This is a genomic window from Microbacterium sp. AC145, from assembly GCF_979258505.1.
Window position 1 is genome coordinate 2831813 of the sequence record NZ_OZ409859.1, and the last position, 55879, is coordinate 2887691.

The window sequence follows — 55879 nt, forward strand, 5'->3', positions numbered from 1 at the left end:
GTGCTCGCTGTCGCCCGGATCGCCGGCATCCAGGCCGCCAAGTCGACGCCGACGCTGCTGCCGCTCGCGCACGTGATCGGCGTGCATCGGGCGAACGTCGAGCTCGACATCGTCGATGACGGCGTGCACGTCGAGGCGACCGTGGGCACTGCCGACCGCACGGGCGTCGAGATGGAGGCGCTCACGGCCGTCTCGGTGAGCGCCCTCGCGATCGTCGACATGATCAAGGGGCTCGACCGGTCTGTGGTCATCGAAGACGTGCGCGTCGTCGCGAAGTCGGGCGGACGCTCGGGCGACTGGGCGCGCGAGGGAGAGCCACGATGACGGTCCGCGTGCGCTACTTCGCGGCCGCCGCCGAGGCCGCGGGAGTGGATGCGGAGGATCGCGGCGAACACACCCTCGAGGCGCTTCGGGCGGCCGTCGTGGCCGAGCATCCGGCCCTCACCGACATCCTCCCGCGGTGCGCGGTGATGGTCGACGGTGTGCGCAGCGACGACGACCGCTCACTCGCCGACACCCAGCTGATCGACGTGCTGCCGCCGTTCGCCGGCGGCTGAGACGAGGGCCCAGTGCGGGCCGGCCTCGGCGCGGGCACGGCGCAGCTCGGGCGCGGCTCGGGCGCGACTCGAGCGCGGCTCCTTCTCACCGCGCCAGATCCGGTCAACCGCGCCAAACCCGGACCGCCCCACCCGAAACATCCGCATCTCGCGCGGTTCACCGGATCTCAGCAGGGGTCCCGGCCACAAACGGGCCCGGATCTCAGCCGCCGATGCCCTTCCACGCGGTCGTACCGTCTGACTCGAGCTGACGCTTCCATACGGGCAGTTCGCTCTTGATGTCTTCGATGACTGCACGGCACACCGCGAAGGCCTCAGCCCGATGCTCGGCGGCGACGGCGATCACGACCGCCGCGTCGCCGACGTCGAGGTGACCGATGCGGTGGCTCACCGCGACGACGACGCGCTCGTCGCCGACCGCCTCCTCCGCCGCCTTCTCGGCGATGCGCCGCAGCGCGGCCTCGGCATCGGGATGGGCGCTGTACTCGAGGCCCACCACCGGCGTCTGCGCATCGGGGTCGTTGTCGCGCACACGACCGATGAAGGTCGTGACTCCCCCCAGCGCGGGGTCGTCGACTGCGGCGAGGTGCGCCTCGAGGTCGAGCGGCTGCTCCGAGATCGCGGCGATCCGAACATCGTTCATGAGTGGTCTCCTCCATCGGTCTGATCCACGACATGTCGTGCGACGGTCAACACGACGGGAATGCCCGAGGCCACGGCCCTGGTCGAGCCGGGCAGGTTCACGATCAAGGCGCCTGCGGGGTCGGCGACCCCGGCGATGCCCCGCGACAGCAGCGACAGCGGGGTGTCGGCGAGCCCGGATCGACGCAGCTCCTCGGCGATCCCCGGAACCTCGCGCGTCACCACCTTGCGGGTGCCCTCAGGCGTCTGGTCCCGGGGCGAGACGCCCGTGCCACCCGTGGTCACGATCAGGCGCACGCCGCGAGCGACCGCCCGACGCAGAGCATCCGCGACGGAGTCGACGCCGTCAGCGATGATTTCGGCATCCGGGCAGTGCCACCCGGCATCCCGCAGCAGCCCCACGGCGATCGGGCCGCCGCGATCCTCCCGCTCCCCCGCGAACGATCGATCCGACACGGTGATCACACAGGCGGGCAGCGACGTCATGGCTCCACCCTAGGGCGCGCCCCGATGCGACGCACGGATCAGTTGACCCGCACGAGCGAGCGCTGCCATCCCGACGATCCGTTCGGGGCGATGGCCGCGCGCTCCTCGATCTGCAGGTCGCCGTTCTTGTTGATCGCGCGCACCGCCACGTAATGGGTTCCGGGCGTGGCATCCCACTCGAGGAACCACTGCACCCAGGTGTCCTCGTTGATCGGCGCCGAGAGCGTCGCGGGGGTCCAGTCGCCCTCGTCGATCTTCACCTCGACCCGCTCGATGCCCACCGACTGCGCCCAGGCGACCCCGGCGATCGGGATCTTCCCGGCGTCGACGGCGGAGCCGAGCTTGGGGGTGTCGATGCGCGACGAGAACTTGATCGGCGCCTCGGCGCTGTATCCGCGGGGCGTCCAGTACGCCTCGTCCTTCTCGAACGTCGTGACCTTGAGCTCGGTGAGCCACTTGGTCGCCGACACGTATCCGTACAGGCCCGGCACGACCATGCGCACCGGGAAGCCGTGCTCGAGAGGCAGGGGCTCGCCGTTCATGCCGACGGCGAGGATCGCATCGAGGTTGTCGTCGGTCAGAGCCGAGAGCGGCGTGCTGGCGGTGTATCCGTCGACGCTCTTCGACAGCACCATGTCGGCCCCCGACTTCACGCCCGCCTTCTTCAGCACGTCGCGCAGCGGCACGCCGAGCCACTTCGCGTTGCCGACGAGCTCGCCACCGACCTCGTTCGAGACGCAGGTGAGCGTGATCGCGTATTCGTCGAGACCCATGTCGAGGATGTCCTGGAAGCTCATCTCGACGCGCTGGTCGACCATGCCGTCGATCACGAGACGCCAGGTCGAGGGGTCGATGGTCGGCACGGTCAGTGCCGTATCGACGCGATAGAAGTCCTTGTTCGGGGTGAAGAGCTTGCTGAGGCCCGGGATGTCGAGCTCCGCGCCCTGCGGCACGGTCACCTTCGTTCCGGGAGAGGGGAGCTTGAGGGCCTCACGGATGTTCGCGACAGACGCCACCGTCATGCTCACTGCGCGTGAGGCGACGCCGACGATCACGGCGGATGCTCCGGCGATGCCGGCGAGCAGGAAGAACTGTCGGCGCCCGATCGGCTTCGCGATCGCGGGTGCATCCGCATCCGCATCCGCGTCCTGGGTCTCGACGCGGTCGTCGCCGACCGGCGCGACCGACGCCCGCCAGGCCCTCAGACGACGGACCAGGAGCACCATGATGATCGAGCCGGCGATGGTGCCGAGAACGGGAGGAAGGAAGGCGAGCGGCGTCACACCGGCCCGCGTCACGATGGCCGCGGTCGAGAGCGCCCCCGCGATCACCAGCGCGACGACTCCGAGCGGCGGTCGCACAAGTTGCAGGATGCCGCCGATCGCCGACGCGATCACGACGGCCAGACCGAGCCCCGCCAGCAGCGCGATCTTGTCGTACTCGCCGAAGGTCGCGATCGCGAACTCTTTGAAGGGCTGCGGCACGATATCGATCACGAAGCCGCCGACCGCCAGGATCGGACTCGCCGAACGGGCGAAGATCAGGGCGAAGAGCTCTGCGGTGGCGAGGAAGACACCACCGCTGATCAGCCCCGCGAGGGCTGCCCAGAAGAAGAAGCGGCGCCCTCGGCCGTGTGGCTTTGCCTGCTGTGACATGCTCTGCTCCTCGTTCGCCGCGACACTGTGGTCGAGGGTTGTTCGGAGCGGGGCCGCTATCGGATGGAGCAGCGGGCCGGCGGGGTCGCGTCAGAGAGGGCGGGCGGTGATCGTGTCGGCGCCCTGTGACTGGCGCAGCGTGCGCAGGCAGCGGGAGCAGAGGATCTCGACCGTGCGCGGATGGTTCTCGCCGCAGCCGCAGTCGATCGACACGCGCCACTTCGCCTTGCGGCCGCACGCCTCATAGGCCTCTTCGCCGCCGTGGTCGCATTCGCAGCGCTGCCGCCCGCGGTCGAGACCCGCGAGCTCGTCGAGAATCAACGCCTGATCGGCGTCGAGAGACCGGGATTCCGCTGTACTGACCACCTGCTGATGGTGCCAGGGTCCGGATGCTCGCGCAACATCGTTGTGAACGCCGGCGGCACCGCCGAACGGCCTTCCTCGTCGTCAGACCTGCACGACGTGCGGAGGAGGCGGGGGTGCGAGCTGCCGCTGCGGCACGCCGTGGGCCTCGCGGTGCAGGCGCTCCATGCGGCTGTCGAGCTCGGCGGCGGCCTCGGCGGCATCCGTCAGGCTCTCCACGAGATGCGAGGGCACCTGGTTCGAGAACTTGTAGTAGATCTTGTGCTCGAGGCTGGCCCAGAAGTCCATCGCGATCGTGCGGAACTGCACCTCGACCGGCACCGACAGCGCACCGGTGGACAGGAACACCGGCACTTCGATGATCGCGTGCAGGCTCTTGTAGCCGTTGTCCTTCGGGGTCGCGATGTAGTCCTTGACCGTGCGCACCGTCACATCATCCTGCGCGGTGAGCAGGTCGAACAGCCGGTACACGTCGGCGACGAAGCTGCAGGTCACGCGCACACCCGCGATGTCGGTGATCTCGGAGCGGATGCGTTCGAAGTCGGGCTCGGCGATGCCCTTGCGGGCGATCTTCTCGACGATGCTGTCGGGTGTCTTCAGCCGGCTCTTCACGTGCTCGATCGGGTTGTAGGCGTGGTGGTGGGTGAACTCATCACGCAGGATGCCGATCTTGGTCTCGACCTCCCGCATCCCGAACTCGTATTCACGCAGGAAGCGCTGGAACTCGTCACGGAGCTCCCGAGTCTGCTGGATCGCGTCGTCGGTGACCTGAAGGGACGTCATGCCTTCGACGTTATCCGTCCGTGATCGGAAGTGGCTGTGGATCGTCGATGAGAGTCGAGCGCCTTGACGATGTCGGAGGCCCGGTCTAGAACGGAACACATGACCACCCCCGGAGAGAAGTGGACCGCCGCGTACGTCGAGGCCTGGAAATCGAACGATCCCCAGCACATCGCCGCCCTCTTCAGCGACGACGCGAAGTATCTGACGAACCCCGATTCCGAGCCGCGGGTCGGGCGCGCCGACATCGTCGCCGGCTGGCTCGAGGATCTCGACGAGCCTGACGCGTGGACGTTCGAGTGGTGGATCGTCCGAGAGGATGCTGGTTTCGTCGTGATCGAAGGACGCACGAAGTATCCCGCGGAGCGCGACTACCTGAACCTGTGGATCGTCCGGCTGGATGCCGAGGGGCGGGCGACGGAGTTCACGGAGTGGTACATGCCGCGCCCGCACCAGGACTGACCAGCGACGACGCCAAGGCCGTGAGGTTTGCGTTAGGGACGCCCGTGCGGCCGTAGGGATTCCGTGAGGATCACGTAAGGGACGCGTGTGCAGGCGTAATGTCGCCCGACGTGTCAGATGAAACCCGCGACGTCACGGACGCCCCGCCCCGCGTCAAGCGCATCCTCATCGGCGACCCGCTGACGAGCGCTCAGGTCGACGATCAGCTGCTCCCCAAGAAGATGGCGCTGCCGATCTTCGCGTCGGATGCACTGAGTTCGGTGGCGTATGCGCCGCAGGAGTTGGTGATGATCCTGCTCATCGGCGGGCTGACCTTCCTGTCGTTCACCCCGCTCGTCGCTGTCGCGGTCATCGTGCTGCTCATCGTCGTGGTGCTCAGCTACCGCCAGCTCATCAGGGCCTACCCCTCGGGTGGCGGTGACTACGAGGTCGCGTCGAAGAACCTCGGCGAGATCCCCGGCGTCATCGTGGCGGCGGCTCTGCTGGTCGACTACGTGCTGACGGTCGCGGTGTCGGTGGCATCCGGCGTCGACAACATCATCTCCGCGGTCCCCGGGCTCGACCCGCTGCGAGTCGAGCTCGCGGTCGGCTTCGTGATCCTCATCATCCTCGTGAACCTGCGCGGGGTGCGCGAGGCGTCGCTCGTGTTCGCGATCCCCACCTACGTCTTCATCGGCTCGGTCGGCTTCATGATCGTGACCGGCCTGATCCGCACCTTCCTCGGCGATGCGCCCGTCGCCTCCAGCGCCGAGTTCGCGGTGCACTCCGAAGACCTCGGGCAGGCCGCGGTGATCCTGCTGATCCTGCGCGCCTTCTCGAGCGGATGCTCCGCCCTCACCGGCGTCGAGGCCGTGTCGAACGGCGTGCCCGCGTTCCGCACGCCGAAGGTGCGCAACGCGCAGACCACACTCGTGCTCATGGGCTCGATCGCCGCGTGCCTGTTCGCCGGCCTCACCGCGCTCGCGCTGATCTCGGGTGTGCACTACGCCGAGAACCCCTGCGACCTGATCGGCTTCGACTGCTCGAATCCGCAGCCGAGCCTCATGGCGCAGATCGCCTCGGCGACCTTCGGCGGCGGCAGCATCCTGTTCTTCATCATCCAGGCGGCGACGGCCTGCGTGCTGCTGCTCGCTGCGAACACCGCCTTCAACGGCTTCCCCCTGCTCGGCTCGGTACTCGCCCGCGACGGCTACGCCCCCAAGTCGCTGAACACCCGCGGTGACCGACTCGTGTTCTCGAACGGCATGATCGTGCTCGGCATCGCCGCGATCGTGGTGCTGGTCGTGTTCCAGGCGAAGCTGACAACGCTGATCCAGCTGTACATCATCGGCGTCTTCGTGTCGTTCTCGCTGGGGCAGATCGGCATGGTGCGGCACTGGCGGCGAGCACTGCGAGGCCCGGATCCCGTCGAGGGCAGCGATCGCCGCTCGGCGAAGATGGGGCTGCTCATCAACTCCGTCGGTGCGGCGATGACGGTGACCGTGCTGCTGATCGTGACGATCACCAAGTTCACGCATGGCGCGTATCTGGTGTTCTTCGCCATTCCGGTTCTCGCGTTCCTGATGATGGGCGTCAAGCGCTACTACCGCGATGTGGAGCATGAGATCGCCCTCGACGACACCACCAGATTCGGCGCGACCGGCGATCTCGCCATCGTGCTCGTCAATCGGCTGCAGAAGCCGGTCATCAAGGCGATCGACTACGCGGTCGCGGCCAAGCACGGCAAGACCCTCGCGGTGCACGTCGCCGTGGCATCCGACGATGCCGCCCACCTGCAGAAGGAATGGGCGGATCACCTGGTGCCGATCCCGCTCGTGATCGTCGAGTCGCCCTACCGGTCGTTCGCGCAGCCGGTGACGCAGTTCATCACGCAGTACCGCGAGAAGCACGGGTCGTCGGTGGTCACCGTCTACCTGCCGCAGTACATCGTGGGGCACTGGTGGGAGAGCTTCCTGCACAACCGTCGCGCCCGCCGCCTCGCCAATCAGCTGATGCTCGTGCACGGCGTGACGATCACACTCGTGCCCTGGTTGCTCGACTCGTCGGAGCTGATCTACGGTCGACGCTCGCGGCCGTTGCCCGGCCAGGAGCGAGCCGGGCGTCCGGTGGTCGTGCAGGGCCGTCGCGCGCACCGCCCAGAAGGCCCGCCGGAGAGCTGAGCCCCGAGTCCCGCCCTTCCGGCGAGACCGACATCTTCGGACGAGACCCACGTGCAGGCGGTGGGTCTCGTCCGGCGAGGTCGGTCTCGACGGGTCGGCTTCTCGACGAGGCGGCTGCTCGAGGGGTCGGCTGCTCGACGGGGCAGCCGTCAGGATGCCGCGAGCACCCCGCCGAGGATGCCGGCCGCCTCGACGAACCTCGACGGGTCGGCGTTGGCGTAGTTGAGGCGCACATACTCGCCGGAGGGCTCGGCCGGGAACCATTCGGAGCCCGGCGAGATGACGAGTCCGCGAGACTCGCACCCGCGCACCACCGCGTCGACATCCGTGCCGTCGGGAAGACGTGCCCACAGGTTTAGTCCCCTGACGGGACTGTCTCGACGACCGCCGCCGGGGCGTGCTCGGCGAGACTCGACAGCAGCAGGTCTCGCCGCATCCGCAGCTGTTCGCGGAACCCGCGCAGATGGGTCGTCCACGCGGGCTGCGTCACCACATCGAGAGCCGCCGTCTGCAGCAGTCCGCTGACGTACATCGACTCGGCCGCGCGGTCGGCGAGGATGCGCTCACGCGCCGGCCCCCGGGCGATCACAGCCGCGACGCGCAGAGCCGGCGACACGCTCTTGGTCAGCGAGCGCAAGTACACGACGTGGCCGTCGTCATCCCGTGCAGCCAGCGGCCGGACATCACCGTCGATCGCGAGGTCGTGCGCCCAGTCGTCCTCGATGAGGAAGGCACCGTGGCGGCGCACCGTCTCGAGCACTGCCAGTCCTATCGCTGTGGGCCATCGCGCGCCGGTCGGGTTCGCGAACGTCGGCTGTGCGTAGAACGCGCGAGCGCCCGTCTCGGTGAAGGCCCGGTCGACGGCATCCGGATCAGGACCGTGCGGCCCCGACGGGATCGGCACCAGCACGACACCTGCCTGCTCGGCCGCGAGCAGCGCCCCCCAGTACGTGGGCGATTCGATCAGCAGCGGCTGACCGGCGCCGACCACGGCCCGGAAGATCGAGCTCAGACCGCTCTGGCTGCCCGCGATCACGAGCGCATCGCGGGCGGATGCCGGGGTGACGTCTGCCGGCGCGGATGCCGCGAGCTCGGCCGCGAACCACTCCTGCAGCTCGGGCAGTCCCGCCGCGGGCGAGCGGGTGAGCGCCGATGGGGTGCGGGCGGCGCGGGTGATCGCCTGACGCACGAGGCGCTCGGGAAGAAGGTCGACCGCGGGGTACCCGGAGTGCATGCCGATCGCATCCGGTGCGACCGTTCGCTGGGTCGATGTGAGCCCGGCGAGCCGCGCGGGGGGCGCCCCGAGAGCTGCGGTCTGCCATCCGTAGTCGGCGGGATGCCGCGGGCGCTGCGCTCGCACGAAAGTTCCCGCGCCCGGTCGGGATTCGACCAGGCCGAGGCGCGCCAGCTGCGCCATCGCCTTCTGCACCGTGACCGGGCTCGCCCCGTACTCGGCCACGAGAGCCCGATTCGACGGCACCCGCGCCCCCGGCGTCGCGGTGGAGACCCACGCGCGTACTCCGCGCACGATTCTGTCGCTGCTATCGTTGCCCATGACAGTAGATAGTAGCGTTATCCACCCCGAGCGGGGAGTGCTATCCCGACGAGCGGGTCTGGGATGGGGTCTGCTCGGGGTCGTGGGGTTCTCGTTCACCCTCCCTCTCACACGCATCGCGGTCGGCGGACTCTCGCCGCTCTTCATCGGGTCAGGCCGAGCGGTCGCCGCTGCGGTGCTCGCCGCCATCGCGCTCGCGGTCACGCACCAGCATCCGCCGACGAAGACCCAGTGGGCACGACTCGCGATCGTCGCGGCCGGCGTGGTGGCCGGGTTCCCGCTGCTCACCTCGTTCGCGATGACCACTGCGCCCGCCAGCCATGGCGCCGTCGTGATCGGGCTGCTCCCCGCAGCGACCGCCGCGCTCGTGGTCGTGCGCACCCGCGAGCGACCGCCCGCCTCGTTCTGGCTGTTCGCCGGCGCGGGTGCCGGCGCTGCCGTGCTGTTCGCCTCGATGCAGAACGGAGGCATCGGCGACCTGAACGGGGCTGACCTGCTGTTGTTCGGCGCCGTTCTCGCCGCCGCGATCGGATACGCCGAGGGCGGCCTGCTCGCCCGCGAGCTCGGCTCGTGGCAGACCGTGTCGTGGGCGTTGGTGGTCGCCGCTCCGGTCATGACAGCACTCACCATCGTCGCCGCCGTCGACCAGCCACCCGCGGCGACATCAGGCGAATGGCTGGCCTTCGGGTATCTCGCGGTCGTGAGCATGTTCCTCGCATTCTTCGCCTGGTATCGAGGCCTCGCCATCGGGCCGATGGCGCAGGTCAGTCAGATCCAACTCGTCCAGCCCGTCCTGGGCATCGCCTGGGCCGCACTGCTGCTGCACGAGACCGTCGGATGGTCGACGGCCATCGGCGGCCTCGCTGTCATCGCCTGCGCCGCGCTCGCCGTGCGCACGCGATCGCCGGGCATCCGCTCTCGCCGTTCCGTCCGCCCGCCCCGCCACCCTTCCGAGGAGTCCTGATGCGCCACACACCCCGCTACCTGATGACCGATCCGCTCGAGGTGAAGCGCCTCATCCGAGACAATCCGTGGGCGACGTTCGTCTCGCCGACGAGCACCGGCCTCGTCGCCTCGCACTATCCGGCGCTGTTGCTCGACGACGAAGACGGCATCGTCATAGCCAGTCACTTCGGTCGCCCCGACGAACAACTGCACGAGCTCGGCCTGCACGAGGTGCTCGTGATCATCCAAGGGCCGCACGACTATGTGTCGCCGAGCCTCTACGCGCCGGGCGAGCTCGTGCCGACGTGGAACCACGTCACCGCGCACCTGTACGGCACACCCGAGATCCTCAGTGAGGACGAGAACTACGCCATGCTCGCGCAGCTCACCGACCACTTCGAGAGCGGCAACCCGCATGGGCGAAGCCTCTCGGACGACGAAGCCGGCACCCGTCGCGCGGCGAAGGGCACGGTCGGGTTGCGCCTGCGCGTCGAGCGCTTCGACGCCCGCGCCAAGCTGAGTCAGAACAAGTCGCCCGAGGTGCGTGAGAACATCGCCGCCAGCTTCGACGAGACGAACCCCGCGCTCGCCGTCGAGATGCGGGGGTCCTCCTCATCGGAGTGAGTCCACCGAGACCCATCGTCCCGGCCGAGACCCCCGCGCAGGCGGTGGGTCTCGGCCGCCGCGGTGGGTCTCGGCCGCTTGAACAGGCTGGGGCTCAGAGCTCGGCGACCCCGTCGATCACGAAGATGAACAGGTCGCGCACGATGTCGACCGCCTCGTGTCTGTCACGGTCGCGCACAGCGGTGACGAGGGCGTCGACAGCTGACCTCAGCATCGCCGGGTTGCGCGATCGACTCAGCGAGCGGATGCCGAACACCAGCGCCGTGCGCTTCGACGCGTGCGATTCAGCGAGGTAGGGATTGCGGGAGAACTCCGCGAGCATGTGCAGCAGGTCCCAGAGTCCTTCGGCGCCGACGACCTGATCCTGGGCATCGTCCGACCACAGCGTCGCGACCTCGGCCGCCCGCTCTGTGAAGCTCTCGACCTGCGCATCCGTGGCAGCGACCACGCCGAGATCGGCGGCGGCGATCGACAGGCCCGAGCACTCTGCGGCGACCGCGACGAACCAGGCGCTCGTGGGAGTCACGACCGCCGAGGCGCGGTTCGGTCGATGCTCGACCAGGTGCATGGCATCCAGGACGCTGAGGGCTGACCGCACGGTCGCAGCGGCGACGTCGAGCCGGTGCACGAGCGCCGTGACCGAGAGCGAGTCGCCCGGGCCGAGATCTCCCGCCTCGATCGAGCGTGCGAGCGAGTCGACGACGGCATCCGCCCTCGATCTGACGAGCGGTGGCACGGGAGCCGTCCGCCCCAGCAGACGAGTCGAGAGCAACCTGTCGATCCGCTCGTCGGGCATCGTCATTCCCCGGCGGCTTCAGCGCGAAGGGGTTCAATGACCGAGCGCTCGAACAGGGGCTCGATGAGTCCGCGCAGCCCCTCGCCGTCGCGGTCGCGCAGCAGTTCACGCATTCGTTCGAGCACCGTGCGCATGTACGCCATGAGCTCTTCGTCGACCGGCTGATCCGGAACGGTCCTCGTCAGGTGCATGGCGAGACGGCCGTCGAGGATGTCGACCATGGTCTGGTTGTGCGCGCTCAGCACGAGCTCTGCCCACAGCGCGTACCAGAGCGCGAGGCCTTGGCGATTCGTGGTCCACGCGAGCTCGCTCGCGAGGATGCCGTCGATATGGACCTCCATCGCCGCGACCTGCTCATCGGTGTAGGTGGGCACGACCTTGACCGCGCAATAGCCGATCATCGCGACGGCGGTCTCGACGCGGTCGGCCTGCGCGTTCAGGTCGACGGGTGCGACCCGGGTGAAGCGGTTGGTGCTGACCTCGATGAGTCCGAGGTCGGCGAGGCGGTTCAGAGCCTCACGGATGGGTGTGCGGGAGATGCCGTACTCCGCCTGGAGATCTTGGTCACGGATCTCCTCGAGAGGCGGCCGGACGCCCGTGATGATCTCTTCGGCCAGCGTGGCGAAGACCTGGTCGCGGATGAGCTGCCGCGGCCGGATCGGCAGAGGAGCGCTGACTTCGTCCACTGGCACACTTTATGCCCGCGACATATCGGTGCACCACACATCAGGCACTGAAATTTCAGCGGGTTCTCGCGGGTGTGCGTAGCGTTGATACATGGGGCAGCGGTTCACAGACGGCGCAACTCCCCTTTCAGCGCCCGGATTTCCCCAGATCCCCTTGACCTGAGTCGCTGCCCTCTCTTCTCCCTGAAGCGATGCCCCGCACCCCAGCGGGCTCAGCAGTGGCGCCTATGGGCGCTTGAAGACGTCATGGTCGCCGACGCGACGCCAACGGATTCTCACCTCACCGTGAACCGTGATGATCTCGAACGTGGCGCGACCGTCGGGCGAGGAGAACGACCACGTCATCTCGAGGATTCCCGGGGCTGATCGTACGGATTTCACTCTCAGCGAGGCTGGCCACGGCGTCGAGGGGGCCTCAGCGTAGGCATCGCAGGCGGGGATGAACTTCTCTCGCAGCACCTTCCTGAACTCAGCCAGGTGCACGGGTTTCAGTCTGCGGACGTCACCGTCGAAGCTCGGAGTGGTCTCGAACTTCACTGCTCGGACTCGACGGCGCCGAGACTTTCGAGGAAGTCCTCCGCGCTGGCGAAGGAGGTCACATTCCCTGCCTCCACGTGCTGGTCGACTTCACGCTCTCGCTTCTGCCAACGCTCGGTCCAGAACCACGCCTGGTCTGCAGGAACTGGTACCGCTGCCCGAAGCTCGACTACTCCATCCGGGCGTTCGGTCACCTCGAGCTGGGTTCCCGGCTCGTTGAGGCGCAGACGCTCGCGGACACTCGCTGGGAGAGCGATGAGCCCTCGACTCTGGACCCCGACATACCCGTGAAACTCTGCGGTGGACATACGTCGATCGTATCGCAATCAGCTTCACCGAAAAGCTGTTTAGCAGTATTCCGGTTGCGCAACGACGAGAATGCGGGTCTCAGTCCTCGTCCCAGGGGAGCTTCACCACGGGCAGGATGTAGATCCTCCCCATCACGGCGCTCGGATGCTTCGCCATGAAACTCGCGGCCTGGTCGATCGACTCGGCGGTGACGATGTCGTAGCCCGCGAACCACTCCTTGAACTCGGGGAACGGGCCGTCGGTGACGAGCACCTTGCCGTCTCGCACTGCCACCGACTTCGCTTCCTCGGGGCCGGCGACGGGAGCGCCTTCGCCGAGACTGTCGGCGGCCCTGCCCTCATCCGCCCAGTCTTCGAGCAGGCGCTGATCCTCGCCCTGCGACATCGTGCCGCCGGTCGGGTCGGTCATGTGGATCACGAGGTACTTGTTGCTCATCTGCTCTCTCCATTCGGTGTGCGCCCGGGGTCCCCGGGGCGAAAGGCGCCGCGAGCTCGTCGCGGCGCCGGGTCAGGTGGATGATCTCGGCGGCGTTGTCAGCGAGGTCGATCGCGCGCGCATAGGCAGCCAGCGCATCGTCCGGTCGGTCCGCGGCGCGCAGCAGCTCTGCGCGTGTCACGTGGAAGGCATGGAACCGGTCGAGCGCGTCGCGCAGCGTCTCCACGATCAGCAGCGCCTCTTCCGGTGAGTCCCGCTCAGCGACGGCGACCGCCTTGCTGAGCGTCACGACCGGGCTCGAATCGATCCGCTCGAGCTGCTCGTAGAGCCCGACGATGCGCGCCCAGTCGGTCTGCTCGGCATCCGTCGCCCGCACGTGCACGGCGTTGATCTCGGCCAGCAGCCGGTGACGACCGGGAGCCGCGGTGGGTGGCCCGTCGAGCAGTGCGAGGCCCCGAGCGATGAGTCCCTGGTCCCACGCCCCGCGGTCCTGTTCGTCCAGGCGCACCAGTTCACCGCCGTCGGTGACTCGCGCTGCGGCTCGCGCCTCGCTGAGCAGCATCAGCGCCAGCAGACCCGCGACCTCCGCGTCGTCGGGCAGCAGCTCGCGGAGCAGCCCGGTGAGCCTGATGGCCTCCCCTGTCAGCTCCCGACGCAGCGCGGGCACTCCTGACCCCGACGCGAAGTATCCCTCGTTGAAGATCAGATAGAGCACTGCGAGCACTCCGTCGATCCGGATGCGGAGGTCGTCAGCAGCGGGCATCCGATACGGGATCCGGTCGGCCTTGATCTTCGCCTTGGCGCGGGTGATGCGCTGCCGCACCGCGGACTCCTGGATGAGGAATGCCCGGGCGATCTCCTCGACGGTGAGCCCGCCCACGATCCGCAGAGTCAGGGCCACGCGCGCCTCGAGCGACAGCGCAGGGTGGCAGCAGGTGAAGAGCAAGCGCAGACGATCGTCGTCGATGGCGCCCGTCGGCTCCGGCGGTTCGGGATCGTGCAGCATGAGCGCCTCCCGCTGCTTGGCATCACGGAAAGACTCGCGACGCAGCCGATCGATGGCCTTGCGGTAGGCCGTGGTGGTGATCCAGCCTGCGGGGTTGGGCGGCATGCCCTCCTCCGGCCAGAGCTCAGCGGCCGAGGCGAACGCCTCAGCAGCCATCTCCTCGGCGAGGTCGAGATCACCGCACCGTCGGGTGAGACCTCCCACGATGCGCGCCCACTCGTCGCGATAGACCTGCGTGACGCGCGCTGCGACGTCGGCGCTCACCGAGAACCCTCGATCCGACCCCGTCGCCGCGTCACCTGTGCTCGCTCCGTCCGCTCGGTCGAGCAGGTTCCGTTCCGATCCTGCCGTCAGGACGATCATCCCGGTTCCCCGCTTCCGCCGGAAGAGATGCGCGCCCAGAGGCGGCGAGCGCGCACCCGGAGAGAAGGACGCCGGATCAGCCCCGGATGCTCGAGCGCCTCCCGACGTCGCACGATCAGCTCCTCGGCGTGTTCCGCCTCGAGCCGGTAGACGAGGTTCGCCACCATCGGGTCGTTGTACATGTCACCACCGCGCCTCTCGTGTCTGAGGCCACCCGACTCGGTCGCCTCCTACCTTCACCACGAACGACGACGGACGGATGCGACAACGAGGCGAAAAAACTCGCACGAGTCCGAGATGTGAGCAAGTCGCATGCATCCTGCACGGCCCCGTAGGCAAAGCGTGAGGATCGCCATATGCCGGTCCGCACGGGAGTTGTATCGAGTCTCGTGCTCGACATCATCTACATCGCGCTGACTCTCGCGCTGTTCGCCCTCGTCTCCCTGGTTGCGAAGGGGGTGGAGCGGCTGTGATCGTCTTCGAGATCATCGCCGCCGCCCTCGCCGTGGCCGCCGTCGTCTACCTCGTGGTGGCTCTCGTCGACCCGGAGAAGTTCTGATGGGCGCGGGCACCGAACTCTGGTTCGGCATCCTGCAGGCCGCGGTCCTCATCGTCGCGATCGTGCTGCTCTACCGCCCGATGGGCGACTACATGGCGCACGTCTTCAGCACCCCGCGTGACCTGAAGGTCGAACGGGGCATCTACCGCCTGATCGGTGTCGACCCGGCATCCGAGCAGACCTGGCGGGCCTACGCCCGCAGCGTCCTCGCGTTCTCCGTCGTCGGCCTGCTGCTCGTCTACGGCCTGCAGCGACTGCAGGGGTTCCTGCCCGAATCTCTCGGACTCCCGGCGGTTCCTGAGGGCCTGGCCTTCAACACCGCGGCGTCGTTCGTCGCGAACACCAACTGGCAGTCGTACTCGCCCGAGCAGACCATGGGCTACACCGTGCAGCTCGCCGGCCTCACGGTGCAGAACTTCGTCTCGGCCGCCGTCGGCCTGGCCGTCGCGGTAGCACTGATCCGCGGTCTCTCACGGCGCGGGTCGACCACGATCGGCAACTTCTGGGTCGACCTGATCCGCGGACTCGGACGCATCCTGCTGCCGATCGCTCTCATCGCCGCGATCGCCCTCATCTCTGGCGGCGTTGTGCAGAACTTCGCCGGCTTCACGGATGTGACCACGGTCTCGGGTGGCACGCAGACGATCCCCGGCGGACCGGTCGCCTCGCAGGAGGCCATCAAACTGCTCGGCACGAACGGCGGCGGTTTCTTCAACGCCAACTCCGCGCATCCGTTCGAGAACCCGACCGGCTGGACCAACCTGCTGCAGATCCTGCTGATCCTCGTGATCCCGTTCGCGCTCCCCCGCACGTTCGGGCGCATGATCGGCGACAACCGCCAGGGCTATGCGATCGCGGCCGTGATGGGCACCATCTTCCTGATCTCGACCTTCGCGCTCTCGGCCCTCGAACTCGCCGGCCGCGGCAGCGCCCCCGAGCTCGCGGGTGCGGCGATGGAGGGCAAGGAGGTGCGCTTCGGCATCCTCGGCTCCACCCTGTTCGGCAGCGCCAGCACGTTGACGTCGACCGGTGCGGTCAACTCGATGCACGACTCGTACACCGCGCTCGGCGGCATGATGCCGATGCTCAACATGATGCTCGGCGAGGTCGCCCCCGGCGGCGTCGGCTCCGGCCTCTACGGCATGCTCGTGCTCGCGATCATCGCGGTGTTCGTCGGCGGACTGCTCGTCGGCCGCACCCCCGAGTACCTCGGCAAGCGCATCGGCCCGAAGGAGATCAAGCTCGCGAGCCTGTACATCCTCGTGACGCCGACTCTCGTGCTGGCAGGCACGGCGCTGAGCTTCGCGGTTCCCGGCATCCGGGCGGATGTCGAGTCGACGAGCATCCTGAACCCCGGCGTGCACGGCATGAGCGAAGTGCTCTATGCCTTCACCTCGGCCGCGAACAACAACGGCTCGGCGTTCGCCGGACTCACCGCGAACACCCCGTGGTTCAACACCGCGCTGGGCATCGTGATGCTGCTCGGCCGGTTCCTGCCGATCGTGCTCGTGCTGGCTCTGGCCGGATCCTTCGCCGCACAGCAGCGCGTGCCGGAGAACACCGGAACACTGCCCACGCACCGACCGCAGTTCGTCGGTCTCCTCGCCGCCGTCGCGGTCATCATCACGGCACTCACCTACTTCCCCGTGCTCGCACTGGGACCCCTCGCTGAAGGACTCGTCTGACATGACTTCGAACGTTTCGTCTCGCTCCGCTCGCTCAACGACCGGGGAACCTGAACAGCAGGATGCTGCGGCATCCGACTCCGCTCCCGCTGCACCGCCGCGCTCGTTCGGCTGGGCGCAGCTGACGCAGGCCCTCCCCGGGGCCCTGCGCAAGCTCAACCCCGCATCGCTCGTGCGCAACCCCGTGATGCTGCTCGTCTGGGTCGGAGCCGCGTTCACGACCGTGCTCGCGATCGCCGAGCCGTTCCTCGGCGGCCCCGCCGACTCGGGCGGAACGTCGGTGCCCGCACCGTTCACCTGGGGCATCGCGATCTGGCTGTGGCTGACCGTGCTGTTCGCCAACGTCGCCGAGTCGGTAGCCGAGGGGCGCGGCAAGGCGCAGGCCGCGAGCCTTCGCAAGACCCGCACGAGCACGATGGCCCGCAAGGTCGTCTCCTCGGTGAGCTCAGGAACCCGAGGAGGTTGGGTCGCTGAGCCTGTCGAAGCGCCCGAGACGATCGACGTCTCATCGGCCGAGCTGCAGCGCGACGACATCGTGATCGTCACGGCGGGTGAGCTGATCCCCGGCGACGGCGACATCGTCGCGGGCATCGCGACCGTCGACGAGTCGGCGATCACCGGCGAAAGCGCCCCGGTCATCCGCGAATCCGGCGGCGATCGCAGCGCCGTCACGGGCGGCACGCGAGTGCTGTCGGACCGCATCGTCGTGCGCATCACGTCGAAGCCGGGCGAGACGTTCGTCGACCGCATGATCGCGCTCGTCGAGGGCGCCAGCCGTCAGCGCACGCCGAACGAGATCGCACTGAACATCCTGCTCGCCAGCCTGTCGATCGTCTTCGTCGTTGTCGTGCTCGCGCTCAACCCGATCGCCTCGTACGCGGCGTCGCCCGTCAGCATCCCGGTGCTGATCGCCCTGCTCGTGTGCCTCATCCCGACCACGATCGGCGCCCTGCTCTCGGCCATCGGCATCGCCGGCATGGACCGTCTCGTGCAGCGCAACGTGCTCGCGATGTCGGGCCGTGCGGTCGAGGCCGCGGGAGATGTCACGACCCTGCTGCTCGACAAGACCGGCACCATCACCTACGGCAACCGCCGCGCCCACGAGGTGTTGCCCCTGCCGGGCGTCGACCCCGACGAACTGCTGCGCGTCGCGGCGCTGTCGTCGCTCGCCGACCCGACCCCCGAGGGCGCCTCGATCGTCGAGCTGGCGCTGAGCCGCGGCATCCGGGTCGACGAACCGGCGGATGCCGTGGTCGTGCCCTTCACTGCCCAGACCCGAATGTCGGGCCTCGACCTCGCCGACGGCACGCAGATCCGCAAGGGGGCAGGCTCGGCGATCAGCGCCTGGCTCGGACTCGGGTCAGATGCCGAACTCGCCGGTCTTGTCGACGGAGTCGCGTCCAGCGGCGGGACCCCGCTGGTGGTCGCCGTGCGGATGGCTGACACCGCCACCACCCGGTCGTTGAGCGAGGACGCGCCAGCGACCGAGACGAAACGCGGTGAGGAAGCGCTCGACGCAGGTCACCGCGTTTCGTCTCGGGGCTTCGCTCCTCGCTCAACGACCGAGACAGGGGGCTCCGCTCCTCGCTCAACGACCGGGGAGGAGGGCGTGGGCCGGGTGCTCGGCGTCGTGCACCTCAAGGACATCGTGAAAGACGGCCTGCGCGAGCGGTTCGAGGAGCTGCGCAGCATGGGCATCCGCACGGTCATGATCACGGGCGACAACCCGCTGACCGCCGCCGCGATCGCGAAGGAGGCGGGCGTCGACGACTTCCTCGCCGAGGCGACTCCCGAGCAGAAGCTCGAGCTGATCAAGCGCGAACAGGAGGGCGGGCGGCTCGTCGCCATGACCGGTGACGGCACGAACGACGCCCCGGCCCTCGCCCAGGCCGATGTCGGCGTCGCGATGAACACCGGCACGTCGGCCGCGAAGGAGGCCGGCAACATGGTCGACCTCGACTCGGATCCGACCAAACTGATCGACATCGTGCGCATCGGCAAGCAGCTGCTCATCACGCGCGGAGCACTCACGACGTTCTCGCTCGCGAACGACATCGCCAAGTACTTCGCCATCATCCCGGCGATGTTCATGGGGGTCTTCCCCGGGCTCGCGGCGCTCAACATCATGCAGCTGCACTCACCGGCATCCGCCGTGACCAGCGCGATCATCTTCAACGCGATCGTGATCGTGTTCCTGATTCCGCTGGCGCTTCGAGGGGTGAAATACCGGCCGGCGAGCGCGTCGCAGATCCTGCAGCGCAACCTGCTCGTCTACGGCCTGGGCGGGGTGATCGCGCCATTCATCGGCATCAAGCTGATCGACCTCGCCATCACCCTCATCCCCGGTTTCTGACCCCACATCGTGAGGCCGACACTGCGTTTCGTCTCAGGGCTTCGCTCCTCGCTCAACGACCGGCGAGGGGTCAGCCGCTCCTCCCACAACCCTCCAGACCCTGAAAGGCCTCTCATGTCCTCCTCCCGCACCGCTGCCCGCACCGCCGGCGTCGCGATCCGCGCGATGCTCGTGTTCACCCTCGTGCTCGGCATCGGCTACACGCTGGTCGTCACCGGCATCGGCCAACTGCTGCTGCCGTTCCAGGCGAACGGCTCTCCGCTGGCCGACGGTAAAGGCAGCTCGCTGATCGGTCAGAGCTTTGCGGATGATGACGGCGACGCGCTTCCCGAGTACTTCCAATCACGCCCGTCGGCAGCCGGCGACGGATACGACGGCCGCGGATCGAGCGGCAGCAACCTCGGCCCCGAGAACCCCGACCTCGTCGCCTCGATCGCCGAGCGCCAGGCCGCCATCGCCGAGCGCGAGGGCGTGAACGAGGATGCCGTGCCGGCCGACGCCGTGACGGCATCCGGATCAGGCCTCGACCCGCACATCAGCGTCGCCTACGCGCTGCTGCAGGTGCCGCGCGTCGCAGACGAGCGCGGCCTCGCCGAGCAGGAGGTGCGCGACCTCGTGGAGTCTAAGATTCAAGGGCGGGATCTGGGATTCCTCGGCGACGAGCGCATCAATGTCGCAGAGCTCAATCTCGCTCTCGATGAGCGGGAGGGCGAATGACGGCAGAGCGTCACGGCACGCGCGGTCGACTCCGCGTGCTGCTCGGCGCGGCACCCGGCGTCGGCAAGACGTACGAGATGCTCGCCGAAGGCAAGCGGCTGCTCGACGAGGGCCGCGACGTCGTGATCGCGATCGTCGAGACACACGGCCGCGCGGCGACCGCGGCGCAGACCATCGGCATCCCCGAGGTGCCCCGACGTGTCGACCAGCACCGGGGCGTGCCGCTGAGCGAGATGGATCTGGATGCCGTGCTGGCACGCCACCCCGAGATCGCGCTCGTCGACGAACTCGCCCACACGAACACCCCCGGTTCGCAGAACGCCAAGCGCTGGCAGGACGTCGACGCGCTGCTGGCCGCCGGGATCGATGTCGTCACGACCGTCAACGTGCAGCACATCGACTCGCTGAACGCGGTGGTCGAGAAGATCACCGGCATCGCCCAGCAGGAGACGATTCCGGATGCCGTGGTGCGCGCGGCCGACGAGATCGAGGTCGTCGACCTCGCTCCGCAGTCACTGCGCGACCGTCTCTCAGCCGGACTCGTCTATCCCGCCGAGCGGATCGACGCGGCCCTGTCGAACTACTTCCGCCTCGGCAACCTCACTGCTCTGCGCGAACTCGCGCTGCTGTGGCTCGCTGACGAGGTCGACAGCGCGCTGCGCAGTTATCGCGCCGACCACGGCATCGAGGGCACGTGGCAGGCGCGCGAGCGCGTGGTCGTCGCCCTCACCGGAGGCCCGGAGGGCGAGACGCTGCTGCGCCGTGGCGCCCGCATCGCAGCCCGCTCGGCCGGCGGCGAACTGCTCGCGGTGCACATCGCCGCGCAGGACGGGCTTCGCGACGAGACGCCCGGGGCTCTTGCGGCTCAGCGCACACTCGTCGAATCGCTCGGCGGCAGCTTCCACCAGATCATCGGCGACGACATCCCGGGCACCCTCGTCGAGTTCGCGCAGGGAGCGGATGCGACCCAGCTCGTCATCGGCGTCAGTCGCCGAGGTCGACTGGCGGCGGCGCTGACCGGGCCCGGAATCGGCGCAGAGGTCATCCGCCGCTCCGGCGACATCGACGTGCACATCGTCACCCACGCCGCCGCCGGTGGACGTGCAGCGCTCCCCCGCATCACCGGCGGCGCGCTCGGATGGCGGCGGCAGCTGCTCGGCTTCGCGGTCGCCCTGGTGTTCGGACCGCTGCTGTCGTGGGCCATGTTCGCGTTCCGCAGCCCCGAGTCGATCACGGTCGAAGTGCTGGCCTTCCAGCTGCTGGTCGTGATCGTGGCACTCGTGGGCGGGGTGCGTCCTGCAGTCTTCGCTGCGGTGCTGTCGGGTGTCACCCTCGACTTCCTGTTCGTCGCGCCGCTGTTCACCATCACCATCGCGCATCCGCTGCACGTGCTCGCCCTCGCGCTCTACGTCACGATCGCCATCCTCGTCAGCATCATCGTCGACCAGGCCGCGCGTCGAGCGCGTACCGCTCAACGAGCCGCCGCCGAGGCCGAACTGCTCGCCGCGGTCGCCGGCAATGTGCTGCGCGGCGACAACGCCGTGCTCGCCCTCGTCAGCCGCACGCGTGAAGCATTCGGCCTCACTGGAGTGCGCCTGCTGAGCGCCGACGGTGAGGTGCTGGCGAGCGACGGCGAACCCGTTCCCGACGGTCGCGCGACGACGATCACTGTCGACTCGGGCCCTGCGCCGGCCGTGCTCGAGCTGCACGGCGAACCTCTCGACACTCCCGCTCGACGCCTGCTCGATGCGATCGTCGCTCAGCTCGCGGCAGCGATCGAGCACACCGACCTGCGGGCGACCGCGCGCGAGGTCGCCGCGCTCGCCGAGACCGACCAGGTGCGCACCGCCCTGCTCTCGGCGGTCAGCCACGACCTGCGCCGACCGCTCGCCTCGGCCGTCGCCGCGATCGGCGGACTCCGCGGGGCGCACTCGCTGTCGGCATCCGACCGCGAAGAGTTGCTCGCCACCGCCGACGAGAGCCTCGCGACCCTGTCGTCGCTCGTCACCGACCTGCTCGACGTCAGCCGCGTGCAGGCCGGCGTGCTCGCCGTCTCGACCATGCGGCTCGATGTCGCAGGCCCCGTGCTGGCGGCCGTCGACGAGCTCGGTCTCGGCCCCGGCGAGGTGGATCTCGCGTTGGATGCCGACCTGCCCGCGGTGTCGGCCGATCCGGTGCTGCTGCAGCGCGTGCTCGTGAACGTCATCGCGAACGCGCACCGGCACTCCCCCGATGACAAGCGGGTGATCGTGTCGACGAGCACGATCGCCGACCATGCCGAGATCCGGGTCATCGACCGCGGATCCGGCGTTCCCGCCGAGAAGCGAGACCAGATCTTCCAGCCGTTCCAGCGCCTCGGAGACACCGACAACAGCACCGGGCTCGGTCTGGGTCTCGCCCTGTCGCGCGGATTCGCCGAGGGCATGGGCGGTACCCTGACACCCGAGGACACCCCCGGCGGTGGACTCACCATGGTCATCTCCCTGCCGTTGGCGGGGACCCCCGATCTCATGCAGGAGGAGACGGAGTGAAGCTCCTCATCGCCGACGACGACCCGCAGATGGTGCGGGCATTGCGCATCACGCTCGCCGCTCACGGATACGAGGTCGTCGTCGCGTCCGACGGCGCCGCCGCCGTGGCCGCCGCCGCGCAGACGCATCCCGACCTCATCATGCTCGACCTCGGGATGCCGCGACTCGACGGCATCGAGGTGATCCAGGCGCTGCGCGGATGGACGAACGTGCCCATCATCGTCGTGTCGGGTCGAACCGGATCAGCAGACAAGGTCGAGGCTCTGGATGCCGGGGCCGACGACTTCGTCACCAAGCCCTTTCAGGTCGACGAGCTGCTCGCCCGGCTGCGCGCGCTGTCCCGTCGCTCGGTTCCCGCCGGCGGGGAGTCGACCGTCGGATTCGGCGATGTCGTGGTCGACCTCGCGACCAAGACCGTCACCCGCGCCGGTGCGCGCGTGCACTTGACGCCGACCGAGTGGCGCATGCTCGAGCATCTCGCGCGGCATCCTGGAGCACTGGTCACCCGGCAGGATCTGCTGAAGGAGATCTGGGGCAGCGAACAGGTCTCCGACTCGGGCTACCTGCGGCTGTACATGTCGCAGCTTCGCAAGAAGCTCGAGGCCGAGCCGAGCGCGCCGGTTCATCTGCTGACCGAGTCGGGGATGGGCTACCGGCTGGTGGTCTGAGGGCGAGCGGATGTCGGCTGCCCCGCTTCGCTGCTTCCCGCCGATCCTCCCGCCGAGATCCGGTCAACCGCTTGAGATGCGGAAGCGAACGCCAGAAGCATCCGCATCTCGCGCGGTTCGCCGGTTCTCGAGTCAGGGTGTCAGGCGGATGCCGGCTCGCGGTGACGACGCAGTCCGCCGACGATGCCGGCAGCGACGAGCACGACGGCCACGATGATTCCGGCGATCGCTGTGACCGTGCTCTCGGGCTCATCGGTGAGGCGTCCGACGGCGAGCCAGCTGAGCCCCCAGGCCGTCGCGAGGGCGGGAGCGAGACGCTTGGTCACGAGTGCGCTGGCGACGCCGATCACCATCACCACGGCGAGCACGGCGACAGCCCAGATCTCGGCCTGGTCCTCCCAGCTCGCGGGAGCGATCTGCGTGAACCATGCCGCGGTGTTGGCGACCGTCGCGATGGTGACCCACCCGAAGTGCAGGCCGTTGGCCCCGTCGACGACGATGCGCTCGGGCCAGCTGCGGGCCCGGCTGCGTCCGAGAATCACCATGACCCGGGCGAGAGTCGCGAGAAGCACAGCGATCATGAGCACGGTCAGCGGCAGGGACAGGAACTGCGCCGTCACGAGCCACAGCCCGTTCAGCACCATCGACGCGGCGATCCATCCGCCGACCGCGCGCTGGCGCTCATTCGAGCGCTGCGCGGGAAGCGCCTGCCACACCGTGTAGGCGATGAGCCCGATGTAGATCAGCGTCCAGATCGAGAAGGCGGGTCCGGCCGGAGCCAGGTACGACCCCTGGGCCGAGAGCGCTCCGTCCTGCAGTTCACTCACCGAGGTGCCGCCGAAGGCGCCCGATCCGACGGCTGCGGCGATCAGCATGAAGGTGGCCGCGGCGATGATGGCTGACTGGCGGGCGATGTCCTGCGTCCGGGATTCCATGCTCGAAAGATATGCGCGTCTGCAGCAGCGCCACAGACCCTTGACACTAGAGAGGCTTACAGCTAGCCCGGCTAGCCAAACAGTGTGGACCCACGCCTTTCGACCCGTCTTGTCCGGAAGCCGCACCCCGTTGGCGGCCAACCGCGTTGGGCGGCCAACACCGTATTGGGCGGCCTTTCAGACAGCATCCGTCCGCCCAACACGGAGAGTTCCGCCCAACAAGGCGCAGACACCAGGCGGTCACCGTCAGCCAACGCCCCGCCCCGCGCGAGGGCGCGCGCGTCAGGCGGCGACAGCAGCGTCGATCAGCACCTCGGCGGCGTTGCGCGCCTGCACGGCGACCTGCGGATCGGCGGCGATGGCCGCGGTGCTCTGCGCACCCTCCGCGAGGATCGACAGTTGAGCAGCGAGGGATGCCGGGGCACCGGCGTCGACCACGAGACTCGCCATGTACGCCTGGAACGACGCCTTGTGATCGCGCACGATCTGCGCGACCTCGGGGTTCGTGCCACCGAGCTCGCCGAACGCGTTGATGAAGGCGCAGCCGCGGAAGCCGTCGGCGCAGAACCAGTCCTCGAGGTATCCGTACACCGCCAGCAGTCGTTCGCGCGGGTCCGCACCGGCATCCGCCACCGCGCCCGTCAGGCCGGACTCCCACTCCGCATGCTTGCGCGCGAGCACTGCGGTGACGATGTCGGTCTTCGAGGGGAACAGTGCGTAGAGACGGCGCAGCGACACGCCGGCCGCCGCTCGCAGCTCATCCATGCCGACAGCAGCGTAGCCCTTGCGGTAATACAGCTCATCGGCCGCCGCAAGGATCTGTTCACGCGCTGTTCCGTCGGTCATGATCCCAGTGTACTTGACACGAGAACGAGCGTTCTCTACAGTGGACAACATCAGGCGAGAACGATCGTTCTCACCGCACCGAAAGGATCAGGATCATGGGCTACATCACCGTCGGAAACGAGAACAGCACCCCGATCGAGCTCTACTACGAAGACCAGGGATCGGGTCAGCCCGTCGTCCTGATCCACGGCTACCCGCTGAACGGACACAGCTGGGAGCGCCAGACTCGCGAGCTGCTCGCTCAGGGCTACCGCGTCATCACGTACGACCGCCGAGGCTTCGGCCAGTCGTCGAAGGTCGGCACCGGGTACGACTACGACACGTTCGCTGCCGACCTCAACACGGTGCTCGAGACCCTCGACCTGCGTGATGTCGTGCTCGTCGGCTTCTCGATGGGCACCGGCGAACTCGCCCGCTACGTCGGCACCTACGGCCACGACCGCGTCGCCAAGCTCGCGTTCCTCGCCTCGCTCGAGCCGTTCCTCGTGCAGCGCGACGACAACCCCGAGGGCGTGCCGCAGGAGGTCTTCGACGGCATCGAAGCCGCGGCGAAGGGCGACCGCTATGCCTGGTTCACCGACTTCTACAAGAACTTCTACAACCTCGACGAGAACCTCGGCAGCCGCATCAGCCAGCAGGTCGTCGACGCCAACTGGAACCTCTCGGTCACCAGCGCCCCCGTCGCCGCCTACGCCGTCGTCCCGACCTGGATCGAGGACTTCCGCAGCGACGTCGACGCGGTGCGCGACTCGGGCAAGCCCACGCTGATCCTGCACGGCACGAAGGACAACATCCTGCCGATCGATGCGACCGCCCGCCGGTTCCACAAGGCAGTGCCCGCCGCGACCTATGTCGAGGTCGAGGGCGCCCCGCACGGCCTGCTCTGGACCCACGCCGACGAGGTCAACGCCGCGCTGAAGGACTTCCTCAGCAAGTGATGCACCATGCCGCGGCATCCGGAACCCGAACCGGATGCCGCGGCATTCGTCTGCGCACGGAACAGATGACTCGCACAGCCAGCGGCACGAGCCGCGACCGGAGCGGTTAGCGTGAGTCGATGAGCGACGGAAACAATCCTGCAGCGCTGGTCGAGCACCAGGACGGATGGACGCATCGCGCAGGGCGGATGCTCTCGACGCTCCGCCCGGCCCTCGACGGGCTCTCCGGCATCGAGGCCGCATCCCTCGACCACATCGGCTCGACCGCGGTTCCCGGGCTGCCGGCCAAACCACTGCTCGATCTGCAGCTGCGGATCTCTCCACTCCCCGACGACGCCGACCTCTGTCGCAGGCTCGAACCGCTCGGTTATGTGCGAGCACGCGGATCCCGCCCCGACTCCCCCGGCGTCGATCGTGACCAGCCACGCGGTTCGGTCGCTGTCGATCCCGCAGTCTGGGAGAAGTCGCTGTTCTGGCACGAGGGCGAGCAGGCGATCCTCCATGTCCGGCGCTCCGACTCACCCTGGGGCGTGTACACGGTCTGGTTCCGGGACTGGCTGCGCGCGGTCCCAGACGCTCGCGACCGCTATGCCGCCGAGAAGCGCAGACTCAGCGCGGAGCAGGTCGGCAAGCCCGACTTCGACGACTACACGCGGGCGAAGACGGGCTTCTTCGACCTCGTGCAGTCGGAGTTCGAGAGCTGGGCCACCGCCCACCCCGCCGCGTTCGAATCGCGCACCTGACCCGATATCCACCGGAGATGGGGCCAGGTGAGCGATTCGAACGCGGCGGGGATTCCGGATCCGGCCCCCCGTGGCTCAGCCCTTGACGGATCCCTGGGTGAGCCCGCCGACGATGTACTTCTGCAGCGAGAAGAACAGCGCGAGCACGGGCACGGCGGCGACCACGACGCCGGCGGCGAAGAGCCCCCAGCGAGAGGTCAGCTGATTCGAGACCCACTGGTACATGCCGACGGCGAGGGTCCAGTTGTCTTCGGAGGTGAGGATGATCTTCGACAGGATGAAGTCGCCGAAGGCCGCGAGAAAAGCGAGCAGCGCGACGACCGCGAGGATCGGCACGACCAGCGGCATGATGAGCCGCCAGAAGATCTGCGCGTGGGTCGCCCCGTCGATCTTCGCCGACTCGTCGATCTCGACCGGGATCGTGTTGAAGAAGCCGTACATGAGGAACGTGTTCGCGCCGAGCGCGCCGCCGAGGTACACGCAGATCAGGGCGATCTTCGAGTTGATGCCCAGGGCCGGCACGACATCGCCGAGCGTCTGCAGCATCAGGAAGATCGCGATGAACGCGAGCGCCTGCGGGAACATCTGCAGCACGAGCAGGGTGGTGAGGCTGGCCCGTCGCCCGCTGAACCGGAAGCGCGAGAACGCATACGCACCGCAGGCGCCCATGAGCACCGAGCCGACCGCGGTCACGCCGCCGATCAGCAGGGTGTTGCCGAACCACACCCAGTAACGCGATTCGCCGAGCGCGATGTAGTTCGCGGGGTCGAACGCGCTGAACAGGGCGCTGGATGCCGCCAGGCTGCCGTTCGGGTTGAGCGACGCCGACAGCACGTAGACGAGGGGGAACGCGGCGAAGAACAGCACGCCCGCGGCGAGGATGTACTTCCAGCCGACCTCGCTCCACCACCGGCGCCGACGCGCACCCGCACGCGCAGCCTCGGCATCCTTCGACGAACCGGTCACGATGACTCTGGTCTCACTCATCACTGGTACTCCTCGAGCTTGCGGGTCTGTCGGAAGCTCAACGCTGAGATGAGACCGACCACGATGAAGGCGATGATCGACAGCGCACTCGCGAGGCCGTAATCGGCCGCACCACCTGAGACGCCCGAGACGTCGTAGATGGCCGAGACGAGGATGTCGGTCGAGCCCAGTGCATACGGTGCGCCGGCGATGGCCGGCCCGCCGTTGTTGAAGGTGTAGATCACGGTGAAGTTGTTGAACGCGACCGCGAACGAGGCGATCAGCAGCGGCGCGGTCGAGACGAGCAGCAGCGGCAGCACGATCGAGCGGAAGCGCTGCAGCTTGTTCGCGCCGTCGATCTCGGCAGCCTCGAGCGTCTCGCCCGGGAGCGATTGCAGTGCACCGGTGCACACGAGGAACCAGTACGGATAGCTCAGCCACACGTTGACGAAGATCACCGCGGCTCGGGTGAGCCAGGGATCGCCGAGCCAGTTGATGTTCGCGCCGAAGAAGAGCAGGTCGTTGATCACGCCGAACTCGGCGTTGAACATGCCGCGGAACAGCAACGCAGCCATGAACGCGGGGAACGCGTAGGGGAGGATGAACAGCGCCCGCAGGAACCGACGACCCTTGACCCGAGGATCGTTGTAGACGATGGCGAGGCCGAGTCCCACGGCGAAGCTCAGCACGACCGACAGGATCGCGAATGCGAAGGTCCAGACCGTGACGCTCAGCAGGGTCCCTGCGAGGTTCGCATCGGTGAACAGCTTGAGGAAGTTGGCGAAGCCGACGTTGACCGACCAGCCGGTCGGCAAGGCCGTACCGTCTTCCGCGACGAACGCACCGAGATCGGTGGCGGTGTAGACCGTGCCCGACTGCGTGTCGGTGATGGTCTGCGCGTCGTCATCCCACACCAGCGTCGGCTCGTAGACCGAGCCGGTGGATCCTTCGCGGGTGCGGATCGAGCCGTCGTTCGGGTCGTCCGAGACAGGAACCCGGAGATCTTGGATCGTCGCGCCCAGCGTCGCATCCGTCAGCACCGACGCCCGCGGGACGACCGTCCACCCCGGCACGTCGCTCGGGGCACCGGTGGTGCCGACCTCGGCGCCTGCGACGTCGGAGAGCGGCTCGGTGGCCGATCCGACCTGCACGTCGCCGTCGTCGTCGACGATCGCGAAGCCGAGCTCGCCGCCGCGCTCGACGATCGACAGCGGGTATTCGGACGAGCCCTCGACGCGGCGCTCGCCCTGGATCAGCGCAGCCTCGACCGCCTGCTCCTGGGTGCCGACGTGCCCGGTGCCGTAGTTCGTGAAGGCGATGTACGCCGTGTATCCGAAGATGAAGACCTGGAAGACGAGCAGGAAGATCAGCCCTGGCAGCAGGTACTTGAGCGGCAGCGCCCTGCGGGTGAAGTACACCCAGTCGGCGATGATGACCAGCAGCACGACGACGCCGAGGACGATCCACGACTCGGCGCTCCAGGCCGAGATCGCCGTCATGATGCCGAAGGCGTTGACCAGCGCCATGAGCGCGAGCTTGATGAGGAACCCCCAGCCGAGGCCGCGGAAACGGCGGGCGTGGGATTCGCGCGAGGGCTTCACCACAGGGGTGGGCGCCTCGGTGGGCGGTGTGCCTGGATCGTCATGTCATCAGTCCTGTCCGGTGGGGCGTTTCGTCTCGCTCCGTCCGCTCAACGACCGGATGCGGTCGTTGAGCGAGCGGAGACACCGAGACGAAACGCCCCACGAGTCGGGTCAACCAGCGAGAGTCGTCTCGAGGTCGGCGACCATGGTGTTCCACGTCGACACCGGGTCGGCGCCGTTGATGATCTGCGCCTGCGCGGCGTTCCAGAGGTCCCACACAGAGCCCATCTCGGGGATCGACGGCATCGGCACGCCGCCCTGAGCGGATGCCACGAAGCCGGCCGTGATCGGGTCGGACGAGACCTCTTCGGCGAGCGTCGACCACGCGGGGATGCGGGGGTCGGCCTCATACAGCGCACGCTGCGCGTCTTCGGTGCCGAGGTAGTTCGTGAGGAACTCCTGGGCGAGAAGCGCGTTCTTGCTCTTGCTCGACAGGTAGAAGCCCTGCACGCCCACGAACGGTGCGGCCGTCTCGCCACCGGCCGACGGGATCGGGTTCACCGCGACGTTCACGCCCTCGAATGCGCTGATCGCCCACGGCCCCTGGATCGTGTACGGAGCCTTGCCCGAGGCGAACAGCTCGTTGTTGATGTCGTAGTCGATCGTGGTCGAGATGTAGCCGGTGCCGTTCGCGCCGTTGGCGCCGAGCCAGCTGGCGAAGGCCTCGCCGGGCGCTCCGCCCATGCCGACCTCGCTCGTGTACGAACCGGTGTCGTCCTGCACGAAGACAGGGGCGCCGAACGAGGTCTGCAGTCCGTACATCGTGTATCCGTCGCCGGTCTCGCCGCCCGTGTTGATGACGAAGGGACGCTCGGTGCCTGCGGCCACGCCCTTGGCGATCATGTCGTCCCAGGTGGCGGGGGCTTCGGCGCCGACGAGGTCGACGTTCTGCACGAGCGCGATGGTCTCGAGCGAGTACGGCAGCGCGTAGAGCTGGCCGTCGTAGGTCATGGCGTCGAGGGCGACCTGCTCGAACTCCGTGGCCTTGTCGCCCAGGTCGATCGTGTCGACGACACCGGCGGCGACGAGTGCGCCGAGCCAGTCGTGCGCGCCGACGGTGATGTCGGGGCCCTCGCCGGTCGGCACCTGAGCGATGAAGTCGTTGCGGAGGTCCTCGAAGTTCTTCTGCACGAGGGTGACCTTTGCCCCGGTCTCCTCCTCGAAGGCCTCGGCGGCTGCGGTGATCGCGGCTTCGCGCTCGGCATCCGTCCAGATGACGAGCTCGGCCCCGTCGCCGGATGCCGCGTCGTCGCCGCCCTCCGGCGCGCCGGCCGAGCAGCCTGCCAGGAGGACGACCGCGGACAGAGCGAGTGCGCCGACTCCGATGTGCTTGCGCATGCGTTTTCCTATCTGTTGTGGCCGACGATGCGCTTCGCGTCATCGCGACCTGTGGTGGGTATTCGGTTGGTGCCCTTCGACGGGCTCAGGAACCCGTCGAAGGAGTGGTGGTGCGGATGACGGCGACGCCGCCTGCCGCGATGGTGAGCGAGCCCGAGATCTCGGCGCCGGTGAGCAGATCGACTCCCGACGCGTCGAGCGTGACGTCGTCGTCGTTGTGGTTCACGGCGATGCGGTAGACCGCGTCGGCGCCGTGGCGCGTGACGACCTCGACGCCTTCGGCGACTCCCGACGGTGCGATGTCGGCATCCGCGTAGACCTCGTGCAGCAGCGCGCGCATGCCCGTGGCATCCAGGCGGGTACCGACGTACCAGCCGGTGCCCGAGCCATGGCGGTGACGGGTGATCGCCGGTTCGCCCTCGCCGGGTCCGCCCGAGAAGTTGGCGACGACCTGGGCTCCTTCGAGCGCGATGTCCTCCTGCCAGACGTCGGCGACGATGCCCTCGTGGTCGACCCAGTCGAGTCCGTGACTCTCGCCCTCGCGCAGCGGCAGGAACTCCTCGACCGTGAGGCCGAGCGCGTCGCGCAGCGGGGCGACGAATCCGCCGGCGTGCACGGCGTCGTTCTCGTCGACGATGGCCGAGAAGAACGACACCAGCAGCGTGCCGCCGTCGTTCACGTAGGCGGTGAGGTTCGCGGCATCCGCGGCGCTCAGCATGTACTGGGCCGGGGCGACGACCAGGCGGTAACCCGAGAGGTCGTGACCTGGCAGCGCGAAGTCGACCGTGATGCCGTCGCCCCAGAGCTGCTCGTAGAAGCGGCGCACCTGAGCTGCGTGCGTCACGTCTTCGGACGGACGCCATTCGAGATCCTGTGCCCAGAACGACTCGAAGTCCCAGAGGATCGCGACGTCGGCCTTCACCGTGCTGCCCTGCACCTCGTCGAGGCGGCCGAGCGCTGCGCCGAGGTCGACGACCTCGCGGAAGACGCGCGACTCCGCTCCGGCGTGCGGCAGCATCGCGGAGTGGAACTTCTCGGCACCCGAGCGCCCTGCACGCCACTGGAAGAACAGGATGCCGTCGGCTCCGCGACCGAGGTGCGTGAGCGAGTTGCGCGTCATCTCGCCGCGACGCTTGGCGATGTTGCGCGGCTGCCAGTTGACGGCCGAGGTCGAGTGCTCCATCAGGATCCACGGCTTGCCCCCGCCGACCGAGCGGCTGAGGTCAGCGGCGATCGCGAGACCGATGTGCGCGTCTTCGTCGGCCGCCCACAGGTAGTGGTCGTCAGAGACGATGTCGACCTCGCGGCCCCAGGCCCACAGATCCGTGGTCCAGCTCTGATTCGCCATGAAGTTGGTGGTGACGGGCTGGTCGGCGTGCGCGCGGATCGCGTCGCGCTCGGCGATGAAGCACGCGCGCAGCTGGTGGTCCGTGAAGCGGGCGAAGTCGAGGCGCTGGGCCGGGTTGACGACGCTCGGGGCGATGGCCGGAGCACCGACGTGCTCCCATGCCGAGTAGTGCTGACCCCAGAATGCGGTGCCCCAGGCGCTGTTCAACGCGTCGAGCGAGCCGTACTTCTCCTGGAGCCAGAGCCGGAAGGCGGCGACCGCGTTCGGCGAGTAGTCCTCGCCGACCGGAACGCCGTACTCGTTGTGCACGTGCCAGAGCACGACCGACGGATGCTGCGCGTATCGCGCCGCGAGAGCATCCGCGATCCGCACGATCGCCTCGCGGTAGGCCGGGGCGGAGTGCGAAGCCATGCCGCGCGAGCCGAAGCCCATGGTGCGACCCTCGCGGTCGATCACGTGCGCGTCGGGGTGGTTCGCGAAGAACCAGGCGGGCGGTGACGCGGTGGGGGTGCCGAGATCGACCTTGATGCCGTTCTCGTGCAGCAGGTCGAGCAGCTCGTCGAGCCAGGTGAAGTCGAACTCGCCCTCGGCGACCTCGATGAGTGCCCACGAGAAGATGCCCACGCTGACGAGATTCACGCCCGCCTCGCGCATCAGGACGACGTCTTCGCGCCACGTCTCGGGCGACCACTGCTCGGGGTTGTAGTCGCCGCCATAGGCGATGCCGCTCAGGTCGGGCCAGGCGTGGGGGGAGGTCATCGGCACTCCATCGGGTCGGTGCGGTCGTGGTGCGTGTCCCGACATGCTGTCGCTCATTCGACTGGGACCGGTCTCAGCCTGACTCATGGGACGGACTGGGACCGGTCTCAGTTCTACCCCAGGCACCCCGTCGATCACAACCGCCGTTACCGAACTGAGACCGGTCCCAGGTTCGACTACCGCTGGACGGGATGCTGTGGGTAGAGTCACAGGCGATGAGTGATGTCAGCGCGAAGCGCAAGCCGACGATCCGCCAGATCGCGGCGCAGGCGGGGGTCTCCCGCAGCACGGTCTCGCGCGTGATCAACGGCGGGCACTGGGTGTCGCCCGACGCCAGGCAGGCTGTGGAAGAGGCGATCCTCGCCACCGGATACACCGCCAACCATCACGCCCGCAGCCTCGCCACCGGTCGAGCCGGTTCTCTGGCCTTTCTGCTGACCGAACCGCAGCAGCTGCTCTTCGACGACCCGACCTTCGCCCTCCTGCTGCGCGGCGCCGCCGAAGCGCTCGCCCAGCGGGCGATGACGCTGGTGCTGCTCGTCGCCGGCACCCCGGCCGAACGCGAGAGCGTCGCACAGTTCCTCAGCGCCGGGCACGTCGACGGCGTCATGCTGATCTCGTCGCACGAATCGGACCCGCTGCTCGACCAGCTGATCGAGGTCGGCATTCCCACCGTCTGCTGCGGCCTGCCGCTCGGACATGAACGCGAACTCTCGACGATCTCCGTCGACGAGATCGCCTCCGCCCGCGCGATGGCCGCGCACCTCGTGGCACAGGGGCACCGCCGCATCGGTATGATCGCCGGGCCCGACGACACCCCCGGCGGCCGCTACCGCCTGGTCGGGTTCCGAGAAGAGCTCGGCGAGTTGTACGACGAGACGTTGGTCGAGGTCGGCGACTACTCGTTCGAATCGGGGCAGGCCGCGATGACCCGGATGCTCGCGCACGACGTAGACGCGGTGTTCGCCGCCTCCGATCGGATGGCCGCGGGAGCCATCGCCGCCGCCCGCCGCGCCGGGCACCGCGTGCCGGAGGACATCGCGATCGCCGGCTTCGACGACTCGGGCCTCGCAGCCACGCACGAGCCGCCGATCACGACCATGCGCCAGCCGTGGGACCAGATCAGTGCACAGATGGTCGCCGTACTGCTCGAGGTCATCGCGGGAGCATCCCCCCGCTCGGTCGTCCTCGACACCGAGCTCGTGGTGCGCGAGAGCGCGTAGCGCCCGCGCTCCGGTCGCAGTTCGCGTCGCCCGCCCGCGCCTACTGCCCGCTCCCGTCGCAGTTCGTGCCGCCGACTACCGTTCCCGGTCGCAGTTCGCGTCGCCTGCCCGCGCGTTGGGCGACACTAAGTGCGACCGAAACGAATCGCCGAGCCATGGCGCGCGTGGGGGGATGCTACGCCGCGTCGAGCACCTCGCGGAGCTTCGTGGCGAAGGCTTCGGGCTGGCCGGCATAGCCGAACTCGCCACCCATGAAACCGCCGTGGTGGCTGGGGAAGACCGTCGCCTGCTGGCCGAGCTGCTCGGCAAGGGCGATCGCGGTGCGTCCGGTGTAGACCTTCAGCGATTCCTCCCCGACAGCCACGACGATTCGCGTGGGCGCGGTCTTCAGCGCCTCCAGATCCGGCACGTAGAGCGGCACCGCCCACGAGTGCTCCGACAGCAGCGGGTCGTCTCGTGTGCCGTCGTCTTCGGTCGGCATCCCGAAGGCCGCCGGGTCGGGCGCGGGCTGGGAGAGGAACTCGTCGGTGACTTCGCCCTCCCACGAGGTCATCGCGACGAACGCCGCCATTCCGGCGCCCCACCCCTTGTCCTGATACACCCGCGTATAGGCCACACGCGCTCGGTGCACCGCCTCGGCATCCGGCAGCACACTGTCGATCGGCGGTTCGTGAGCGACCAGAGTCGCCACGTCGTGCGGGTGCGCGGTGACCAGAGCGAGTGCGCTCACGGCTCCGCCGCTGCTCGCGAGCATGTCGACGGGCCCCGCACCCAGCGCCTCGATGATCGCGTGGACGTCCTCCGCCTGCACCTCAGGATCGTTCGTGACCTCGCCGTCTTTGCGCGTGCTGCGCCCGAGGCCGCGCGGGTCGTACGTCACGACGGTACGGTCGTCGAACAGCGCCACCTGCGCCTGGAATCCGCTCGCATCCATCGGCTGACCGATCATCATCAGCGGAGGTCGACCATCCACCGTCGGCAGCGGCCCGTGCACGTCGTAGACGAGGTCGACCTCGGGGAGCTCGAGCATGTACTGCGTCATCAGCGGTCTCCTTCGTCGGCGAACGGTTCCCTTCGGATGCTACGTCGCAGCATCCGCCCCGCACCAGGGGTCAGAACAGACCCCGCACAGCGACGAAGACTCAGCGCGTCGTGGGATCAGGAAAGCGCGGGTCGAGCGCGTAGTCCCGCTGCCGAACCTCGAGCGCGGCAGCGACCTGGGCAGGAGCGTCGTCGCCGATCAGCACCCGGAGCCGAGGGTCATCCGCCTCCGCGACGCGGGCGAGGATCGCCGCCGCGGCCTGCTCCGGCGTCGTGCCACCGCCCGACTCTCCCGCAGGCCACGGCACCTCTGCGGTGCCGAACAGTTCGACCCGCTGCTCGTCGTATTCGCGCAAGGGCGCACCGAACCGCATGCTCGCGCCGGCCCACTCGGTGTCGAGCGCACCCGGTTCGATCAGAGAGACGCGGATGCCGAATCGTGCGACCTCCGCCGCCAGCGCCTCGCTGAACCCTTCGAGGCCCCACTTCGAGGAGTTGTAGAGCCCGAGCATCGGCATCGTCCCGACGGCTCCCACCGTCGAGATCTGTACGATCTGCCCGCCGCCCTGATCCCGCATGATCGGGATGACGGCCTGACTCAGCCACAGCGGCCCGAGCAGGTTCGTGTCCATGATCGCGCGAGCATCCTCCTCCGACACCTCTTCGACGGCCCCGATCAAGCCATAGCCGGCGTTGTTCACGAGCACGTCGATGCGGCCGAGCTGCGCACCAGCACGCTCGACAGTCTCGTGCGCCGCCGCACGGTCGCGCACATCGAGTGTCAGCACCGTGAGTCGCTCGTGGCGAGGCAGGTCATGGTCAGCTCTGACCGTCGCCACCACCGCGTGCCCCGCGTCGAGTGCAGCGAAGGTGAGCGCGCGACCCAGACCCCGACCGGCTCCGGTGATCATCCATGCCTGTGGTGAACTCATGCCGCGATCGTATCGCGAACTGGACGCTCCGTCTCGTTTGTTCCTGTATCGTTCGGAGCATGGCCCGTGAGAGAACCCGCAGCAAGGTGCACGCCGCTGCGCTGTCATTGGCCGGCGATCGCCCGGTGGCGGCGATCACGATGGAGGGCATCGCCGCGCGAGCGGGGGTCAGCAAACAGACTCTCTACCGGTCGTGGTCATCGACGGGCGACATCCTGTTCGACGCGCTCCTGGCCCGCAGCCTCGATGAGAACGGCAACGTCACGGTGCCGAACTCGGGCGATCTCGACGTCGACCTCGCAGCTCTGGCGACCGGCATGATCGACGAGCTGAGCGACCCGGCCCAGGAGCGGCTGCTGAGAGCCGTCACGGCCGAGTTGCAATCCGACGACGCCCTCGCGGCCCAGTTCCGCGAGCTGCTGCTCACTCCGCAGCTGACCGCGATCTCCGACCGACTTCGCGCGTCGGACGTGCGCGACCCGGACGATGTCACCGAGCTGTTCGTCGGCCCGATCTTCCACCGCTGGCTGCTGCGCAGTCGTCCGTTCGACGCCGAGTGGGTGACCGCTCACGTCGAGCGCGTCCTGAGAGCCGCCGGCGCGCGGTGACCTCTTATCGCCGCAGGCTCAACCGCAGGTCCCCGCAGACTCAGCCGCGCATGGCGACACCGTGTCGCCAGTACCCCATGAAGGCGACCTGACCACGGTCGATGCCGAGGTCCTTCACCAGGTGACGGCGCAGCGTCGTCACGACACCGCTCTCGCCGGCGATCCAGAAGTAGCGCTCCGCGGGAGCATCCGCCGCCCCGATCTCCTCCCCCAGACCCGAGTATTCGGGGGTCTCCCAGAGCAGATCCTCCGACTCGATGTCCGTCACGTCAATCTCGCCCGCAGCGTCAGCGTCGCCCAGGTACCCGAGCACGGCGGGGATCAACCGCACGCCGTGAGGCTCGCCGATATCGCGGGGCAGCCAGTGCACCTCGACCCCCGACGGAGCCTCGATGCGCAGGACGTCGGCGGGCGACGGCACCTCGATGAACGCCACTCCGCGCAGGTCGCTCGGCGCGTCTTCGAGGATGCGGGCGATCGCCGGCGCCGCGGTCTCGTCGCCGGCCAGCACGACCGAGTCCGCGGAGCCGGGCTCGTACTCGGCGCCGTGATGGTCGGCGGCTGAGACTCCGCGCCGCGGCCCGACGATGAAGAGCTCCTGGCCGATCGCGGCAGCATCGGCCCACCGCGATGCGGGCCCGGTGAGGCCGGGCGCGAGATGCAGCACGAAGTCGACGTCGAGCTCGGTGCCCGAGTCCACGACGCGCAGGTCGCGCACCGAGTACGTGCGCATCGAGCCGCGCTCCGCCTCGGGCACTGCGAGGTAGGAACCCCACCAGTCATCGGTCGCACGATCGAGTTCCGGAAGGATGCCGGATGCCGGCGGGAAGACGAGCTTGATGCGCGAGTCGAAGGTGTCGCCCGGTGTGCCGAACTCCTCGAGCTCGGCGCCACCGAAGGTCACCCGCACGAAGTTCGGCGAGACGCGTTCGACTCCGCGCACCTCAGCGCGGGCCAGCACGTAGGTGGGGCGGTCGGTGGTGGTCTCAGCGGACATGATGCCTTCCGATCGGGGTCACCATCGGCTGGCCGGAGACAGGGTCGGTGGTGATCTGGTTAGCGAGGCCGAAGACCTCTTCGACGTGCTGCGCGGTGACGACGTCGTGCGGGGTGCCGGTCACATGCACGCGACCGTCCTTCATGGCGACGAGTTCGTCGGAGTAGCGCGCGGCGAGGTTGAGGTCGTGCAGCACCATGACGATCGTGGTGCCGCGCGAGACACTGAGGTCGGTGAGCAGGTCGAGCACCTCGACCTGGTGCGCGACGTCGAGGAACGTGGTCGGCTCGTCGAGCAGCAGGATGTCGGTCTCCTGCGCAAGAGCCATCGCGATCCACACCCGCTGACGCTGGCCACCCGACAGCTCGTCGACGCTGCGGTCGGCGAGCTCGGTGGTGCCGGTGGCTGCGAGAGCATCCGCCACCACCTCGTAGTCGTGGGCGCTCCATCGGGAGAGGATCTTCTGATGCGGATGCCGTCCGCGACCCACCAGGTCGGCGACGGCGATGCCCTCGGGCGCCACCGGCGACTGCGGCAGCAGGCCGAGCACGCGGGCGACCTCTTTGGTCGGGCGCGCATGCACCGACTTGCCGTCGAGCACCACCTGTCCGGCCGTCGGCGAGAGCAGGCGCGCGAGGGAGCGCAGCAGCGTCGACTTGCCGCATCCGTTCGCGCCCACGATCGTGGTGATCTTGCCCGGGGCGATCTCGAGATCGAGGTCTTCGATGATCGTGCGGTCGCCGTAGGCGAGGGTGACCGATTCAGCGGTCAGGGTGTGCGCCTCGGTCACAGGGAGCCTCCCGAGCGGTTGGTGCGGATGAGCAGATAAATCAGGTACGGGGCACCGAGCACACCCGTGATCACGCCGACCGGATATCGGGCGCCGAGGGCGAACTGTCCGATCAGGTCGCTCGCCAGCACGAGCACCGCACCGACCAGGGCGCTGGGCACCAGCAGATTGGCGCCAGGTCCGGTGATGCGCGCGGCGACGGGGCCCGCCATGAACGCGACGAACGCGATGGGCCCGGTCGCGGCGGTCGCGAAGGCGAGCAGCGCGACCGCTCCGACGATGAACAGCACTCGCGTGGCGTTGACGCGCACGCCGAGACCGGATGCCGAGTCGTCGCCGAGCTGCATCGCACCGAGCGCACGCCCCTGCGAGAGCATGAGCGGCACGATGACGGCCGCGGCGATCGCGAGCGGTGCGACCCGCTCCCACGAGGCGTTGTTCAGGCTGCCCGTCAACCACTGCATCGCCGTCTGAATGTCCCAGCTCGCGGCGCGCGACAGGATGTACGAGGTCACGCTCTGCAGCATCGCCGCGATGCCGATTCCGATGAGGATGAGCCTGGTGCCGGCGAACCCGTTCTTGATCGACAGCAGATAGATCACCGCCGCGGTGAGCAACGCACCGCCGAGCGCGAACAGCGACACGATCGGACCGTTGAGCGAGAGCACGACGATGCCGATGACGGCCGCGGCGCCCGCACCGTTCGACAGCCCGATGATGTCGGGCGACGCGAGCGGATTGCGCAGCAGCGTCTGGAACGTCACGCCGGCCATGCCGAACGCGAGTCCGGTGAGGATCGCGAGCACCGCACGGGGCAGCCGCAGCTCGCCGACGGTGAACGAGGCACCGGGCACGGTCCCGCCGAAGATCACGCGGATCACTTCGTCGATCGAGTAGAACGTGTTGCCGATCATGAGCGCCACCGTGAACAGCGCGAGCAGCAGCACGCCGAGCACGATCGTCGCGATCGCGTGCCTGCGGTGACGGGCGCGGCGCCCCGCGATGACGGCGGCGACCTGCGCACTGCCGGATGCCGGCGGCCTGGTCTGCGAACGGGCGAGGCGGTTCATGGTGCTCACAGTTCACGCACCTTGGTGCGACGCACGATCCAGATGAAGAACGGTGCGCCGATGATCGCGGTGATGATGCCCACCTGGATCTCCTCCGACGAGGGCGCGATGACGCGGCCGATGATGTCGCTCGCGAGCAGCAGTGCGGCCCCGGCCATGGCGGAGAACGGCAGCAGCCAGCGGTGATCGGTGCCGATCAGCATCCGGCAGACGTGGGGGATCACCAGGCCGACGAATCCGATCGGACCGGCGATCGCGGTGGCGGCACCGGCGAGGATCACGGCTCCGAGGGCCGACATCAGTCGCGTGCGGAAGACGTGCTCGCCGAGGCCCTTGGCCATGTCGTCGCCCAGTGCGAGGGAGTTCATGCCGCGGGCGCTCATGAAGCAGATGAGAGCGCCGAGGGCGAGCACGGGAGCGGTGATCGCGATGCGCGGCCATTCGGCTCCGCCCACACCGCCGATCTGCCAGGACTGGAACGCCTGCAGCAGGTCGACACGGGGCAGCATGATGGCGCTGATCAGCGAGGCGAAGGCGGCGGAGGTCGCGGCACCGGCGAGGGCGAGCTTGAGAGGAGTCGCACCGCCGCGGCCGAGGGAGCCGACGGTGTAGACGAAGGTCGCAGCGACCGCGGCACCGGCGATCGCGAGGGCCATCTGACCGTAGGGGTTCGTCAGGCCGAGAAAAGCGAGTCCGAGCACGACCGCGAGCGATGCGCCGTTCGAGACACCGAGGATGCCGGGGTCGGCGATCGGGTTGCGGGTCACGGCCTGCATGGTCGCCCCGGAGAGGGCGAGGGCTGCGCCGACGAGCAACGCGAGCACCGTGCGCGGGAGGCGTTTGATGATCGCGGCCTGGGCCAGGGTGTCGTCCTGGCCGGCGAGGGCGGCGAAGATGTCGTCGATGCTCACGGCGCGCACGCCGAAGCTGACCGAGAGGATGCAGAGCACGACGAGCACACCGGCTCCGACGAGGAGCCAGAGGGTGCGCGCCCACGCCGGGCGCCGCAGATCTGCGGTGCCCGGCGCGGGAACGGTTACAGCGGTCACGAGTGGTCGGGTCAGGCGGTGACGCCTGGGATCACGGCGCGAGCGGTGCTGCCAGGAGGGCGAGGTAGTCGCTCAGACCCCACGGGATCGACAGCGGCGACGGGTTCGCCGAGGCCGCGATCGGGGTGGCGTCGGGAAGGATCGCGATGCGGCCCTCGGCGATGGCCGGGATCTTCGACAGCAGCGGGTCGGCCTGCAGCGTCGCGATGAGCGACTCGTCGCCGTAGGTCACGAACAGGTCGACATCAGCGAACTTGTCGGCCTGCTCGGAGCTGACGGAGAGGTAGAACTCTTCGCTGTCAGCGCTCTCCTCGACGATCGCCGGAAGCGGCAGCCCCAGGTTGTCGTGCAGGTATCCGGGACGCGTGTCCGCAGCCGTGTAGTAACCGACCTGGCTCAGGTCGGTCGGGTCGACGTAGGCGAACAGGACCTTCTTGTCCTTGAGGACGCTGTTCTCTTCGAGTGCGGCCTCGCCGTCGGCCTGCAGCTCTTCGAGCAGGGCCTCACCCTCGGCCTCGAGGCCCAGAGCCTTGGAGTTCATCTCGACCATCTCGTCGACGGTCGTTCCCCACGGCACATCGGGGTATGCGACGACCGGGGCGATCTTCGAGAGCTGGTCGTACTGCTCCTGCGTCAGACCCGAGTACGAGGCGAGGATCACGTCGGGCGCGGTGTCTGCCACGGCCTCGTAGTCGATGCTGTCGCCGTCGTCGAACAGCACGGGCTCTTCGCCGCCGAGCTCTTCGAGCTTCTCCTCGACCCAGGGCAGGATGCCGTTGTCGTCGTCGTCGCCCCACGTGGCCTTGCTCATGCCGACCGGAACGATGCCGAGAGCCAGCGGAACCTCGTGGTTGGCCCAGGCGATCGTCGCGACGCGCTCGGGCTTCTCCTCGATCGTGGTCTCGCCGTAGACGTGCTCGATCGTGACGGGGAAGACGCTGTCGTCGGCCGGGTTTCCGGCGGCGGAGTCGGAGCCGGAGTCGGTGTCAGCGGCGGGCGTCGCGCAGGCCGCGAGGCTCAGAGCGAGCGCGGCGGCCGTGCCGACGGCGGCGAGAAGACGGGAGGTGCGCACAGGCGGTCCCTTCGGGTTCGGGGTGAGGGTAAGCGGCGCAGAAGGACGCCAAGGCTTTGGTAAGCCTGGCCTAATCTAACAGAAAGTTAGGCAAGCCTCATCTTCGTGGGCCGGGGCGGAGTGCGGGCGGGGCCGGACAAGCATCCGACGGGCCAGACGGGGCCAAAAGCGCATCCCGCGCGACAGACGGGGTCGAAAAAGCATCCGAAACCGGCTATCGGGATGCGAAAGTGACCCCGCACGGGCTCGCGATGCGAAAGTGACCCCGCCCGAGCGCGCGGACTGGGTCGACCGCACCGGGTCAAGCGCGCGGGAACAAAAGCGCACCGACGGGCCAGACGGGGCCAAAAGCGCATCCCGGGCGACAGACGGGGTCGAAAAAGCATCCGAAACCGGCTATCGGGATGCGAAAGTGACCTCACCTGAGGGCGCGGATGCGAAAGTGACCCCGGCACGGCAGGCGGATGCCGGGAGAAGTCCCCGGGCACAAAGAAAGCCGGCCGGATCCGTGAGGATCCGGCCGGCTTCAGGAAGCCTATGCGCGATCAGAGACCGCGGATGTTCGCCGCCTGCATGCCCTTGGGGCCACGCTCAGCGTCGAATTCGACCTTCTGGTTCTCACGGAGCTCCTTGAAACCGGAGCCGGTGATTGCCGAGTAGTGGGCGAAAAGGTCGTCCGTGCCGTCATCGGGAGCGATGAAGCCGAAGCCCTTTTCCGCGTTGAACCATTTCACAGTGCCAGTGGCCATGTGTTTTCTACTTTCTGTTTTCTACGGCCGCTTGCGCGACCTGCGCTGTGACGGAACGTCCGACATACGCGCCTGCTCAACGTACCACGCCAGACTGACCAACGGCACTGAACTCCGACTTCTTCTGGATCACGGCCGCTTCGGTGCGCGACCCGACACCGAGTTTGCGCAGCACTGCCGACACATGAACGCTCACGGTCTTCGCGCTGATGAACAGCCGTTCACCGATCTGTCGGTTGCTGAGGCCCTCGGCGATGAGTTCGAGAACCTGCCGCTCCCGGGCGGTGAGCGCGTCGGATTCCGCGACAGCACGGGAGGACTCGGATGCTGCGGCAAGCCCCGCCGCGGCCGAGAAAGCCCTCACGGTCTGCGTCAGCGGAACATGCCCGAGCCGTTCGGCCTCACCGAGCGCGTGGGCGAGGACGGCGGCCGCCTCGGTGCGCTCTCCCTCGTCGACCAGCAGGCGAGCGAGCTCGAGTCGAGTCGTCACCCGGAAAGTCACGGGCACGTCGTCGTCGTCCGCGAGGTCGACAGCGGTCCGCATCGACGGAACCGATGGCGCGAGCAGTGCCTCGAGGATCATCCCCCACCGGTCTCCCTGCAGCGAGGCCGGCTGCGCGAGCCATGCTCCCCGCACCGCACCGCTGTCCTCCGCGACGTCGACACCGGATGCCCGGAGCTCGGCGATCATCCACGCCGCCTCGAGAAGAAGACGGCGCTGGTGGAGAAAGACGGGGCCGGCATCCGCCAGCATCGTCCTGACCTCGGCGAGCGCCCCCGCGTGATCACCCCGCCCTTCGGCGACGGCGACCCGCATCATGACCTCGTCGTACCAGATCTGCCTCTCGACGCGTCCGGTCTCTTCGAACGACGGATGCCACTCGCGCAGAATTTCGGCCGCCTGCTCGTGCCGGCCGCGCCACGACAGCACGCGGACGCGCGTCATCGTGGAGTACATGTGCGAGATACGCAGCGTCCGCTGTGAGAGCTCGCGCGTCAGCATCCCCTCGACACGATCGATCTCACCCATCTCGAGAAGAGGAACCGCCATGTTCTGCGTCATCAGGGCCCCGGTCGTGCGCTCGACGCCGAACGCCCGTGCCGGGGCGAGGCCGTCTTCGGCGACCTGCACGGCGTCGCGGTAGCGCCCGAGCAGCCCCAGCAGATCGGAGTAGTTCACCCGGTATCGCATCTCGGCGTTCGTGCCCTTGGCCAGCTGCAGGGCGAGTGCGTACTCGCGATGCCCGGCGTCGAGATCGCCGAGATGCGCGCGGGCGCCGCCCCGGACGTTCGCGGCGATGGAGGCCTCATCGTCGGACCCCGACCGAACAGCGCGCTCTCCCGCCTCGATCGCCAGCGTGATCGCCTCGTCGAGGCGCCCCGCGATCATGTACCTGCTCGCCAGCTGGTTGAGGATCGACGCACGGAGCCGATCGTCGTCGACCCTGCCGTCGAGCACCTCGAGCGACTCATGAAGCAGCGCGATCGACCCTTCGCGCCCGAGGTTCATCAGGTAGTACGCCTTGTCGCGCAGCAGCCTCGCATGCGTGCGCGGATCGACGGCCTCGGGATCGACCTCGCTGAGGGCCACGTTGACCACGGCCAGCGCCCGCTCACCGTCTCCGGCATTGCGGAGCACCGACCCGAGGGTGCGCAGCAGCTCGAAACGCTCGATGTCGACGACGCTGTCGGCGTCCGGCACCTGGATCCACAGATCGAGGGCGAGCTCGCCGAATCGGGCGGCGCTCGCGAACGCGAACCGTGACTTGGCGTCGAGCATGGCGGTGACGGCTGCGGCGAGCGCACGTCGGTCGTCTTGCGCGAGCTGCCAGTGATAGGCGAGCGCGGCGGGATCTCCACCGTCGGTGCCCGTGCCGTTCTCTTCGAGTGCCTCGGCATATGCCCGGTGCAGTCGCGCCCGCTCACCGGGGAGCAGGTCGTCGTGCACGGCCTCGCGGAGCAGCGCATGCCGGAATCGGTAGTCGTCGTCGACCACGACGAGGATGCCGCTGAGCGTCGCCTCACGGATCGCGTCGTCGAGGCGCGCCTCGGGCAGACCGGCGAGCCGGGTGACCAGCGGATGCGTGAGCGGCCGTTCGGCGCCCGACACGACCTGCGCGACGCGCCTCGCATCGTCGCCGAGCCGGTCGAACCGGGCGAGCAGCAGGTCTCGCAGACTGCCGGGGAGCGGCCCTGTCGAGCATCCGGCGATCTCCTCGACGAAGAACGGGACACCCTCTGCACGCTCCTGGATGCGCTCGAGCGCCGTGTCGCTGAGCGGCTCTCCGGTGATCGTCTCGACGAGCTGTCGCACGGATGCCGTCTCGAGCCTCTCGACCGTGACCCGCTCGAGAAGGCGCGCGCGGCTGGACTCGCCGATGAACCGGCTCACCGCGTCGCCGCGGCGCACGTCGTCGGTGCGGCAGGTGAGGACGATCATGATGCGCCCTCGCGCCAGTGTGCGCAGCAGGAAAGAGAGGAGCGCGAGGGTCGATTCGTCGGCCCAGTGCAGGTCTTCGACGACCAGCACCTGCGGAGCGAGCTCTGCGGCGGCCTCGATGAGCGACGCGATCGCGTCGCGCAACCGGTCGGGGCTGGTCTGCGAGCGGTCGGTCGGGTTGAGCTCGGGGAGCAGCATGCCCAGCGCCTCGACTCCGACGCCGAGCTCGTCGCGCACGCGATCAGCACCCATGAGAGCGACGATCGAGCGGAGGATGCCGGTCAGCGGCCCGAACGGCGTGCGCGATGCCCCGAGGTCGAGACACCAGCCGACGTGGACGTCGGCGCGGTTCGCCACCTCGGCTCCGAACTCGCGCAGCAGGCGCGACTTGCCGATGCCCGCCTCGCCCTCGACCAGGACGGCGACGGGGACTGCATCGACCACCCGGTCGAAGAACCCGCGCACGATCGCCAACTCGGCGTCGCGGCCGACCATCGTGGCGCTGGGGGCGGACGGGGGCATGGATTCATCGTCCCACCCCCGTCCGACATTCAGGGCGCTCTGCGCATCTGCCGCCGGCAGTGCCGAGCTCACCGGGCTGCGACCGGTTCGCACCCGGTGGAGGCTCGGCGGTCGGCGGATGCGGCGGCATCCGTGGCGGTCGCGCGTGCGCCGGTGATGGCGCGCAGCATCCGCTGTCCTGCCCGTCGGATCGGGCCGGCTGCCCGCGGGACGATCTGGTCTGCGCGCTCGGCGAGGAGCCGACGACGCTCGGCCGTCTGCTGAACGCGGTGCTGCTCGTACTCGGTCACCGTGTAGGCGAGATAGGGGTGCTCGTACATGACATCTCCTCGGTTCGGGATGTCCCTACACTCCGCTCTGAGGTGCCCCGCCGGCATCGGGAGGATGCCCTATCTTTCGCCCTCGATCCGCCTCGGCCCCCCAGACACAGAACGAGGCTCGAACGGCAGTGGGGACGACCGCCGTTCGAGCCTCTCGCCTGGTGTGTGTCAGGCCTCCACCTCACCGCGCCACGCGCCGGTCTCGGCACCGTGCTTCTCGATGAACGCCTTGAAGTTCTTGAGGTCCTTCTTCACCGCGTGCGAGCCCGCGCCCACGAGGGATCCGACCTTCTCGAGGAGCCCCTCGGGCTCCCAGTCGATCTGCACGGTCACGCGGGTCGTGAGGTCCTCGATCTTGTGGAACGTCACGACACCCGCGTGCTCGGTGTCGCCGCCGACACTCTTCCACGCCACGCGCTCGTCAGGATGCTGCTCGGTGATCTCGGCGTCGAACTCGCGCGTCGCGCCGCCGACCTTGACGGTCCACCGGTTGTGGGTGTCGTCGACCTGGACGATCGATTCGACCTCATCGAGGAACTGGGGGAAGCTCTCGAACTGGGTCCACTGGTTGTACGCGACGTCGATGGGGACGTGGACGTCGATGGTCTCGATGATCTGCACCATGTGATGCTCCTCACTGCTCGTCGTTCGTGTCGTCCCATTCAGCGCCGGTGGCGCGGTGTTGGCGACGGGGTTGACATGGGCGCTGGGCAGGGGAGCTTCCCGAGTAGCGTTGTGCGCATGCGCATCCACGCCGCGATCCGCGCCTCTAAGCGCTCGCCCCTGCTGCAGGTGGTGAAGTCCGCCGCGGCCACGATTGCCGCGTGGCTGCTCGCGGGATGGGTCGTGCCTGGCCAGCTCCCCGTGTTCGCCGCGATCGCCGCGCTGCTCGTCGTGCAGCCGAGCGTCAACCAGTCGCTGTCGAAAGCGCTGGAGCGCAGCATCGGGGTGATCGTCGGGGTCGTGATCGCCGTCGCGCTCGGGCTGCTGCTGGGCTCACCGAGTTGGATCGTGCTGCTCGCGATCGTGGTGGCGATGCTCGTCGCATGGGCGCTCCGCGCCACCCCCGGCACGGGCAACCAGGTGGCGATCTCGGCGATGCTCGTGCTCGCCCTGGGATCGACGCCCGACTACGCGCTCGCCCGCATCGTCGAGACCCTGATCGGCGTGGCCATCGGCATCGTCGTCAATGCGCTCATCGTGCCGCCGGTGCTCGTCGCCCCCGCTCGTCGCGACCTCGGACTGCTCGGCGCAGAGCTCGCCGCGAGCCTCGACCGGCTGGCCGATGCCCTGCCCGAACCGCAGACCCCTGCCCGACTGCAGGAGCTGATGCTCGAAGCGCGGCTGCTGCGTCCGATGAAGGATGCCGCCGAGGCGTCGATCGAGGCGGGCGAGGAGTCACTCACTCTCAACCCGCGCCGCTCGACGCACCGTGAGGAGCTCGTGGAGATGCGGGCGCTGCTCGAGCGCCTCTCGCCCATCGTGACGCAGACGATCGGCATGACCCGCGCCTACTTCGACCATTACGACGACTCGATCGGGCAGGAGCCAGCCGTCACGGCCATCGCCGAACAGTTGCGGCGAGCCGGTCATGATGTGCGACTGGCCGTGCAGATCGCCGATGTCGCACCCGAACCCGACACGTTGACCTCGGCGATCCCCGCGCTCACCGCGCCGCTCGTGATCCGTCCCCCGGCGTCGACGCACTGGATCCTCATCGGGTCGCTCATGGAAGATCTGCGGCGCATCCGCGGCGAGCTCGTCGACGAGGAGTGAGCGCGGGCTCCCGGACACCTACCCTTGACACATGTCTGACACCACCGTCGCCGAAGCGCTGGCCGCACTGGCCGCCATCGAGGATCCGAAGATGCGCGCCGCGAACGAGAAGCGCGGCGACGACCACGGCATGAACCTCAGTCGGCTCCGCGGGGTGGCGAAGCGGATCAAGACGGATCAGCCACTCGCGAAGGAGCTGTGGGCGACGGGCGAGACGGGTCCACGCCTGCTCGCTCTGCTCATCTGCACACCGAAGCAGTTCACCGCCGACGAGCTTGACACGATGCTGCGGCAGACGGAGGCACCCAAGGTCAACGACTGGTTCGTGAACTACGTCGCCAAGAAGACTCCGCTCGCCGAGGAGCTGCGCCTGCGCTGGTTCGACGATTCAGACCCGACGGTGGCTGCGGCGGCGTGGTCGCTCACGACCGTGCGCGTCGCGAAGGATGCAGACGGTCTCGACCTGGAGCACCTGCTCGATCTGATCGAGCGTGATCTGCAGGATGCTCCGAAGCGCCTGCAGTGGTCGATGAACGAGACGCTGGCGAACATCGGCATCTTCCACCCCGAGCTGCGGGCCAGGGCGTTGGAGATCGGCGAACGCCTGCAGGTGCTCGCCGACTACCCGACGGCGCCGGGCTGCACCTCGCCCTTCGCCCCCGCCTGGATCGGCGAGATCGTGCGGCGCCGCGAGGGCTGAGCATCCTCATCGGTTCCCTCATCAGTAGCGTCAGTACGCTGGATCCATGAGCACGCACATCGCCGCAGCGCCCGGTCAGATCGCCCCCATCGTCCTGTTCCCCGGCGACCCGCTGCGGGCGAAGTGGATCGCCGAGACGTTCCTCGACGACGCCGAGCTGTACTCCGAGACCCGCGGGATGCTGGGCTACACGGGCACCTGGGAGGGCCACCGCGTCTCGGTGCAGGGCTCGGGCATGGGCCAGCCGTCGATGGCGATCTACGCGAATGAGCTGTTCGAGGAGTACGGCGTGCAGACGATCGTGCGGGTCGGCTCGTGCGGCGCGCTGACCGAGAAGCTGAAGGTGCGCGACATCGTCATCGCCAACGGAGCCTGCACCGATTCCGGCATCAACCGGGTGCGCTTCCACGGTCTCGACTATGCGCCGGTCGCGGACTTCGGCCTGCTGCGGGCCGCGGTCGAGGCGAGCGAGACACAGCCGCTGGACTCGGCAGTCCACGTCGGTCTGCTCTTCTCGAGCGACCAGTTCTACAGCACCCGCCCCGAGCTCACCGAGCCGTTCGTGCAGCACGGCGCGCTCGGCGTCGAGATGGAGGCGGCGGGTCTGTACACCCTCGCCGCGTACTACGGCCGTCGCGCCCTCGCCATCTGCACGGTCTCGGACCACATCGTCACGGGCGAGCAGACCACGGCTCAGGAGCGCGAGCAGACCTTCGGCGACATGATCCGCATCGCGCTGCGGGCCGCGACCTCGGTCTGAGTCTCGCGCTCGTTCGCAGGAGGCGCCGGGCCGAAGGTGGGATGATCGACAGACCATGCCTGCGATCCTCGACCCGACCACACTGACCGACGGATCCGATGCGGATGCCGTCTACACGGCGTTCGTCGAATGGGCCGAATCGACCGGCATCAGCCTCTACCCCGCGCAGGACGAGGCGGTCATCGAGATCGTCTCGGGCAACAATCTGATCCTGTCGACGCCCACCGGCACCGGAAAGTCGCTCGTCGCGGTCGGCGCGCACTTCGCCGCGCTCGTCGAGGGCCGTCGCTCGTTCTACACGGCGCCGATCAAGGCGCTGGTGAGCGAGAAGTTCTTCTCCCTCGTCGACGTGTTCGGCGCCTCGAACGTCGGCATGATCACGGGCGACTCGTCGGTGAACCCCGACGCCCCGATCATCTGCTGCACGGCCGAGATCCTCGCGAACCTCGCACTGCGTCAGGGCACGGATGCCGCGGTGCACCAGGTCGTCATGGACGAGTTCCACTTCTATGCCGACCCCGACCGCGGGTGGGCGTGGCAGGTGCCGCTGCTCGAGTTGCCGCAGGCGCAGTTCATCCTCATGTCGGCGACCCTCGGCGATGTGTCGCAGCTCTCGAGCGACCTGACCCGCAGGACCGGCCGCGACACGGCATCCGTCACCGGCGTCGAGCGTCCCGTGCCCCTGCACTACTTCTACGAGACGACGCCGATCCACGAGACGATCGACGATCTGCTGGGCACCGGCCAGGCGCCGGTGTACGTCGTGCACTTCTCGCAGGCCGCGGCGATGGAGCGCGCCCAGGCGCTGTCGAGCACCAAGGTCGCCACGCGCGAACAGCGCGACGAGATCGCGGCGCTGATCGGCGGATTCCGCTTCACCACGGCGTTCGGCAAGACCCTCTCACGGTTCCTCCGGGCGGGCATCGGCGTTCACCATGCCGGGATGCTGCCGAAGTACCGCCGCCTGGTCGAGCAGCTCGCCCAGCGCGGCCTGCTGCGTGTGATCTGCGGCACCGACACCCTCGGCGTCGGCATCAACGTGCCCATCCGCACGGTGCTGCTCACGGCGTTGACGAAGTTCGACGGCACCCGGATGCGCCAGCTCAGCGCCCGCGAGTTCCACCAGATCGCCGGTCGCGCGGGTCGTGCGGGATTCGACACCGCCGGCACCGTCGTCGCGCAGGCGCCGGAGCACGAGAGCGACAACGTCGCCGCGATCAAGAAAGCCGGCGACGATCCGAAGAAGAAGCGCAAGATCGTCCGCAAGAAAGCACCCGACGGTTTCGTCTCGTGGGGCGAGCCGTCGTTCCGCAAGCTGATCGACGCTGAGCCCGAGACCCTCACCTCGCACATGCAGATCACGAGCGCCATGATGCTCAACGTGATCGGTCGCGGCGGCGAAGTCTTCGGCAATATGCGCGCCTTGGTATATGACAACCATGAACCGCGGAAGAGGCAGCGCGAGCTCGCCCTGCGCGCCATCGGCATCTACCGCACACTGCTCGAATCGGGGGTCGTCGAGCAGGTTACGGTCGTTGAGCGAGGACGCGAAGCGACCGAGACGAAACGCCAGGAGATCCGTCTCACCGTCGACCTGCAGCCCAACTTCGCTCTGAACCAGCCACTGTCGCCGTTCGCGTTGGCGGCGTTCGAGCTGCTCGACCCTTCGACAGGCTCAGGGACCCAGGAGGGGATGGCAGGCTCAGGGACCCAGGAGGGGATGACAGGCTCAGGGACCCAGGAGGGGATGACAGGCGCGGGCACCGGCTCATACGCCCTCGACATGATCTCGATCGTCGAGTCGACGCTCGACGACCAGCGCGCGATCCTCGGTCAGCAGGAGTTCCTCGCGCGTGGCGAGGCCGTCGCAGCTATGAAGCGCGAAGGCATCGAGTACGACGAGCGCATGGAGCTGCTCGAGGAGATCACGTATCCGAAGCCGCTCGACGAGCTGCTCACTGCGGCGTTCGAGACGTTCAGCGCGGCACAACCGTGGATCCGCGACTTCGAGCTGCATCCGAAATCCGTCGTGCGTGACATGTACGAGCGGGCCATGTCTTTCGGGGAATATGTCGCCTACTACAAGATCGCGCGCTCCGAGGGCGTCGTGCTGCGATACCTCTCCGACGCCTATCGGGCGGCCTCGCAGACGATCCCCGAGGAAGCGAAGGACGAAGACCTGCGTGACCTCATCGAGTGGCTCGGCGAGCTGGTGCGCCAGGTCGACTCGAGCCTGCTCGATGAGTGGGAGGAGCTGGTCAACGGCGTGCTGCAGGGCCCCGACGACGAGCCGATCGTGCCGCCGGCTCCGAAGCGCCTGACGTCGAACACGCGCGCTTTCCGCACCCTCGTGCGCAACGAGCTGTTCCGCCGCGTGCAGCTCGCGGCTCGCGAAGACGTCGCTGCTCTCGGCGAACTCGACACGGCGTTCGGTGCGGATGCCTGGTCTGACGCGCTCGACGGCTACTTCGCCGATCACGACGAGATCCTCACCGGTGCGAATGCCCGCAGCTCCCAGCTGCTTTTCCTCACCGAAGGCGCCACCGAGTGGACGGTGCGTCAGATCCTCGACGACCCCGCCGGCGACCACGACTGGGGCATCTCGGCCACGGTCGATCTCGCCGCCTCCGACGAAGAGGGTGCTGCGGTCGTCACCGTGACGGGCGTCGACCGGCTCTAGCCACCGGCACTGCTGCGGTCACCGCTGGGTCCGCGGGTCGGTCGTCGGGTTGTCGTACATGACCGGACAGCCGTTCGCGACAGCCCCCGGCCGTAACTCGAAGTGCCAGCGCTCATTCGCGTAGATCTGGCAGAGCCCGAACTCGGCGCCGCGCTGCGCAAGCCAGTCCTGCGCTGTCAGGGGCCCGAGGTCGACCGCGTCTCCCGAGACGTGCTCGGAGTTCTCCGGCGTCGCGACCCAGCGGGCTGCCTCCTCGGCTGAGCCGTACTGCTCGACGGCTTCCTGCTGCAGCACCTGCTGGAGGCCCGACGAACGCCACCCGCTGTTGACGTGCATCGGCACACCGTCCCCTGCGGCGGCGTCGGCCGCCGCACGCACGGCCGTCAGCAGGTCGGAGTCGAGGTTCGAGACCGCGGGCACGTCGTCGTACACCGATACGGAGCCCTCCGCGCTGATGACCCCGTCGGCCTCGCCGAGCATCGCCCGCGACACGGTCGGCGAAGCCGCCGCATCCGACTGCTGCCCCCACAGCACGAGCGATCCGATGATGAGGCCCATGAGCATCAGGACGGCGACGGCTGCGACGACGCCGGGGCGGGTGAAGGAAGTGCGTGAGTTCATGTGCTCAGTCAAGAGAGACGTCTGTTGCCGGGGCGTATGCGCTTTTGCATACGCCCGCGATATGCGCGGATGCGTAAGCTCTGAGCACATGGGAGTCCTGTCGTGCGCGTGCTGATCGTCGAGGATGAGCCGTACCTCGCCGAGGCGGTGCGCGACGGTCTCAGGCTCGAGGCGATCGCCGCCGACATCGCCGGCGACGGTGACACCGCCCTGGAACTCCTGAGCATCAACACCTACGATCTGGCCGTGCTCGATCGCGACATCCCGGGCCCTTCGGGTGACGAGGTCGCCCGCTCGATCGTGGCATCCGGCAGCGGCATCCCGATCCTCATGCTCACGGCCGCCGATCGCCTCGACGACAAGGCGAGCGGTTTCGAGATCGGCGCCGACGACTATCTGACGAAGCCCTTCGAGCTGCGCGAACTGGTACTGCGGTTGCGTGCACTCGACCGTCGACGTCAGCGCGCGCGGCCCCCTGTTCTCGAGATCGCGGGGCTGCGTCTCGATCCGTTCCGCCGCGAGGTCTTTCGTGACGGGAAGTACGTCGCCCTCACCCGCAAACAGTTCGCGGTGCTCGAGGTGCTCGTCGATGCCGAAGGTGGTGTGGTCAGCGCCGAGCAGCTCCTCGAACGCGCGTGGGACGAGAATGCGGATCCCTTCACGAATGCCGTGCGCATCACCGTCTCCTCGCTGCGCAAGCGGCTCGGCGAACCGGGTCTGATCCGCACGGTTCCCGGCGTCGGCTACCGCATCGGAACGGATGCCGATGGCTGACCTCGCGCGTCCTCCGCGGCGCCGCGGCGTGAGCGCCCGGTGGAAGCTCACCCTGACCTACGCGGGCGTCGTCGTCGTGACCGGCGTGGGCCTGCTCACCGCCGTCGCCTTCTATCTGCTGCGATACGTGCCGGACGTGCAGTTCACCACCGAGAGCGGTCTGTTCGTGCCCAACAGGTCAGACCTGATCCGCGCGTTCGTGCCGGCGGCGGTCGTGGCGATGCTCGCGCTGCTCGCGCTCGGATTGGCCGGAGGTTGGCTCATCGCCGGACGGATGCTGGCTCCGCTCGACCGCATCGGGCGCGCCGCTCAGCTCGCCGCTCAGGGGTCGCTCTCGCACCGGGTCGCGCTCGCAGGGCCGCGCGACGAGTTCCGTGACCTGGCCGACGTGTTCGATTCGATGCTCGATCAGCTCGAGGCGCACATCGACGAGCAGCAGCGGTTCGCGGCGAACGCCTCGCACGAGCTGCGGACTCCCCTGGCGATCTCGCAGACCATGCTGGAGGTCGCCCGCAACGACCCTGCCCGAGACGTCGACGCGCTGATCGACCGACTGCACGAGGTCAACGCGCGTGCGATCGAGCTGACCGAGGCGCTGCTGATGCTCAGCCGCGTCGATCGCCGCGCCTTCACACGCGAGCCGATCGATCTGTCACTGCTGGCTGAGGAGTCGGCCGAGACGCTGCTGCCGTTGGCCGAGCGCCGCGGTGCGACGATCGACGTCGGCGGCGACACGGCGACCGTGCTCGGGTCTCCGGCCCTGCTCCAGCAGCTGATCACGAACCTGGTGCACAACGCGATCGTGCACAATCTGCCCGCCGACGGCACGGTCGTCGTGCGGACTCACGTGCTGCCGCACTCCGTGGCGTTGGTGGTCGAGAACACCGGCGACCTGCTGCCCGCCCACCTCGTCTCGACGCTCGCCGAGCCCTTCCAGCGGGGCGCCGACCGCACACGCACCGAGGATCACGGCGGTGTGGGTCTGGGTCTCGCGATCGTGCAGCGCATCGCGCAGGCGCACGACGGATCGCTCGTGCTCACCGCTCACGAGGGCGGCGGACTGAATGTGACGGTGTGGCTGCCGCATCCGCATTCCTCCGCGCGCGACTGACGTCGATCGTCTGAGGCGGGTTGTCTGAGGCGGGACGGCAGTCGGTCGTCCGGAGGTCCTGGTCTTGGGCCCTCTGCAGGACCGAGGCACGGATGCAGGACCAGAAACCGTGTTCTGGACCTGCATCCGTGCTCTGATCCTGCAGACGGGACACTGGGATCGGCAGGACCGCTCCGGATGCCGGGTCAGGCGACCTGGTCGCCCCGAAGCGCTGCCAGCTCACGACCGTAGGTGCGCGCCGACTGTTCGGCGTTCTCCTTGAGTTCGAGGGCGGTGTCGGCGAAGGCATCCAGCGCCGGGTTCACTCCCACGAGGGTGAAAGGACGCTCGACGATGCGCAGGTCGAGGCCCCAGACGTCTTCGAGCACACGGCGCAGCCAGCCGGTGGAGTGGTCCCAGCCCTCCTTGGGGGTTCCGGGGGCGTAGTTGCCGCCGAGCACCGTGACGAGGGTCGCCGGCTTGCCGCGAAGCGCTGTGCCCTGGGGGTCGATGCGCGAGTCCGTGTAGGCGAGGTCGAACCAGGTCTTGAAGTGCTGCGAGACGCCGTAGTTGTAGAGCGGCACGGCGAACAGCAGAGCGTCGGCGCCGATCAGCTCGTCGGCGAAAGTGGTGGCGAGGGCGCGGGCCTCACGCTGCGCCGGAGTGCGCTGCGAGTCGTCGACGAAGCCGCCGGTCACGGCGTCCGCCCAGGCGGTGGCGGGCACGGGGTCGGCTGCGAGATCGCGGCGGGTCACGGTGGAGTCCGGGTGCGACGCGGTCCACTCGGCTTCGACGAGGTCGGCGAGCGAACGGCTGGCGGACGACGCGGGAAGGATGCTGGCATCCAGGCGGAACAGGGACATGACCGTACCTTTCGTTTTTCGTAGTCGCTCCGTTTTTCTTAGCGACTTCGGTTAACGTAGCACAGGTATGATGGGGCTATGGCCGAGGTCGACGAAGAACGTCACGTGTGCGACGCCGCCGTCACACTGGCCTTCAGCGTGCTCGGCAAGCGCTGGAACGGCATGATCGTCTCGTCGCTCGGAGGCAGCCCCTCGACGTTCGTCGCCCTGCGTCGCGCGGTCTCCGGCATCAGCGACACCGTGCTCTCCGACCGCCTCGCAGAGCTCGCCGAAGCGGGACTCGTCGCCCGCGCCGTCGACGCCGGTCCCCCGGTCACCGTCTCCTACGCGCTCACTCCGAGCGGCCGCGGGCTGCTGCCGATCCTCGATCAGCTCGGCACCTGGGCGTCAGCGAACCTCGAGCTCCGCGCGCACTGACGACGGCCCCGATGCAGGGTTTCGAATCGCGCACTTTGCCGTTTTTCGACCGCTAACCCTGCAAAGTGCGCGATTCGAAGCCCAAGGGGGCGGCAGCCGGGCTCACCAGGGGCTGGGCTCGTAGTCCTTCAGGAAGACACCCTGCACGTCTTCGCCGGCCTCGCCGCGCACGATCGGGTCGTACACGCGAGCGGCGCCGTCGACCAGGTCGAGCGGGGCGTGGAAGCCCTCTTCGGCCAGGCGCACCTTCGTGTAATGGGGGCGCTCGTCGGTGATCCAGCCGGTGTCGACGGCGGTCATCAGGATGCCGTCGGTCTCGAGCATCTCGCCGGCGCTGGTGCGCGTCAGCATGTTCAGCGCGGCCTTCGCCATGTTCGTGTGCGGATGCCCCGGACCCTTGTAGCGGCGAGAGAACTGCCCCTCCATCGCCGAGACGTTGACCACGTACTTGCGACGCGACGACGAGGCGGCCATCGAGGCGCGGAGGCGACTGATGAGCAGGAACGGCGCCGTCGTGTTCGCGAGCTGCACCTCGAGCATCTCGAGCGGATCGACCTGATCGATCGACTGCACCCAGCTGTTCGAGGTGTTCACGTCGGGCACGAGGCCACCGGCGTCGATCGCGGTGCCGTCGGCGTGCTTCTCGAGCGACGACGATCCCGGGGCCATTGCGAGCCGCGCGAGGTCTTCGGCCGTCAGCGCCTGGCCGCCCTGCTCGGCGACGGTGCCGCCGAGGGCTGCGACCGACAGCAGCGGATGCGCATCGACCGACGCCTGCAGCGCCTGCGGATGCGGATCGGCGGTGTGCCCGAACGTCTCCATCTCGGGCAGCGGTCCGTCGGGGAGAGGCTGCAGCTCGGCATCCGCCAGCAGCGAGTACGAACCGGGCGAGCGACGCACGGTCTGCGCGGCGTTGTTGATGAGGATGTCGAGGGGGCCCTGAGCCGCGACCGAATCGGCGAGACCGATGACCTGGGCCGGGTCGCGCAGGTCGAT

Annotated in this window: 54 protein-coding genes and 1 pseudogene (2 of these 55 cut by a window edge); 23 read left to right on the forward strand and 32 right to left on the reverse strand. The window is 68.4% G+C overall.

Annotated elements, in window-relative coordinates:
• A protein-coding gene (gene moaC, locus ACZZZN_RS13585) for a cyclic pyranopterin monophosphate synthase MoaC (protein WP_463505666.1) crosses the window boundary here: on the forward strand, nt 1–324 show its 3' portion. The gene continues 156 nt to the left of window position 1, outside the view; only the last 324 of its 480 coding nucleotides appear in the window; its start codon lies beyond the left edge, outside the window; the stop codon is at nt 322–324.
• Complete coding sequence (locus ACZZZN_RS13590) at nt 321–557, forward strand: MoaD/ThiS family protein (RefSeq protein ID WP_463505667.1); 237 nt, start codon at nt 321–323, stop codon at nt 555–557. Before moaC ends, ACZZZN_RS13590 begins: the two co-directional genes overlap by 4 nt.
• A gap of 202 nt (nt 558–759) precedes the next feature.
• Here the strand turns inward: ACZZZN_RS13590 and ACZZZN_RS13595 are convergent, their stop codons facing one another.
• The 5 genes from ACZZZN_RS13595 to ACZZZN_RS13615 all read right to left on the reverse strand — a co-directional run bounded on the left by ACZZZN_RS13595 (nt 760) and on the right by ACZZZN_RS13615 (nt 4486).
• Nucleotides 760–1200, reverse strand: coding sequence for a molybdenum cofactor biosynthesis protein MoaE (locus tag ACZZZN_RS13595; protein WP_463505668.1), 441 nt, complete (start codon nt 1198–1200; stop codon nt 760–762).
• Nucleotides 1197–1685, reverse strand: coding sequence for a MogA/MoaB family molybdenum cofactor biosynthesis protein (locus ACZZZN_RS13600; protein WP_463505669.1), 489 nt, complete (start codon nt 1683–1685; stop codon nt 1197–1199). The genes ACZZZN_RS13595 and ACZZZN_RS13600 overlap by 4 nt, the downstream gene beginning before the upstream one ends.
• A 38-nt stretch (nt 1686–1723) precedes the next feature.
• The gene (locus ACZZZN_RS13605) at nt 1724–3340 is read right to left on the reverse strand and encodes a molybdopterin-dependent oxidoreductase (protein WP_463505670.1); all 1617 of its coding nucleotides are present in this window, start codon (nt 3338–3340) and stop codon (nt 1724–1726) included.
• Nucleotides 3341–3430: 90 nt separating this feature from the next.
• Nucleotides 3431–3706 (reverse strand): hypothetical protein, encoded by a 276-nt coding sequence (locus tag ACZZZN_RS13610; RefSeq protein WP_463505671.1) that lies wholly within the window; start codon nt 3704–3706, stop codon nt 3431–3433.
• An 81-nt stretch (nt 3707–3787) separates the two neighbouring features.
• Nucleotides 3788–4486 carry a GTP pyrophosphokinase gene (locus ACZZZN_RS13615; protein ID WP_290161120.1) on the reverse strand — a complete coding sequence of 233 codons (699 nt, stop codon included), beginning with the start codon at nt 4484–4486 and terminating at the stop codon, nt 3788–3790.
• 99 nt (nt 4487–4585) lie between these two features.
• Here ACZZZN_RS13615 and ACZZZN_RS13620 point away from each other — a divergent pair, with 99 nt between their 5' ends.
• Together ACZZZN_RS13620 and ACZZZN_RS13625 are read left to right on the forward strand one after the other, a co-directional pair.
• Nucleotides 4586–4945 carry a nuclear transport factor 2 family protein gene (locus ACZZZN_RS13620; protein WP_463505672.1) on the forward strand — a complete coding sequence of 120 codons (360 nt, stop codon included), beginning with the start codon at nt 4586–4588 and terminating at the stop codon, nt 4943–4945.
• A 98-nt stretch (nt 4946–5043) separates the two neighbouring features.
• Nucleotides 5044–7104: an APC family permease gene (locus tag ACZZZN_RS13625; protein ID WP_463505673.1), complete on the forward strand. Its 2061-nt coding sequence runs from the start codon at nt 5044–5046 to the stop codon at nt 7102–7104.
• 149 nt (nt 7105–7253) lie between these two features.
• On the opposite strand, the pseudogene ACZZZN_RS13630 reads toward ACZZZN_RS13625, so the two are convergent.
• Nucleotides 7254–8659 (reverse strand): annotated as a pseudogene (locus ACZZZN_RS13630) (aminotransferase-like domain-containing protein).
• Here ACZZZN_RS13630 and ACZZZN_RS13635 point away from each other — a divergent pair.
• Together ACZZZN_RS13635 and ACZZZN_RS13640 are read left to right on the forward strand one after the other, a co-directional pair.
• Nucleotides 8658–9623 (forward strand): DMT family transporter, encoded by a 966-nt coding sequence (locus ACZZZN_RS13635; protein WP_463505674.1) that lies wholly within the window; start codon nt 8658–8660, stop codon nt 9621–9623. The pseudogene ACZZZN_RS13630 and the gene ACZZZN_RS13635 sit on opposite strands and share 2 nt — an antisense overlap.
• The gene (locus tag ACZZZN_RS13640; RefSeq protein ID WP_463505675.1) at nt 9623–10228 is read left to right on the forward strand and encodes an FMN-binding negative transcriptional regulator; all 606 of its coding nucleotides are present in this window, start codon (nt 9623–9625) and stop codon (nt 10226–10228) included. Before ACZZZN_RS13635 ends, ACZZZN_RS13640 begins: the two co-directional genes overlap by 1 nt.
• A gap of 94 nt (nt 10229–10322) precedes the next feature.
• On the opposite strand, the gene ACZZZN_RS13645 is transcribed toward ACZZZN_RS13640, so the two are convergent.
• From ACZZZN_RS13645 to ACZZZN_RS13670, 6 genes are all read right to left on the reverse strand, one after another.
• Nucleotides 10323–11030: a GntR family transcriptional regulator gene (locus tag ACZZZN_RS13645; RefSeq protein ID WP_463505676.1), complete on the reverse strand. Its 708-nt coding sequence runs from the start codon at nt 11028–11030 to the stop codon at nt 10323–10325.
• Nucleotides 11027–11710, reverse strand: coding sequence for a GntR family transcriptional regulator (locus ACZZZN_RS13650; RefSeq protein ID WP_463505677.1), 684 nt, complete (start codon nt 11708–11710; stop codon nt 11027–11029). Before ACZZZN_RS13650 ends, ACZZZN_RS13645 begins: the two co-directional genes overlap by 4 nt.
• A 533-nt stretch (nt 11711–12243) precedes the next feature.
• Entirely contained in the window at nt 12244–12555 is a 312-nt protein-coding gene (locus tag ACZZZN_RS13655) for an AbrB/MazE/SpoVT family DNA-binding domain-containing protein (RefSeq protein ID WP_463505678.1), read from the reverse strand.
• A gap of 79 nt (nt 12556–12634) precedes the next feature.
• Nucleotides 12635–12991 (reverse strand): YciI family protein, encoded by a 357-nt coding sequence (locus ACZZZN_RS13660; RefSeq protein ID WP_463505679.1) that lies wholly within the window; start codon nt 12989–12991, stop codon nt 12635–12637.
• Nucleotides 12894–14261: an RNA polymerase sigma factor gene (locus ACZZZN_RS13665; RefSeq protein WP_463505680.1), complete on the reverse strand. Its 1368-nt coding sequence runs from the start codon at nt 14259–14261 to the stop codon at nt 12894–12896. Before ACZZZN_RS13665 ends, ACZZZN_RS13660 begins: the two co-directional genes overlap by 98 nt.
• A gap of 95 nt (nt 14262–14356) precedes the next feature.
• A complete protein-coding gene (locus ACZZZN_RS13670; protein ID WP_463505681.1) occupies nt 14357–14542 on the reverse strand; it encodes a hypothetical protein in 186 nt (61 codons plus the stop codon).
• Between the two features lie 287 nt (nt 14543–14829).
• Between ACZZZN_RS13670 and kdpF the strand changes: the two genes are divergently transcribed.
• The 6 genes from kdpF (at nt 14830) to ACZZZN_RS13700 (ending at nt 22873) form a co-directional block, all read left to right on the forward strand.
• Nucleotides 14830–14919 (forward strand): K(+)-transporting ATPase subunit F, encoded by a 90-nt coding sequence (gene kdpF / locus ACZZZN_RS13675; protein WP_463505682.1) that lies wholly within the window; start codon nt 14830–14832, stop codon nt 14917–14919.
• The gene (kdpA, locus tag ACZZZN_RS13680; protein WP_463505683.1) at nt 14919–16604 is read left to right on the forward strand and encodes a potassium-transporting ATPase subunit KdpA; all 1686 of its coding nucleotides are present in this window, start codon (nt 14919–14921) and stop codon (nt 16602–16604) included. The genes kdpF and kdpA overlap by 1 nt, the downstream gene beginning before the upstream one ends.
• A gap of 1 nt (nt 16605) precedes the next feature.
• Nucleotides 16606–18957 carry a potassium-transporting ATPase subunit KdpB gene (gene kdpB, locus ACZZZN_RS13685; RefSeq protein ID WP_463505684.1) on the forward strand — a complete coding sequence of 784 codons (2352 nt, stop codon included), beginning with the start codon at nt 16606–16608 and terminating at the stop codon, nt 18955–18957.
• 114 nt (nt 18958–19071) lie between these two features.
• Entirely contained in the window at nt 19072–19674 is a 603-nt protein-coding gene (gene kdpC, locus ACZZZN_RS13690) for a potassium-transporting ATPase subunit KdpC (protein WP_463505685.1), read from the forward strand.
• Nucleotides 19671–22205, forward strand: a complete 2535-nt coding sequence (locus ACZZZN_RS13695) for an ATP-binding protein (RefSeq protein ID WP_463505686.1) — start codon at nt 19671–19673, stop codon at nt 22203–22205. The genes kdpC and ACZZZN_RS13695 overlap by 4 nt, the downstream gene beginning before the upstream one ends.
• The gene (locus tag ACZZZN_RS13700) at nt 22202–22873 is read left to right on the forward strand and encodes a response regulator (protein ID WP_463505687.1); all 672 of its coding nucleotides are present in this window, start codon (nt 22202–22204) and stop codon (nt 22871–22873) included. The genes ACZZZN_RS13695 and ACZZZN_RS13700 overlap by 4 nt, the downstream gene beginning before the upstream one ends.
• A gap of 140 nt (nt 22874–23013) precedes the next feature.
• On the opposite strand, the gene ACZZZN_RS13705 is transcribed toward ACZZZN_RS13700, so the two are convergent.
• Together ACZZZN_RS13705 and ACZZZN_RS13710 are read right to left on the reverse strand one after the other, a co-directional pair.
• Entirely contained in the window at nt 23014–23808 is a 795-nt protein-coding gene (locus ACZZZN_RS13705; protein ID WP_463505688.1) for a tryptophan-rich sensory protein, read from the reverse strand.
• A gap of 282 nt (nt 23809–24090) precedes the next feature.
• Nucleotides 24091–24654 (reverse strand): TetR/AcrR family transcriptional regulator, encoded by a 564-nt coding sequence (locus tag ACZZZN_RS13710; RefSeq protein ID WP_463505689.1) that lies wholly within the window; start codon nt 24652–24654, stop codon nt 24091–24093.
• A 95-nt stretch (nt 24655–24749) separates the two neighbouring features.
• On the opposite strand from ACZZZN_RS13710, the gene ACZZZN_RS13715 reads away from it, so the two are divergent.
• Together ACZZZN_RS13715 and ACZZZN_RS13720 are read left to right on the forward strand one after the other, a co-directional pair.
• A complete protein-coding gene (locus ACZZZN_RS13715; protein ID WP_463505690.1) occupies nt 24750–25592 on the forward strand; it encodes an alpha/beta fold hydrolase in 843 nt (280 codons plus the stop codon).
• Nucleotides 25593–25711: 119 nt separating this feature from the next.
• Nucleotides 25712–26335, forward strand: coding sequence for a GrpB family protein (locus ACZZZN_RS13720; RefSeq protein ID WP_463505691.1), 624 nt, complete (start codon nt 25712–25714; stop codon nt 26333–26335).
• 75 nt (nt 26336–26410) lie between these two features.
• Here the strand turns inward: ACZZZN_RS13720 and ACZZZN_RS13725 are convergent, their stop codons facing one another.
• The 4 genes from ACZZZN_RS13725 to ACZZZN_RS13740 all read right to left on the reverse strand — a co-directional run bounded on the left by ACZZZN_RS13725 (nt 26411) and on the right by ACZZZN_RS13740 (nt 32389).
• A complete protein-coding gene (locus ACZZZN_RS13725; RefSeq protein ID WP_463505692.1) occupies nt 26411–27322 on the reverse strand; it encodes a sugar ABC transporter permease in 912 nt (303 codons plus the stop codon).
• Nucleotides 27322–28905: an ABC transporter permease subunit gene (locus ACZZZN_RS13730; RefSeq protein WP_463505693.1), complete on the reverse strand. Its 1584-nt coding sequence runs from the start codon at nt 28903–28905 to the stop codon at nt 27322–27324. Before ACZZZN_RS13730 ends, ACZZZN_RS13725 begins: the two co-directional genes overlap by 1 nt.
• Nucleotides 28906–29055: 150 nt before the next feature.
• Entirely contained in the window at nt 29056–30282 is a 1227-nt protein-coding gene (locus tag ACZZZN_RS13735; protein ID WP_463505694.1) for a sugar ABC transporter substrate-binding protein, read from the reverse strand.
• Between the two features lie 85 nt (nt 30283–30367).
• Nucleotides 30368–32389, reverse strand: coding sequence for a beta-galactosidase (locus ACZZZN_RS13740; protein ID WP_463505695.1), 2022 nt, complete (start codon nt 32387–32389; stop codon nt 30368–30370).
• A 215-nt stretch (nt 32390–32604) separates the two neighbouring features.
• Here ACZZZN_RS13740 and ACZZZN_RS13745 point away from each other — a divergent pair, with 215 nt between their 5' ends.
• Nucleotides 32605–33612, forward strand: a complete 1008-nt coding sequence (locus ACZZZN_RS13745) for a LacI family DNA-binding transcriptional regulator (protein WP_463505696.1) — start codon at nt 32605–32607, stop codon at nt 33610–33612.
• A gap of 175 nt (nt 33613–33787) precedes the next feature.
• Here ACZZZN_RS13745 and ACZZZN_RS13750 read toward each other — a convergent pair whose 3' ends face one another.
• The gene (locus tag ACZZZN_RS13750; RefSeq protein WP_463505697.1) at nt 33788–34654 is read right to left on the reverse strand and encodes an alpha/beta fold hydrolase; all 867 of its coding nucleotides are present in this window, start codon (nt 34652–34654) and stop codon (nt 33788–33790) included.
• A gap of 100 nt (nt 34655–34754) precedes the next feature.
• Nucleotides 34755–35585, reverse strand: coding sequence for an SDR family NAD(P)-dependent oxidoreductase (locus tag ACZZZN_RS13755; protein ID WP_463505698.1), 831 nt, complete (start codon nt 35583–35585; stop codon nt 34755–34757).
• A 59-nt stretch (nt 35586–35644) separates the two neighbouring features.
• On the opposite strand from ACZZZN_RS13755, the gene ACZZZN_RS13760 reads away from it, so the two are divergent.
• Complete coding sequence (locus ACZZZN_RS13760; protein WP_463505699.1) at nt 35645–36193, forward strand: TetR/AcrR family transcriptional regulator; 549 nt, start codon at nt 35645–35647, stop codon at nt 36191–36193.
• A gap of 40 nt (nt 36194–36233) precedes the next feature.
• On the opposite strand, the gene ACZZZN_RS13765 is transcribed toward ACZZZN_RS13760, so the two are convergent.
• The 9 genes from ACZZZN_RS13765 to ACZZZN_RS13805 form a co-directional block, all read right to left on the reverse strand.
• Complete coding sequence (locus tag ACZZZN_RS13765; RefSeq protein WP_463505700.1) at nt 36234–37190, reverse strand: siderophore-interacting protein; 957 nt, start codon at nt 37188–37190, stop codon at nt 36234–36236.
• Complete coding sequence (locus ACZZZN_RS13770) at nt 37180–37980, reverse strand: ABC transporter ATP-binding protein (protein WP_463505701.1); 801 nt, start codon at nt 37978–37980, stop codon at nt 37180–37182. The genes ACZZZN_RS13765 and ACZZZN_RS13770 overlap by 11 nt, the downstream gene beginning before the upstream one ends.
• Nucleotides 37977–39050: a FecCD family ABC transporter permease gene (locus ACZZZN_RS13775; protein WP_463506599.1), complete on the reverse strand. Its 1074-nt coding sequence runs from the start codon at nt 39048–39050 to the stop codon at nt 37977–37979. The genes ACZZZN_RS13770 and ACZZZN_RS13775 overlap by 4 nt, the downstream gene beginning before the upstream one ends.
• Before the next feature lie 5 nt (nt 39051–39055).
• A complete protein-coding gene (locus ACZZZN_RS13780) occupies nt 39056–40099 on the reverse strand; it encodes a FecCD family ABC transporter permease (RefSeq protein WP_463505702.1) in 1044 nt (347 codons plus the stop codon).
• A 31-nt stretch (nt 40100–40130) separates the two neighbouring features.
• Entirely contained in the window at nt 40131–41171 is a 1041-nt protein-coding gene (locus tag ACZZZN_RS13785) for an ABC transporter substrate-binding protein (protein ID WP_463505703.1), read from the reverse strand.
• A gap of 545 nt (nt 41172–41716) precedes the next feature.
• A complete protein-coding gene (locus ACZZZN_RS13790; protein ID WP_463505704.1) occupies nt 41717–41920 on the reverse strand; it encodes a cold-shock protein in 204 nt (67 codons plus the stop codon).
• Between the two features lie 76 nt (nt 41921–41996).
• Nucleotides 41997–44882, reverse strand: a complete 2886-nt coding sequence (locus tag ACZZZN_RS13795) for an ATP-binding protein (protein WP_463505705.1) — start codon at nt 44880–44882, stop codon at nt 41997–41999.
• A gap of 68 nt (nt 44883–44950) precedes the next feature.
• A complete protein-coding gene (locus tag ACZZZN_RS13800) occupies nt 44951–45202 on the reverse strand; it encodes a hypothetical protein (RefSeq protein WP_463505706.1) in 252 nt (83 codons plus the stop codon).
• Between the two features lie 168 nt (nt 45203–45370).
• On the reverse strand, nt 45371–45826 hold the full coding sequence (locus tag ACZZZN_RS13805) for an SRPBCC family protein (protein ID WP_463505707.1): 456 nt from the start codon (nt 45824–45826) through the stop codon (nt 45371–45373).
• A 117-nt stretch (nt 45827–45943) separates the two neighbouring features.
• Here ACZZZN_RS13805 and ACZZZN_RS13810 point away from each other — a divergent pair, with 117 nt between their 5' ends.
• Genes ACZZZN_RS13810 through ACZZZN_RS13825 form a run of 4 tightly spaced genes read left to right on the forward strand, consistent with a single transcriptional unit; the run spans nt 45944 to nt 51118 of the window.
• Nucleotides 45944–46978 (forward strand): FUSC family protein, encoded by a 1035-nt coding sequence (locus tag ACZZZN_RS13810; RefSeq protein ID WP_463505708.1) that lies wholly within the window; start codon nt 45944–45946, stop codon nt 46976–46978.
• Between the two features lie 31 nt (nt 46979–47009).
• On the forward strand, nt 47010–47678 hold the full coding sequence (locus ACZZZN_RS13815; protein WP_463505709.1) for a DNA alkylation repair protein: 669 nt from the start codon (nt 47010–47012) through the stop codon (nt 47676–47678).
• Nucleotides 47679–47724: 46 nt separating this feature from the next.
• A complete protein-coding gene (deoD, locus tag ACZZZN_RS13820; protein ID WP_463505710.1) occupies nt 47725–48438 on the forward strand; it encodes a purine-nucleoside phosphorylase in 714 nt (237 codons plus the stop codon).
• Nucleotides 48439–48493: 55 nt separating this feature from the next.
• Complete coding sequence (locus ACZZZN_RS13825) at nt 48494–51118, forward strand: DEAD/DEAH box helicase (protein WP_463505711.1); 2625 nt, start codon at nt 48494–48496, stop codon at nt 51116–51118.
• Nucleotides 51119–51136: 18 nt separating this feature from the next.
• Here the strand turns inward: ACZZZN_RS13825 and ACZZZN_RS13830 are convergent, their stop codons facing one another.
• Nucleotides 51137–51739, reverse strand: coding sequence for a M15 family metallopeptidase (locus tag ACZZZN_RS13830; RefSeq protein WP_463505712.1), 603 nt, complete (start codon nt 51737–51739; stop codon nt 51137–51139).
• Between the two features lie 102 nt (nt 51740–51841).
• Here ACZZZN_RS13830 and ACZZZN_RS13835 point away from each other — a divergent pair, with 102 nt between their 5' ends.
• Together ACZZZN_RS13835 and ACZZZN_RS13840 are read left to right on the forward strand one after the other, a co-directional pair.
• Nucleotides 51842–52513 carry a response regulator transcription factor gene (locus tag ACZZZN_RS13835; protein WP_463505713.1) on the forward strand — a complete coding sequence of 224 codons (672 nt, stop codon included), beginning with the start codon at nt 51842–51844 and terminating at the stop codon, nt 52511–52513.
• Complete coding sequence (locus ACZZZN_RS13840) at nt 52506–53624, forward strand: sensor histidine kinase (RefSeq protein ID WP_463505714.1); 1119 nt, start codon at nt 52506–52508, stop codon at nt 53622–53624. The genes ACZZZN_RS13835 and ACZZZN_RS13840 overlap by 8 nt, the downstream gene beginning before the upstream one ends.
• A 185-nt stretch (nt 53625–53809) precedes the next feature.
• Here ACZZZN_RS13840 and ACZZZN_RS13845 read toward each other — a convergent pair whose 3' ends face one another.
• On the reverse strand, nt 53810–54466 hold the full coding sequence (locus ACZZZN_RS13845) for an FMN-dependent NADH-azoreductase (RefSeq protein ID WP_463505715.1): 657 nt from the start codon (nt 54464–54466) through the stop codon (nt 53810–53812).
• A 78-nt stretch (nt 54467–54544) separates the two neighbouring features.
• On the opposite strand from ACZZZN_RS13845, the gene ACZZZN_RS13850 reads away from it, so the two are divergent.
• Nucleotides 54545–54883 carry a winged helix-turn-helix transcriptional regulator gene (locus tag ACZZZN_RS13850; protein ID WP_463505716.1) on the forward strand — a complete coding sequence of 113 codons (339 nt, stop codon included), beginning with the start codon at nt 54545–54547 and terminating at the stop codon, nt 54881–54883.
• 102 nt (nt 54884–54985) lie between these two features.
• On the opposite strand, the gene ACZZZN_RS13855 is transcribed toward ACZZZN_RS13850, so the two are convergent.
• On the reverse strand, nt 54986–55879 hold the 3' portion of the coding sequence (locus ACZZZN_RS13855; RefSeq protein WP_463505717.1) for an SDR family NAD(P)-dependent oxidoreductase. It continues 627 nt past the right edge of the window; 894 of the gene's 1521 nt are visible here — the last part of the coding sequence; its start codon lies off the right edge, out of view; the stop codon is at nt 54986–54988.

Bases quoted from the DNA above. Each gene is read 5' to 3' on its own strand.
- ACZZZN_RS13590 (WP_463505667.1), top strand. From the start codon at position 321: ATGACGGTCCGCGTGCGCTACTTCGCGGCCGCCGCCGAGGCCGCGGGA.
- ACZZZN_RS13595 (WP_463505668.1), bottom strand. From the start codon at position 1,200: ATGAACGATGTTCGGATCGCCGCGATCTCGGAGCAGCCGCTCGACCTC.
- ACZZZN_RS13600 (WP_463505669.1), bottom strand. From the start codon at position 1,685: ATGACGTCGCTGCCCGCCTGTGTGATCACCGTGTCGGATCGATCGTTC.
- ACZZZN_RS13605 (WP_463505670.1), bottom strand. From the start codon at position 3,340: ATGTCACAGCAGGCAAAGCCACACGGCCGAGGGCGCCGCTTCTTCTTC.
- ACZZZN_RS13615 (WP_290161120.1), bottom strand. From the start codon at position 4,486: ATGACGTCCCTTCAGGTCACCGACGACGCGATCCAGCAGACTCGGGAG.
- ACZZZN_RS13620 (WP_463505672.1), top strand. From the start codon at position 4,586: ATGACCACCCCCGGAGAGAAGTGGACCGCCGCGTACGTCGAGGCCTGG.
- ACZZZN_RS13625 (WP_463505673.1), top strand. From the start codon at position 5,044: ATGTCGCCCGACGTGTCAGATGAAACCCGCGACGTCACGGACGCCCCG.
- ACZZZN_RS13635 (WP_463505674.1), top strand. From the start codon at position 8,658: ATGACAGTAGATAGTAGCGTTATCCACCCCGAGCGGGGAGTGCTATCC.
- ACZZZN_RS13640 (WP_463505675.1), top strand. From the start codon at position 9,623: ATGCGCCACACACCCCGCTACCTGATGACCGATCCGCTCGAGGTGAAG.
- ACZZZN_RS13645 (WP_463505676.1), bottom strand. From the start codon at position 11,030: ATGACGATGCCCGACGAGCGGATCGACAGGTTGCTCTCGACTCGTCTG.
- ACZZZN_RS13655 (WP_463505678.1), bottom strand. From the start codon at position 12,555: ATGTCCACCGCAGAGTTTCACGGGTATGTCGGGGTCCAGAGTCGAGGG.
- ACZZZN_RS13660 (WP_463505679.1), bottom strand. From the start codon at position 12,991: ATGAGCAACAAGTACCTCGTGATCCACATGACCGACCCGACCGGCGGC.
- ACZZZN_RS13670 (WP_463505681.1), bottom strand. From the start codon at position 14,542: ATGTACAACGACCCGATGGTGGCGAACCTCGTCTACCGGCTCGAGGCG.
- kdpA (WP_463505683.1), top strand. From the start codon at position 14,919: ATGGGCGCGGGCACCGAACTCTGGTTCGGCATCCTGCAGGCCGCGGTC.
- kdpB (WP_463505684.1), top strand. From the start codon at position 16,606: ATGACTTCGAACGTTTCGTCTCGCTCCGCTCGCTCAACGACCGGGGAA.
- kdpC (WP_463505685.1), top strand. From the start codon at position 19,072: ATGTCCTCCTCCCGCACCGCTGCCCGCACCGCCGGCGTCGCGATCCGC.
- ACZZZN_RS13695 (WP_463505686.1), top strand. From the start codon at position 19,671: ATGACGGCAGAGCGTCACGGCACGCGCGGTCGACTCCGCGTGCTGCTC.
- ACZZZN_RS13705 (WP_463505688.1), bottom strand. From the start codon at position 23,808: ATGGAATCCCGGACGCAGGACATCGCCCGCCAGTCAGCCATCATCGCC.
- ACZZZN_RS13710 (WP_463505689.1), bottom strand. From the start codon at position 24,654: ATGACCGACGGAACAGCGCGTGAACAGATCCTTGCGGCGGCCGATGAG.
- ACZZZN_RS13715 (WP_463505690.1), top strand. From the start codon at position 24,750: ATGGGCTACATCACCGTCGGAAACGAGAACAGCACCCCGATCGAGCTC.
- ACZZZN_RS13720 (WP_463505691.1), top strand. From the start codon at position 25,712: ATGAGCGACGGAAACAATCCTGCAGCGCTGGTCGAGCACCAGGACGGA.
- ACZZZN_RS13725 (WP_463505692.1), bottom strand. From the start codon at position 27,322: ATGAGTGAGACCAGAGTCATCGTGACCGGTTCGTCGAAGGATGCCGAG.
- ACZZZN_RS13735 (WP_463505694.1), bottom strand. From the start codon at position 30,282: ATGCGCAAGCACATCGGAGTCGGCGCACTCGCTCTGTCCGCGGTCGTC.
- ACZZZN_RS13740 (WP_463505695.1), bottom strand. From the start codon at position 32,389: ATGACCTCCCCCCACGCCTGGCCCGACCTGAGCGGCATCGCCTATGGC.
- ACZZZN_RS13745 (WP_463505696.1), top strand. From the start codon at position 32,605: ATGAGTGATGTCAGCGCGAAGCGCAAGCCGACGATCCGCCAGATCGCG.
- ACZZZN_RS13750 (WP_463505697.1), bottom strand. From the start codon at position 34,654: ATGACGCAGTACATGCTCGAGCTCCCCGAGGTCGACCTCGTCTACGAC.
- ACZZZN_RS13755 (WP_463505698.1), bottom strand. From the start codon at position 35,585: ATGAGTTCACCACAGGCATGGATGATCACCGGAGCCGGTCGGGGTCTG.
- ACZZZN_RS13760 (WP_463505699.1), top strand. From the start codon at position 35,645: ATGGCCCGTGAGAGAACCCGCAGCAAGGTGCACGCCGCTGCGCTGTCA.
- ACZZZN_RS13765 (WP_463505700.1), bottom strand. From the start codon at position 37,190: ATGTCCGCTGAGACCACCACCGACCGCCCCACCTACGTGCTGGCCCGC.
- ACZZZN_RS13775 (WP_463506599.1), bottom strand. From the start codon at position 39,050: ATGAACCGCCTCGCCCGTTCGCAGACCAGGCCGCCGGCATCCGGCAGT.
- ACZZZN_RS13790 (WP_463505704.1), bottom strand. From the start codon at position 41,920: ATGGCCACTGGCACTGTGAAATGGTTCAACGCGGAAAAGGGCTTCGGC.
- ACZZZN_RS13795 (WP_463505705.1), bottom strand. From the start codon at position 44,882: ATGCCCCCGTCCGCCCCCAGCGCCACGATGGTCGGCCGCGACGCCGAG.
- ACZZZN_RS13800 (WP_463505706.1), bottom strand. From the start codon at position 45,202: ATGTACGAGCACCCCTATCTCGCCTACACGGTGACCGAGTACGAGCAG.
- ACZZZN_RS13805 (WP_463505707.1), bottom strand. From the start codon at position 45,826: ATGGTGCAGATCATCGAGACCATCGACGTCCACGTCCCCATCGACGTC.
- ACZZZN_RS13810 (WP_463505708.1), top strand. From the start codon at position 45,944: ATGCGCATCCACGCCGCGATCCGCGCCTCTAAGCGCTCGCCCCTGCTG.
- ACZZZN_RS13815 (WP_463505709.1), top strand. From the start codon at position 47,010: ATGTCTGACACCACCGTCGCCGAAGCGCTGGCCGCACTGGCCGCCATC.
- deoD (WP_463505710.1), top strand. From the start codon at position 47,725: ATGAGCACGCACATCGCCGCAGCGCCCGGTCAGATCGCCCCCATCGTC.
- ACZZZN_RS13825 (WP_463505711.1), top strand. From the start codon at position 48,494: ATGCCTGCGATCCTCGACCCGACCACACTGACCGACGGATCCGATGCG.
- ACZZZN_RS13830 (WP_463505712.1), bottom strand. From the start codon at position 51,739: ATGAACTCACGCACTTCCTTCACCCGCCCCGGCGTCGTCGCAGCCGTC.
- ACZZZN_RS13840 (WP_463505714.1), top strand. From the start codon at position 52,506: ATGGCTGACCTCGCGCGTCCTCCGCGGCGCCGCGGCGTGAGCGCCCGG.
- ACZZZN_RS13845 (WP_463505715.1), bottom strand. From the start codon at position 54,466: ATGTCCCTGTTCCGCCTGGATGCCAGCATCCTTCCCGCGTCGTCCGCC.
- ACZZZN_RS13850 (WP_463505716.1), top strand. From the start codon at position 54,545: ATGGCCGAGGTCGACGAAGAACGTCACGTGTGCGACGCCGCCGTCACA.